The 57,671-nt window shown below is 34.6% G+C and carries 49 protein-coding genes, 2 tRNA genes and 2 pseudogenes; 10 read left to right on the top strand and 43 right to left on the bottom strand.

All coding sequences use genetic code 11. The annotated features are described in order from the left end of the window. Positions 1-698: 698 nt before the first annotated feature. Positions 699-815, top strand: coding sequence for a hypothetical protein (locus tag ERK18_RS09650; protein WP_223897530.1), 117 nt, complete (start codon positions 699-701; stop codon positions 813-815). A 465-nt stretch (positions 816-1,280) separates the two neighbouring features. Here the strand turns inward: ERK18_RS09650 and ERK18_RS08375 are convergent, their stop codons facing one another. The 3 genes from ERK18_RS08375 to ERK18_RS08365 form a co-directional block, all read right to left on the bottom strand. Beyond that, entirely contained in the window at positions 1,281-1,958 is a 678-nt protein-coding gene (locus tag ERK18_RS08375; RefSeq protein WP_187155082.1) for an ABC transporter ATP-binding protein, read from the bottom strand. Next, complete coding sequence (locus ERK18_RS08370) at positions 1,955-3,193, bottom strand: FtsX-like permease family protein (protein ID WP_187155081.1); 1,239 nt, start codon at positions 3,191-3,193, stop codon at positions 1,955-1,957. The genes ERK18_RS08375 and ERK18_RS08370 overlap by 4 nt, the downstream gene beginning before the upstream one ends. Positions 3,194-3,692: 499 nt before the next feature. Then, positions 3,693-3,995, bottom strand: coding sequence for a hypothetical protein (locus ERK18_RS08365; protein ID WP_187155080.1), 303 nt, complete (start codon positions 3,993-3,995; stop codon positions 3,693-3,695). A gap of 465 nt (positions 3,996-4,460) precedes the next feature. Here ERK18_RS08365 and ERK18_RS08360 point away from each other — a divergent pair, with 465 nt between their 5' ends. Continuing rightward, a complete protein-coding gene (locus ERK18_RS08360) occupies positions 4,461-4,673 on the top strand; it encodes a hypothetical protein (RefSeq protein WP_187155079.1) in 213 nt (70 codons plus the stop codon). Positions 4,674-4,834: 161 nt separating this feature from the next. After that, positions 4,835-4,948, top strand: a pseudogene (locus ERK18_RS09645) (IS3 family transposase); the annotation flags it as partial. A 97-nt stretch (positions 4,949-5,045) separates the two neighbouring features. Here the strand turns inward: ERK18_RS09645 and apf are convergent. The 3 genes from apf to pfkB all read right to left on the bottom strand — a co-directional run bounded on the left by apf (position 5,046) and on the right by pfkB (position 9,275). Beyond that, on the bottom strand, positions 5,046-5,735 hold the full coding sequence (apf, locus tag ERK18_RS08350; protein ID WP_187155078.1) for an aggregation-promoting factor: 690 nt from the start codon (positions 5,733-5,735) through the stop codon (positions 5,046-5,048). A 689-nt stretch (positions 5,736-6,424) separates the two neighbouring features. Next, entirely contained in the window at positions 6,425-8,344 is a 1,920-nt protein-coding gene (locus ERK18_RS08345; RefSeq protein WP_187155077.1) for a fructose-specific PTS transporter subunit EIIC, read from the bottom strand. 1 nt (position 8,345) lies between these two features. After that, entirely contained in the window at positions 8,346-9,275 is a 930-nt protein-coding gene (gene pfkB / locus ERK18_RS08340) for a 1-phosphofructokinase (RefSeq protein ID WP_187155076.1), read from the bottom strand. A 122-nt stretch (positions 9,276-9,397) separates the two neighbouring features. Here pfkB and ERK18_RS08335 point away from each other — a divergent pair, with 122 nt between their 5' ends. Beyond that, positions 9,398-10,159, top strand: a complete 762-nt coding sequence (locus tag ERK18_RS08335; RefSeq protein WP_187155075.1) for a MurR/RpiR family transcriptional regulator — start codon at positions 9,398-9,400, stop codon at positions 10,157-10,159. Positions 10,160-10,225: 66 nt separating this feature from the next. Here the strand turns inward: ERK18_RS08335 and ERK18_RS08330 are convergent, their stop codons facing one another. From ERK18_RS08330 to ERK18_RS08320, 3 genes and pseudogenes are all read right to left on the bottom strand, one after another. Then, a complete protein-coding gene (locus tag ERK18_RS08330; RefSeq protein ID WP_187155074.1) occupies positions 10,226-11,221 on the bottom strand; it encodes a tagatose 1,6-diphosphate aldolase in 996 nt (331 codons plus the stop codon). 144 nt (positions 11,222-11,365) lie between these two features. Further along, positions 11,366-14,155, bottom strand: coding sequence for a TIM-barrel domain-containing protein (locus tag ERK18_RS08325; RefSeq protein ID WP_187155073.1), 2,790 nt, complete (start codon positions 14,153-14,155; stop codon positions 11,366-11,368). Between the two features lie 324 nt (positions 14,156-14,479). Further along, a pseudogene (locus ERK18_RS08320) lies at positions 14,480-19,291 on the bottom strand (SLAP domain-containing protein); the annotation flags it as partial. A gap of 268 nt (positions 19,292-19,559) precedes the next feature. On the opposite strand from ERK18_RS08320, the gene ERK18_RS08315 reads away from it, so the two are divergent. Next, positions 19,560-21,578 (top strand): hypothetical protein, encoded by a 2,019-nt coding sequence (locus ERK18_RS08315; RefSeq protein WP_187155071.1) that lies wholly within the window; start codon positions 19,560-19,562, stop codon positions 21,576-21,578. A 58-nt stretch (positions 21,579-21,636) separates the two neighbouring features. On the opposite strand, the gene ERK18_RS08310 is transcribed toward ERK18_RS08315, so the two are convergent. The 20 genes from ERK18_RS08310 to ERK18_RS08215 all read right to left on the bottom strand — a co-directional run bounded on the left by ERK18_RS08310 (position 21,637) and on the right by ERK18_RS08215 (position 41,382). Next, a complete protein-coding gene (locus ERK18_RS08310) occupies positions 21,637-22,038 on the bottom strand; it encodes a PTS sugar transporter subunit IIA (protein WP_187155070.1) in 402 nt (133 codons plus the stop codon). Positions 22,039-22,097: 59 nt separating this feature from the next. Then, positions 22,098-22,916, bottom strand: coding sequence for a PTS system mannose/fructose/sorbose family transporter subunit IID (locus ERK18_RS08305; RefSeq protein ID WP_187155069.1), 819 nt, complete (start codon positions 22,914-22,916; stop codon positions 22,098-22,100). Then, a complete protein-coding gene (locus ERK18_RS08300; protein ID WP_187155068.1) occupies positions 22,903-23,826 on the bottom strand; it encodes a PTS mannose/fructose/sorbose/N-acetylgalactosamine transporter subunit IIC in 924 nt (307 codons plus the stop codon). The genes ERK18_RS08305 and ERK18_RS08300 overlap by 14 nt, the downstream gene beginning before the upstream one ends. A gap of 10 nt (positions 23,827-23,836) precedes the next feature. Beyond that, on the bottom strand, positions 23,837-24,325 hold the full coding sequence (locus ERK18_RS08295; protein ID WP_187155067.1) for a PTS sugar transporter subunit IIB: 489 nt from the start codon (positions 24,323-24,325) through the stop codon (positions 23,837-23,839). 163 nt (positions 24,326-24,488) lie between these two features. Next, a complete protein-coding gene (locus ERK18_RS08290; RefSeq protein ID WP_187155066.1) occupies positions 24,489-25,655 on the bottom strand; it encodes an SIS domain-containing protein in 1,167 nt (388 codons plus the stop codon). A gap of 25 nt (positions 25,656-25,680) precedes the next feature. Then, positions 25,681-26,397 carry a GntR family transcriptional regulator gene (locus ERK18_RS08285; RefSeq protein WP_187155065.1) on the bottom strand — a complete coding sequence of 239 codons (717 nt, stop codon included), beginning with the start codon at positions 26,395-26,397 and terminating at the stop codon, positions 25,681-25,683. A 232-nt stretch (positions 26,398-26,629) separates the two neighbouring features. Then, a complete protein-coding gene (locus ERK18_RS08280; RefSeq protein ID WP_187155064.1) occupies positions 26,630-30,037 on the bottom strand; it encodes a beta-galactosidase in 3,408 nt (1,135 codons plus the stop codon). Positions 30,038-30,134: 97 nt separating this feature from the next. Further along, positions 30,135-30,380, bottom strand: coding sequence for a hypothetical protein (locus tag ERK18_RS08275; protein ID WP_046332906.1), 246 nt, complete (start codon positions 30,378-30,380; stop codon positions 30,135-30,137). A 24-nt stretch (positions 30,381-30,404) separates the two neighbouring features. After that, positions 30,405-31,823 carry a PTS transporter subunit IIC gene (locus ERK18_RS08270; RefSeq protein ID WP_187155063.1) on the bottom strand — a complete coding sequence of 473 codons (1,419 nt, stop codon included), beginning with the start codon at positions 31,821-31,823 and terminating at the stop codon, positions 30,405-30,407. A 20-nt stretch (positions 31,824-31,843) separates the two neighbouring features. Further along, positions 31,844-32,158 carry a PTS sugar transporter subunit IIB gene (locus ERK18_RS08265; protein WP_187155062.1) on the bottom strand — a complete coding sequence of 105 codons (315 nt, stop codon included), beginning with the start codon at positions 32,156-32,158 and terminating at the stop codon, positions 31,844-31,846. 11 nt (positions 32,159-32,169) lie between these two features. After that, on the bottom strand, positions 32,170-32,658 hold the full coding sequence (locus ERK18_RS08260; RefSeq protein ID WP_187155061.1) for a PTS sugar transporter subunit IIA: 489 nt from the start codon (positions 32,656-32,658) through the stop codon (positions 32,170-32,172). Positions 32,659-32,993: 335 nt separating this feature from the next. Continuing rightward, the gene (gene lacB / locus ERK18_RS08255; RefSeq protein WP_187155106.1) at positions 32,994-33,512 is read right to left on the bottom strand and encodes a galactose-6-phosphate isomerase subunit LacB; all 519 of its coding nucleotides are present in this window, start codon (positions 33,510-33,512) and stop codon (positions 32,994-32,996) included. 69 nt (positions 33,513-33,581) lie between these two features. Then, the gene (gene lacA / locus ERK18_RS08250; RefSeq protein WP_187155060.1) at positions 33,582-34,010 is read right to left on the bottom strand and encodes a galactose-6-phosphate isomerase subunit LacA; all 429 of its coding nucleotides are present in this window, start codon (positions 34,008-34,010) and stop codon (positions 33,582-33,584) included. A gap of 22 nt (positions 34,011-34,032) precedes the next feature. Then, complete coding sequence (locus ERK18_RS08245) at positions 34,033-34,788, bottom strand: DeoR/GlpR family DNA-binding transcription regulator (RefSeq protein ID WP_187155059.1); 756 nt, start codon at positions 34,786-34,788, stop codon at positions 34,033-34,035. Positions 34,789-35,084: 296 nt separating this feature from the next. Next, positions 35,085-36,014, bottom strand: a complete 930-nt coding sequence (gene phnD, locus ERK18_RS08240; protein WP_046331650.1) for a phosphate/phosphite/phosphonate ABC transporter substrate-binding protein — start codon at positions 36,012-36,014, stop codon at positions 35,085-35,087. A 438-nt stretch (positions 36,015-36,452) separates the two neighbouring features. After that, complete coding sequence (locus ERK18_RS08235; RefSeq protein ID WP_187155058.1) at positions 36,453-36,941, bottom strand: PTS sugar transporter subunit IIA; 489 nt, start codon at positions 36,939-36,941, stop codon at positions 36,453-36,455. Between the two features lie 12 nt (positions 36,942-36,953). Next, positions 36,954-38,414 carry a glycoside hydrolase family 1 protein gene (locus tag ERK18_RS08230; protein ID WP_187155057.1) on the bottom strand — a complete coding sequence of 487 codons (1,461 nt, stop codon included), beginning with the start codon at positions 38,412-38,414 and terminating at the stop codon, positions 36,954-36,956. A gap of 14 nt (positions 38,415-38,428) precedes the next feature. After that, complete coding sequence (locus ERK18_RS08225; RefSeq protein ID WP_187155056.1) at positions 38,429-39,628, bottom strand: pyridoxal phosphate-dependent aminotransferase; 1,200 nt, start codon at positions 39,626-39,628, stop codon at positions 38,429-38,431. Positions 39,629-39,634: 6 nt separating this feature from the next. Next, positions 39,635-40,996: a PTS transporter subunit EIIC gene (locus ERK18_RS08220; protein WP_261982458.1), complete on the bottom strand. Its 1,362-nt coding sequence runs from the start codon at positions 40,994-40,996 to the stop codon at positions 39,635-39,637. A 14-nt stretch (positions 40,997-41,010) separates the two neighbouring features. Further along, the gene (locus tag ERK18_RS08215) at positions 41,011-41,382 is read right to left on the bottom strand and encodes a Rid family detoxifying hydrolase (RefSeq protein WP_187155055.1); all 372 of its coding nucleotides are present in this window, start codon (positions 41,380-41,382) and stop codon (positions 41,011-41,013) included. Positions 41,383-41,559: 177 nt separating this feature from the next. Between ERK18_RS08215 and ERK18_RS08210 the strand changes: the two genes are divergently transcribed. Continuing rightward, entirely contained in the window at positions 41,560-42,216 is a 657-nt protein-coding gene (locus ERK18_RS08210; RefSeq protein ID WP_187155054.1) for a helix-turn-helix transcriptional regulator, read from the top strand. Between the two features lie 149 nt (positions 42,217-42,365). Here ERK18_RS08210 and ERK18_RS08205 read toward each other — a convergent pair whose 3' ends face one another. Beyond that, positions 42,366-43,772, bottom strand: a complete 1,407-nt coding sequence (locus ERK18_RS08205) for a zinc ribbon domain-containing protein (protein WP_187155053.1) — start codon at positions 43,770-43,772, stop codon at positions 42,366-42,368. A gap of 14 nt (positions 43,773-43,786) precedes the next feature. Next, positions 43,787-44,638: a zinc ribbon domain-containing protein gene (locus ERK18_RS08200; RefSeq protein WP_187155052.1), complete on the bottom strand. Its 852-nt coding sequence runs from the start codon at positions 44,636-44,638 to the stop codon at positions 43,787-43,789. A gap of 309 nt (positions 44,639-44,947) precedes the next feature. Here ERK18_RS08200 and ERK18_RS08195 point away from each other — a divergent pair, with 309 nt between their 5' ends. Continuing rightward, positions 44,948-45,910 (top strand): D-2-hydroxyacid dehydrogenase, encoded by a 963-nt coding sequence (locus ERK18_RS08195; RefSeq protein ID WP_187155051.1) that lies wholly within the window; start codon positions 44,948-44,950, stop codon positions 45,908-45,910. 131 nt (positions 45,911-46,041) lie between these two features. After that, positions 46,042-46,806 (top strand): MerR family transcriptional regulator, encoded by a 765-nt coding sequence (locus tag ERK18_RS08190; protein ID WP_187155050.1) that lies wholly within the window; start codon positions 46,042-46,044, stop codon positions 46,804-46,806. Positions 46,807-46,932: 126 nt separating this feature from the next. On the opposite strand, the gene ERK18_RS08185 is transcribed toward ERK18_RS08190, so the two are convergent. The 6 genes from ERK18_RS08185 to ERK18_RS08160 form a co-directional block, all read right to left on the bottom strand. After that, positions 46,933-47,688: a BspA family leucine-rich repeat surface protein gene (locus ERK18_RS08185; protein WP_046331642.1), complete on the bottom strand. Its 756-nt coding sequence runs from the start codon at positions 47,686-47,688 to the stop codon at positions 46,933-46,935. Positions 47,689-47,806: 118 nt separating this feature from the next. Further along, complete coding sequence (locus ERK18_RS08180) at positions 47,807-48,559, bottom strand: hypothetical protein (RefSeq protein WP_187155049.1); 753 nt, start codon at positions 48,557-48,559, stop codon at positions 47,807-47,809. Positions 48,560-48,597: 38 nt separating this feature from the next. Further along, positions 48,598-49,308, bottom strand: coding sequence for a uracil-DNA glycosylase family protein (locus ERK18_RS08175; protein WP_187155048.1), 711 nt, complete (start codon positions 49,306-49,308; stop codon positions 48,598-48,600). Positions 49,309-49,420: 112 nt separating this feature from the next. Beyond that, positions 49,421-49,654: a hypothetical protein gene (locus tag ERK18_RS09640; protein WP_187155047.1), complete on the bottom strand. Its 234-nt coding sequence runs from the start codon at positions 49,652-49,654 to the stop codon at positions 49,421-49,423. A 219-nt stretch (positions 49,655-49,873) separates the two neighbouring features. Then, a tRNA-Thr gene (locus tag ERK18_RS08165) sits at positions 49,874-49,946 on the bottom strand. Positions 49,947-50,013: 67 nt separating this feature from the next. Then, positions 50,014-50,772 (bottom strand): NADPH-dependent oxidoreductase, encoded by a 759-nt coding sequence (locus tag ERK18_RS08160; RefSeq protein ID WP_187155046.1) that lies wholly within the window; start codon positions 50,770-50,772, stop codon positions 50,014-50,016. Positions 50,773-50,912: 140 nt separating this feature from the next. On the opposite strand from ERK18_RS08160, the gene galE reads away from it, so the two are divergent. Next, positions 50,913-51,905 (top strand): UDP-glucose 4-epimerase GalE, encoded by a 993-nt coding sequence (galE, locus tag ERK18_RS08155; protein WP_187155045.1) that lies wholly within the window; start codon positions 50,913-50,915, stop codon positions 51,903-51,905. A gap of 91 nt (positions 51,906-51,996) precedes the next feature. Here the strand turns inward: galE and ERK18_RS08150 are convergent, their stop codons facing one another. Continuing rightward, entirely contained in the window at positions 51,997-52,572 is a 576-nt protein-coding gene (locus ERK18_RS08150; RefSeq protein ID WP_187155044.1) for a GNAT family N-acetyltransferase, read from the bottom strand. 185 nt (positions 52,573-52,757) lie between these two features. Between ERK18_RS08150 and ERK18_RS08145 the strand changes: the two genes are divergently transcribed. Then, complete coding sequence (locus tag ERK18_RS08145) at positions 52,758-54,128, top strand: amino acid permease (RefSeq protein WP_187155043.1); 1,371 nt, start codon at positions 52,758-52,760, stop codon at positions 54,126-54,128. A 118-nt stretch (positions 54,129-54,246) separates the two neighbouring features. Here the strand turns inward: ERK18_RS08145 and ERK18_RS08140 are convergent, their stop codons facing one another. The 5 genes from ERK18_RS08140 to ERK18_RS08120 all read right to left on the bottom strand — a co-directional run bounded on the left by ERK18_RS08140 (position 54,247) and on the right by ERK18_RS08120 (position 57,639). Next, a complete protein-coding gene (locus ERK18_RS08140) occupies positions 54,247-54,609 on the bottom strand; it encodes a DUF956 family protein (RefSeq protein WP_046331633.1) in 363 nt (120 codons plus the stop codon). Positions 54,610-54,615: 6 nt separating this feature from the next. Then, complete coding sequence (locus ERK18_RS08135; RefSeq protein ID WP_187155042.1) at positions 54,616-55,530, bottom strand: PTS system mannose/fructose/sorbose family transporter subunit IID; 915 nt, start codon at positions 55,528-55,530, stop codon at positions 54,616-54,618. 27 nt (positions 55,531-55,557) lie between these two features. Then, positions 55,558-56,367 (bottom strand): PTS mannose/fructose/sorbose transporter subunit IIC, encoded by an 810-nt coding sequence (locus tag ERK18_RS08130; RefSeq protein ID WP_187155041.1) that lies wholly within the window; start codon positions 56,365-56,367, stop codon positions 55,558-55,560. Positions 56,368-56,384: 17 nt separating this feature from the next. After that, complete coding sequence (locus ERK18_RS08125) at positions 56,385-57,395, bottom strand: mannose/fructose/sorbose PTS transporter subunit IIA (protein WP_187155040.1); 1,011 nt, start codon at positions 57,393-57,395, stop codon at positions 56,385-56,387. A 171-nt stretch (positions 57,396-57,566) separates the two neighbouring features. Next, positions 57,567-57,639 (bottom strand) — tRNA-Asn (locus tag ERK18_RS08120). Between the last annotated feature and the right edge of the window lie 32 nt (positions 57,640-57,671).

Below are 57,671 nucleotides of genomic sequence, written 5' to 3'. Positions count from 1 at the left end.
TTTCCAAAATGATTTTTTAAGATTAAGTTACCTCTCAGAAATATTATATTGCTTTCCTATATGTACAATGTTCTTATTTCCATCTTTAAAGCTTATTTTTGATAATAACAAAGGAAAACGAAAACCAACAGACTTCTGCAAAACTCTAGCTTCACTCAAACTTGCTATGGCAATACTAATAGCTATGTCCCGCGGCTTTACTTCTTTTATGTGATATTGGCTGTGTAAAACCTAATATAAAGATTTGCTTAAGTCAACCTTTTCCAGTCCAAAAAAGCGAAGCAAAGGAAAGTAGTTGCATTCTAATAACACAGGTTCACCATTACCTAAATTTAACCATTCGTTCAATATAAAGAGCCGTCTTTGCTTTTAATCTTGATTTTATTTTGCCTGGTTATTCTACTTTTTCACCTTAATTACTTGTGCACTGGCTTTAAAACTTTCGTTAGCCTCACGACTGTTTGTAAGACTCTTAAAATTTTAAGTGAAGAAAATTACTTTATTAAGCTTTATGATAAAATAACTTGTGTTTCTGACAAAAGTAATGAAATTAAAATTCAAAATCAAAAATTTTCAAGTTTAACAGACAGTACCGCTAGGACTGGCAAAAAATTTCTAATCATCTAAGTAACATCAAAAGTGTTATGAGTAATGATAAACAAAATACATTTCTCTAAACTACTAGTGAACAGCAAAAAATAGAAATTAAACGTTTGAGATATATCGATGACATTCCATTTTGCCTTGAATGGATTTATCTTGGTCCAAAATTTGAAAACATTAAAACGGGAGATCTTAACATGCCATTATACTAAATTTCACAAAACAAATTTCATATTCCTAGTAAGGGTAAGAGAACTTTTAAAATTGCGGTTGCAAACAGAGAAGAATCTTTTTTGCTTAGTGTTGACAAAAAACACCATTAATGCGAATTAAGGATCTAGTCTATAATGATCACAACTTCCTTTACACATAACGCGAGAAATTATTCGCAGTGATAAATTTACATATGCAGTTAATCATTAAGTTTAAAAACTAAAAAAATTAAACACTATTAATACTATAAAATGAATAAGAGAAAGATTTCTTTTAGAAAATCTCTCTCTTATATGAGCTATAAAGCTAAATATACTGCAAATGCTATCAGTATAATTCCTACAAATAATAAACTTAACCTAATTTCCTTAGCAAAGTTCTTCTTTAAACAGAGAATAACTAATATCAGTCCTAGTATAAAAGATAGGCTCATTATTCCAAATCCCATAGTTACGCCACTTTCTTTAATTTACTTTCGTAATTTTCCCATTACTAAGTCTAAATATATTTTCGTGCAGTGCAGCAACTTCTTTATCATGCGTCACTGTCAAAATTGCTTTACCTTCATCTTTTATCTTTTTAAACAGCCTTATGATAGTTTTAGCGTTTTTTTCATCTAGGGACCCAGTAGGTTCATCTGCTAATACAATTTCTGGATCATTAATTAGAGCTCTAACAGCAACAACTCGTTGCTTTTGTCCACCTGATAAGGTATTTGGATCTCTTGGGAGGAGAGAATCTATATCTAAATATTGAGCCAACTTATGCATTCTACTTATAATTTTGGTTTTGTTCTTTGCTTTTGAAGGCAAATAAACCGTAGGCAATAAAATATTCTGTTCTACTGAAAGTCTTTGAATTAAGATTGGTTCTTGTAATACAAATCCAATTTTTGTATTGCGTAAATGTGATAATTTTTTATCGTTGCACAGTGATAAATCTTGCCCTGCAACAATAATTTGACCACTGTATGAATTATCTAGTGAACCAATCAAATTCAAAAAAGTTGTCTTACCTTCACCAGAAGCACCAATTAATGCTGTCATAGAACCTTTTTCTAAAGAAAAATCGATATCTTTTAAAATAAATTTGTTTTTTTCAAAGCCCTTACTTAAATGTTTAACATTTACTACTTTACTCATGAGTCGCTCCCCATCCTTAAGGTTAAAGGTGTTTTATTAAATTTATAAATAATTAACATGGAGGAAAAAGTACCTATAACCAATAATATTAAAAAACTAAGAATTAAGCTGATTGATTCTATTTTAGGAAGAAGAGATGATAAAATTATTTGTGTTTGATCATCAAAGCGATCTGTTGCTAATACATAAGAATTTCTAACCGCGTAGATAGTAACTGGTATGAATGAAAATATTGTAAGCAATAACTGATACAGGAAAGTTATGATATACAAATGATATTTTCTCAACCCAAGTGAAATTCTAATTGCAATTTCTTGTCTTGATTCTGATAAACTTTTCCAAATATTCCATAAGAATAATCCTATGAAAATTATCAACATGACCAATGATAATACTAAGTATAATAAAGCTCTTGAGTTGTAAGTCGAATAGAAAAATTTAATGTTTTCTTTTATTGAATAAAACTTAACATTACCAAGGTTTTCTTTTCTAATAGTTTTAGCTAGTTTTGAAACTTTATTTTTAGAAGTATTGTAGATTAATAAATCTTGATACATTTCAGTTAGTTGATCTACATTAATATGCTTCTTATCTTTATCAGTCAACGGTCTAAATATAGTTTTATTGAGCATATAACTTCCATCCAACATGTAAGCTGATGGTAATCTTGTATTTTCTTTCATGATGCCAATAACTTTATAAGTTTCTTTTTTCCCAACTGGCTGACTTAAATCCTTAAAAGTTGATCCAAGTTTTACTTTCCTTAATCCTGCACCAACTATCACTGGTATTTCTTTTTTATTACCAATATAATCTGATTTTGAAAACAATCTCCCCTTTTTAACTTTAAGAGGATAAAATTTAAAGTAATTACTATTAATTGTATATATTTCTATGTTTCTATATCCATTTGGCATATCAATTTGATCTGACCAACTAGATGAATAATCATAGTTATGATCAATATAATTAAACAATTTCTGTGCTTTTTTATTCGATCGATTAGAATTTTTTTCGTCAAAAATATAATCAATTTGATCACTAGTCGTTTGGTCATTTCCCATAAATACATCTTTTTTAATTAATTGTTTTAAATCGTTCTTGCTTTGTAAGACATGTAAGTTAGAACGGATGAGAGTATAAGAAATAAAACTAAAGGACACCATAGTAACCAACGTTAAGAGGACTAAAACCACACGCTTTAAAAATACATTTTTAATAAATTCACTATACACTATTCTGAACTCCCTTTTATCAATTAAGTTTTAATAAAAGTAATAATCACTAGTATGCTTAATCTAAATGCACTTGTCACAATAAAAATTAAGTAAAGTTTTTCAAAAAGTGAATATATACACATAATTATTATGCAAGTGAAAATTACAGCAACAAAATTAGTAATCATTAATAATGACGGGCTTTGATACTTCATGCGTCGTATTGTTGACCCAACTATAATTCGCACTTGTTTCTCTTTTCTTGTACGTTCATCTAAGTGATACATGAAGAGAAGAGTAACAGTGTTAAGAAATATTGGGATAAATAGGACAAGAATATTGCTATTAAAAATCAGTTGCAAAGTACCAGGAATATCCTTGGGAGCAAGATTATTTAAAATATATAATGCAATTACAATGTTGTTTATTAATTCCGTCAAAAAGCTATAACAAAAATCAGTTGACTTTAAAACATTTTTATTCACTAATAAATCAAAACCTTACTTACAATAATAAATTATTTAAACTTATAATAAAATCTCGTTTTTGGTGCATGCGGATTAAAGCTGTCCCAGCAATGAATCTTAACTTGAATTTTTTCAGATTTTGGGTAGTGTTTACGATATTTACCAAGGTTACCAACGGATGAAGTTTTATTTTTTGTGACGATCCTACCCCCTCTAGTATATTTCGCAAATCCTCTTTTAGTATGATTAGCATAGTGGGGATAGAAGTATACACCACCATGATAATATACATTCAAAGTTTCAGTACTCCATGCACCTCTATGTGCTGTTCCAAATTTAGTTGTACGTGCCATTACAGTAGTGACACAAAATAAACTAAGGAAAATAAAGTAGTACTTCCGATAAAACTAATAATATTCTTACGACTAATTATGTTCATTTTATTTCTCCTACAAGCTTAATAATAACATCTGTTATATATCTATACTATTATATATTTGTGCAAAAGTAAATAAGTTTTTAGTCAGTTTTTAATATATATATATATATATATATATCGAAAGCACATGGATGTTTTGACGAAGTGCGGTGTAATTAAACTATAAAACTAACAAAATTTTCAAAAAACGTGCTAGGCTTTATTAGAAATCTGCTCTATCAGTTAATGCAATAACTAGCTATTGCAGGTATTAAAGTGGTTATATTATTGACTTAACAAATAGGAGATACATTGTTAAAACGAAATTAATTTACACAAACTAAATTAAAAACAAGCATTGGGTTTTATTAATAAGGCCTCTAAATTTAGGAGATATTTTTTGCTAAACTATCTAAGCAAGTTAAAGTTGAAATCTATCACTTTTCATTTTTATCAAATTAATTTTGGTGAATTAAGTCGAAGTTATCCAGTTAGAAGGGCCAATATTGTTTACTTGCTAGCAATGATTGCACCTCATGCCCTGGCTATTTTAGACCAGACTTATATTATAAATGACTTTAAGGAGCAAGCCCTCGGAGAACGAGCAAGTTGACAATACTTAAACACCTAATTTCAAGAGTAGCTCAAAAATCATGTCTTTAGCCAATCAACGGCACGAAAAAGCAATTTTCATAATGAGGGAATAATGAGAAAGTTTCTTCGGCAAACTCAAATGAAATGTTTTACAGTTTTGAAAAGTAGTTTGAAAATTTCAATGAACTTAAAGAAGTAATCAGAGACTACATTGAGTATTACAATCAGAAAAAAAGTAAGATCAAACTAAAAGGACTAACTCCGATTAAATATCGGCAGTTAGTCCTCAATTAACAACTAATAAAGTATCCTAATTTTAGTGTTCACATCAGTTTTTCAACCAGTGTCTGCTTACTTTTTTAAATATTCTGTTTTTAAACTGGCTAACTAATTAGTACCAGCCATTAGCTTGCCAGAATTGTTTAGCTGCTGCCCATGAGCCGTAACGATTAGTAACGTAGTTGTTAGCAACACGTTCTTGGTTAGCAGCTGAATAGTCTCCGTTAAGGTATGCAGCAGAAAGCTGATATTTACCAATATATTGACCATTTTGTGCACTGTATGAGCCACCAGATTCACGACTGGCAATCCACGACTTTGCTCCAGCCTCTGAATCAGATGAAGCAGTTGTGTAATTAATATTTGTAGCTGCAGTATTGTTAGTATAATTCGTAGTTTCTACATTATTAGCATTAGAAACTGTACTGTTTTCTGTTTGACTGCTAGTTGCAAAGTTTTGAGATTCATTTACTGGATGATAGCCTTTATTAACGTATTTAGCCTTAACCCATTGGTTCTTGCCTAAGTCATACCACTTGTGACCCTTTTTATCGTAAGCAGTTTTAATGACTTTCCAAGAAGAATTACTTGGTAAAATTTGCCCAGTAGCTTCAGGATGTTTGTAACTGTTCCACACGCGAATTGAATTGCCATCAACGTAGTTAACTGTTACAACTGCTGCATCATTTTCTACTGTAGCTGCTTGAACGTCATTTGCTTTAACGCTAGTCATAATTGCAACACCTGAAGCAGATAATGCTGCTACTGCTGCTGATTTAACTAAGATAGATTTTACCTTCAAAAAAATTCTCTCCTTAAACAAAAATCTATAATATATTTCTCAAATTGAGTATAGTAAAATATTATTCAATTTGATACTATATATGGTACTACCTCAAAATTGCAGAATCATAACAAGAATATCACTCAACCTTTAAGAATTAATTACCTAAATTGTTAAAAATGTCACAATTGTAATACAAAGTTAACTGCTATTTAATTCAAAAAATGTAATTAGAACAGGGTCACAAAGCTAATTATTGGTTTTAAGAACATTTGTTTGTAAACCACTCTTTAAAGAAAAAGAAATCACTTTTGCAACATAAATGAAAAACATTAGCTAGCTTTGCATATTTATGCTATAAAAGTGATATAGTTAATTTAAAATTTGGTAGAAAGGAAATTACAGAATGAGTAAGTTCGAAGTCACACTGGACAAAAAAGATTTGCAAATGCTTGAAGATTGCCATTCAAAAAATCCTTCAATTATGAAGGCATTAAATGAAGCAAAAAAGGTTGAAGACTAATTGTTTAAACCAGGAAGCATTAATATGCTTTCTTTTTTTGTATTTTTATAATCAATTGTCTTCAAATAAATATAAAGCCTATCGATTATAAAATTATTCAAAATTGAAAAACACAGCAAAATAAGTCCCGTAAGTTAGACAACTTGCGGGACTCACTTTATTTAGTTTAATATTTACTAGTCTATTAATTATTTTCAAACAAATTTTGAATTTCTGCAGGTGTATTGGCTGCTTTTAATTTAGCAATAAAATCTGCGTGAGTCAAAAGTTTGGCAGTATTTGATAGATACTGCAAATGAGCATTACTATCAACTTGTGGTATCAAAAAGGAAATAACTGTATCAATCTTTTTACAATCTAATGATTGCCAATCAATCGGCTGTTTGAGCTTCAAAACTATCATTGAAGACTTCGCAATTGCTGCTGACTGGGCATGGGGAATTGCAAAACCATCTGTCATACCCGTAGAGCCCTCTTTTTCACGCTTAACATAACTATTGTAAACAGCTTCACTGTCGTTAGCCAAGTTGTTTTTGACGGCAAAGTCTGCTAAATATTTAAGTGCTTCATCGCGACTAGCAACATCAACGCCAACTTTAATATTTTGTAAATCAAGAATATCACTTGGAGCAAAAGTTTCTACTTTAGTTTCTGCTTGTTCATGAGATGTGTTGTCTACACTAGGTGCAATTGTAGAGTCAGTTGCAGTTGCTAAAGCATCTTTTTTTGCAAATCTACCAGCAATTAGAGCTAGTAATGCCCCCGAAATAACCGATCCAATTAGAATCCACAATACCCATAAGAATGGTTTATTAACTAATGGTAAAACAATAAAGCCACCGTGAGGAGCAGGTACGCTAATTTTCGTTATGTAAGTTAAAACTGACGCAACTGCAGAACCAACCATAAATGCCGGAATATTCCATAACGGATGTTTAGCAGCAAATGGAATCGCGCCTTCAGTAATATGAGTAGATCCCAGTAAAAAATTGACATAGCCAGCAGCTCTTTCACTCTTTGAATATGCTTTGCGATTCATTAAGACCGCAAAGCCCGTAGCTAGAGGTGGGGCAATACAAGCAGCAGAAACACCAGCCATAAAGTAGTAGTTTCCTTGTGCCAGCAATACTGTACCTGTAACATAAGCTGCCTTGTTAATCGGACCACCAAAGTCCGCTGCACACATTATGCCAACTATTATTCCTAACAATGCAGGATTAGTATTTTCAAAACCTCTAAGCCAGGACATTAAACCAACGTTCAGTGCTTTAATTGGAGTATTTAATAGGTACATAATTGATCCTGTGATTAAAACCCCGAGAACAGGCAAAAGAAAGATTGATTTCAAGCCTCTAAATTTATCATCTGGCAGTGGTTGAAACAGCTTCTGTAAGCCTAAAACAACGATCGCAGCTAAATAGCCACCAACGATAGCTCCCAAAAAGCCACCGCCACCGTTGAAGGTGATAAAACCGGCAGCCAAGCCGACTACAAAACCCGTCCGTTGCGCCAAAGCTTCAGCAATATAAGCTCCTAAGACTGGAGCCATCAAGTTCATAGTAGTACTGCCAACAGTATTTAGCATCGCAGCAAATTGGTTGTATTCACTGCTTTTAGGATTAGCAGAATCAATTCCCCAGAAAAACGAGATGGCCATTAAAACTCCACCAGCAACGACAAATGGCAACATATGAGAGACGCCATTCATCAAAGAGGTATAAATTTTATTTCCTAGCTTTTGCTTTCCTACACTCTCATGAGTGGAATCTTTAGCTGCCTGGCCATCTTTATAAATTGGTGCCGCCAAAACTTTTTTAATTAAAGCATCTGGCTCTTTAACACCTCTTGCTACCGGAACTACCACTAGACGTTTGCCTGCAAACCGATCCAGGCCAACATCAATATCGGAAGCAACAATTACGGCTTGCGCATCCTCAATTTCTGCACTTGTTAAATTATTTTCAATACCTGTTTGACCATGTGTTTCAATTTTAATGGTATAACCAAGCTTTTCTGCAGCTTTTTCTAATGCCTCTTCGGCCATAAATGTATGGGCAACACCAGTTGCACAACCAGTTGCACCAACTAAATCATATTTAGCCACTTTAATTCATCCTTTCCGTTACTGAAATTTGTGGTAACAAATTATTTAAAGAAAAATCTGTTAGTCCAGTGCGACTAGCTGTATCGCTTCCTGCAGCTACAGCTACTTTGAGAGCCTCACTAATAGGTTTTTTCTTTTCCAAAAAGGCAATGAAGGTACCAAGCATTGTATCCCCTGCACAAGCTGAATTAACCACTTGTATTTTAGGTGCATTGGCAAACAGGATATGCCGTTCATTAATAAAAGCTGCTCCATTAGCACCTAAAGAAACCAACACATTTTGGCAACCCAGTTTAACTAGCTTTTGAGCAAAAGCGACTGTTTTCTCGTCTGTCATTTCACCCTCATAATTAAAAAAAGCTGCCAGTTCTGCGTCATTGGGTTTAAGTAAAAACGGCCGATATTTTAAAGTATCAATTACTTCCATATAACTGCTGTCAACTACAAATTTAGCCCCTTGCTTTTGAACTAGCTGAGCCAGTTGTACTAAAAAGTCCGGTTTGATGCCCCGAGAGAAACTGCCGGAAACAACTACCATATCATCCTTAGTTAGTGTATTTTTTAGATAATCCAAAAAGAGGTTTTGTTTTTCCAAGCTGACTACTGGTCCTGGGTTAACTTGTTTGTATTCTGTTTTTTCATCCAAAACATCGGTAAATACGTTAACTCTGGTAGGATCTTTTACCTTCAAAAAATTGGTTTGAATCCCCATTTCTTTAAGACCAGAAATGACATAATCTAATGTAAAGCCGCCACCAATACCAGTAGCTACACTATCAATGCCTAATTTCTTTAAAATGAACGAAACATTGACTCCTTTACCATTAGGTTGCAATTCAAATTTTTCAGTTCTATTAACTACCTTTGGTTCCAGCTTTTGGGTAACAATTACCAAATCAATCGCTGGGTTCAACGTTATTGTGTAAATCAAAGATTTCTCCCCTTTTTTTGCCTTTTGCATTATTATTATAGAAGTTAAAAAGTGTAACGTTTTTCCAAATTGATAGCGTTTACTATAATTATTGGGAAACTATTTACAAAAGGAGCGTATATATGCCAAATAAAGAACTTTCCTCAGCAGAATTACATCTCTGGAATATCGTAGAAAATAATCCCCAAAAGATTGCTAATATGTCGATAGTAAAACTAAGTCAATTTGCAAATGTCTCAACTGCAACAATTGTGCGCACCATGCAAAAAATGGGTTACAGTGGTTACACCTCTTACCGCGAATCTTTGAAACTAAAAAACAATTCAAATTCTACTTTTAGTGTGCTAAATGATGCTGACGATAAAATCAAATGCGTGATTACTAAAAACGAAATTGAAATGAATAACACTTTGCATAATTTGAACTACAGTACGATTGAGGACAGTATTTCGCTCACTAAGCAAGCTAAAATCGTTTTTATCTTTGCTCGCGGCCTATCTGAATCAATTGCTCACGAAATGATGGTTAAATTGCAATTAACTGGAAAATATTGCGAATTTCATTCAGACCCAAATATTATTAAGACGATCGCCTGTAAAATCAAGAAAGATTCATTAGCAATTTTTATCACTTTGAACGGTGAAACTGAGGAATTGGTCACTGCAGCTAAAGCTCTTAATAAAAATGAAGTTCCTATCTTGACCTTCACTACTAATTCATCTGGTAGTATTTTGCCCTTTTCCACTTTATCCTTTATCGGTTACAAATCTAAAACTAATTATTTTCCCGAGTACGAGGTCAGATCACGCTTGCCATTACAAATAATGACCCGTATTTTTAGTGATGCTTATTCAGTTAGAACTGATTTTTACAAGAGCAAATAAAAAGCTTTCTATACTAATTAAAGTATAGAAAGCTTTTTTAACTTCTAATTATCAAAGCTGGTAAAATTAGTCAGCAACTTCTAACTTATCACGCCAAGACTTGGCACCTTTAAGTGCCTCATTTAAGTTTTCAATATTTTCTCTGCCGTGAGTTGATAGCCACTTTCTACCGGCTATTTCACTTTCAGCAGCAAATGGCTTGATAGCTGGTTTCCAAGTAGCACGGCCACAAAGAACGCCGTTGAAGTCAGCACCGGCTTCTTCAGCCATTTTAATTTCAGCAATAAATTCTTCACTGGTTACACCAGCAGATAAGAAAATATAAGGCAGATCAGTTATCTCTGACTGCTTTTTAAGCAGATCCTTAGCTTCTTCTTGAGTGTAAACAACGTTGTTGTCTCCATTAAAGCCTTCAACAAACTTGATATTAAATGGAATTTCCACTTTAAGTACAGTTACATCATATTCAGGCTTTGAAAATTCTTTCATTGTCTTCAAGACCTTATCAGCTTTAACTTTCGCAAATTCTTCGCTCTTAGCATCAGCAATATTGGCATCATAAGTCAGAACTTCCAAAAAGAATGGTAATTCGTTCGCTTTTGCTTCTGCACCAACTCTCTCAACGAAAGCTTGTTTTTTATCATTAATTTCTTGACCTTCGTCAGGATCATAGTAAACCAAAAACTTAATGGCATCTCCGCCTTCATTTTTAATTCTTAATCCAGACTGATTAGCAATTAAGTCAGGCATTCTGCCAGGTTCGGTGGTATCATAGCCGGTTTTTTCATAAGAAAGTAATAATCCACAATTTTTGTCTCTAACTTTAGTTGCCGGCAAACCATATTCCGGGTCAGTCAAAATTGATGAAGCGTAAGGAGTTAACTCACTGGAAACTGCTTTTTTAAAATCAACAATAGTTGTTTCATCAGCAGGTTTATTAGCAGCCTCTGCTAACATCTTTTTCAAAGAGCCACGTTGATCGATTGCCAAAGCACTGATTATACCATCAGTTGTTGACAAGTTTGCCATATGTTTGGCAACTGCTGCAGAAATTGTTTTCATTATATATCTCCTTTAACATTTTCTTTAATCGCACAACTATTATTATATACTGATAAAGTTGCCTTTTAAAGAAAAACAAGAGTTTTAGTAAACTTTTTCACAACTATCATTACATCGGAAAAACTTTACCATTCTTATTTAAGGCTATTTTTGCTCTTTTTTGTCCGCTTTCTTAGTTTGGCAGCTAATTCTTGCTCCCCAAGAAGATACCTTTAAGTTCTTAATCGCTCTGACTTTAAAAGTATGAGCTGTTTCAGACCTTAGGTTGCTGAGGGTAAAGCTTGCCTTTTTAATATTGGTATATAAGAGATTGTCAATTTTAAGTTGATAACTATCGCAATCAGCTACAGGTTGCCATGATACCGTGATGGAATCTGCAGTAGTTTTTTCATCATCTTGTACCAAATTAGTCGGACTTGTCAAAGAATCATCTTCTGCTGGCAAACTGTTAACCAGTTTTGCACTTATAGCGATACCACCGATTTTAATAGCTATTTCGTTTTGACTAGTATTGGTCTGACCTATTTTTATTCTCAAAAATGTCTGCTTTAAATTGGTGCTAAATTCTTTTAAGTATGGGTTAACCAAGTAATTTTGATCAAAGAAATAGCAATTTTCTTGGCTGCGAAATTCAGCTATACTATTTACTTCATTCAAACTAATTTCTTGATTGCCAACCATAGTTTTGACAGCCTTTGGTGCTTTTTTGGTTCTGATATCAATTTCCGTTGTTTTTTCCGGATCAAAACTAGTATATGTACCTTTAGTTTTAGCAATTTGAATAGTCAGATCAGAACCCAACAAATGACTGCTAATTGTGGTTTGAGCATAATCGCCCTGCTGGTACTTAGCTGAAAAGCCATCATCCTCATAAGCTGTAAAGCAGCTGTTCCCATTGGTATAAACTACAAATTGCCGCTGCTTTTTCAGATCAAGGTATTCCTTAGGTGTGTTAGTTGCTGGTGCTACAGGAACGATTGCTCCTGCTTTAACAAATACAGGCAATTTCCATAATGGTGCATCAAAGTTATTAATTACTTGACCGCCACGATATTCTTGACCAGTAAAGTAGTCAATCCAGATTTGCTTTTCATCAGGCAAATAAATTTCGTTTCTGATATCATTCCCCGCTTCATCACTGGCAGTATCTTGATAAATCGGAGCAACTAAGAAATTTTCTCCCCATAAATATTGGTATCTGACCAAATTAGTATAAAATTCAGGCACATCAGGATATTCCAAGAACATTGCTCGCACCATGGGTTTACTAGTAAAAGTAGCTTGCGCTGCAATGCTATAAATATACGGCATCATCATTGATTTCTGCTTGAGGTAAGCGCGGTTAAGTTTATTTGTAATACCGCCAAATACAAATGGGTTTTTAGGATTCTTACCCCAGCCATCCATATTTAATTGAATTGGGGTGAAAGCTTTCCACTGATAATCTCTGGTATTAATAATAGGCTGTTGACCTCCAAAAATGCCGTCCATGTCTGACGCAACATTAGGTTGTCCTGAGAGCCCTTCGCCAATATAAGTTGGTATTTGGAAGCGAATATATTCCCATTCACCACCTACTTCATCCCCAGTCCAAACTGTACTGGTATTTTGAGTTCCTGCCCAGCCATCAACAGTAATAATAAATGGTCGCAATTGGTCACCTTTGATTTTGGCAATCATCTTGGCAGTACTTTGAGTGGCATTTAAGCCGAACGAATAACCATGGCCAACCCAGGCCTCATCAGTTTTAAGTGCAGTCACTCCGGCAACCAGTTCTTTTTCAAAATCACGGTCATCGGGTTTAGGATTGGCAGGATCTACAGGTGCAAGATTTTGCTGGGTCCAAAGTCCTACTTGCACACCTTTACTATTAGCATATTTAACAAACTCAGCTAAATTCTTGAGGTTACCTGCTAATGAATCAGTTTGACCATATCCAGCTCCATAACCATCATTAGGCAAGAACCAGCCTATAGGCATATCATTTTGCAGATATTGTTCGAGCATGGCACGGGCACTAAACTGATATGAAACCCCGCCATGTTCACCATTAAGCGTTTCCCTGATTGACTTTGGTTTTAATTCTGCCGGTAAATCTTTGGGCTGATATTCACGATAATACTTGCCATCAGGATATTTGATAGCTCCCTTTTCATCAGGTTTTACCTTAACCCAATAGTCACGGTTATATGCATTTAGATGAGCTTCATAAAAGCCGAAAACTGGTATCAGGGCAGGCCTACCAGTTAGCTTATGATATGCATTAATTAATTCATATGCTGAGTCGGCAAAGAAATAAATGGCATCAAAACGATTTTCTTCATGAACAGTCGTAATCTCGTCGTTCGAATTGCTATTAAAGTCATAATGTCCGGGCTTAAAAGTATTGCGAATTACACCGTAACCGGCAGTTGACCAGTAAAAAGGATTAGGTGAAGCTACACCTTGATCAACCCAGTTATTGGTATTTACAATTTCGATTTTTTCTCCTGCTAGTGTGAAACGGCCGTTTTGGGTACCTCCACCAAAGTAATTACTATTATGATCAATTAAAGTTTGAAGAGTTGCCGAATTTGTCAGTTCAATCGGCCGTGCCTCTTTTAATACTACCTTACCGTTTTTAGTAACACTCATTGTAGCGTCATTTTTAACTAAATTGATTTCAACTGCACCTGTATCAATTTGCCAGCCGTTTGTGGTTACATGGAGATTGGTACAATTCATTCCTTTGGCGCTATATATATCTGTCAAGAAAATTTGAGCATGCAATCCTTCTTCTGATTGTTCCGGCTCCTGAAATTTCTGGCTTGGATCAATATATAACCTGAATGTTTTTGCATCTAGTATATATAGGTGTCCAATCAGTCCATGTGTATAGTGAATCTCAAAATAACCAGATTGTCTGGTTACTTCAGTGATGTTTTGCAATTTCAAATTTTCGGATTCTACATTTTTTTGTATATTACTTTCTTTATTAATTTTTCTCTCCTCCTTCATATTAGAAGAAAATTAATCTTTCTTAAAATATTTGATAAATTTGATTATATGCTAAATCTAAGAAAGTATAAATAGCTTTATGATAAGTTTTTGTCATAACATTGTTTTTTCCTACTAGTTAGAAAAATAAAACCCCATAATTAGTAATTCTAATTATGGGGAAAATTTTAGTCGCTTAGTAACTAAATAATTAAAAACTTGATAGATTTAATCTAGTTTTTATTTTTATATCGAGTAAAAATTAACTTTCTTTACATATTTGTTTTTACCTATTGTATAGTACTTCTTAAACCCTATCTTTATTGCACTACCATATGTTTCTACTTTCTTACCCTTTTTCAAAACTTTACGTCCTACTCTCTTTCCCTTCCTATTGTATATGTATGAATTATGACGAAGTTTGCGATCCAATCCATCAATATTGCCAGCTGCTATAAAGCGACTATTTCCTAAATCATAGTATTCTTTATTATTAATCACTTTTTTACCAAGGACCATTACCTTAGAGCCAGCTTTTAGAACACTATCATCTTTTCTTTGACTGTTTTCATCATAAATATATGCATTATGCATCAAGACTTTACTTGTCTTAAATTTATTATTGTCTGTGTTTTCTTTATCCTTGTCCTTATTTGGTTCTGTCTGATCCGATGTATTTGCTGTTGGAGAAGTGATATTGCTATTTGTGATATTACCTGTATTGCCAGAGTTACCTGTATTGCCAGAATTGCCTGTATCATTATGCTGATTCTCAGCTTTTTCTTTAACTTTAATGCTAATTGTTTCAGTATCTTCCGGCTCATATTCCAAAGACCCCTTGTTCACCAGCATTTGATCTTTAAGACCAAAAGTAATAGTTTTCCCATTCAATGGCTTTAACGCAGTAAACTTAATTGTTGCAACAGTTCCATAACCATTAAGCAGCGGTGCTTCTCCTCTATTACCATAAATTACAAATACATCCGTGCTATTATCTGAATGAGTCTTATTCTTAGAGAAACTTGTCATACTTCCTGTTAAGCTTCCATTTTGAATGCCTTCAAATTTTAATTCCTGCGAACTATATGGCAGTCTAGCAGACAGAGTATTGACATTTTTTAAATTACTTGCACTAATAGTTACAGTGACTGTATCACCTTCATTATAGCTGTTTTTATCTGTAGAAATAGTTAGCTTACCTGAAGGGGTAACTTTGGCACTTTCATCAATATTTGCTGGTGGATTTCCTAATTGAGTCAAAACATAATTGATATCAAACGCATCAATCATTCCGTTTTGATTAAGATCACCATTTTCAACATAGCCATCAAAATCATTATCTTTACCACGCGTCTCTCCCGCATAATTGGACAAGGAAGTTACATCATTATCATCTATTACGCCATCATTATTAATATCTCCAGGAAGTACAGCTTTAGTACCATCTTTTTTGTAAAGCAAAAATTCTTGACCAGAGACAAATTTATTATATGTGCTGTTTTGTGGGATTATAAATTTTACCCAATAAGCCTTTGTACCAGGTGCAAATTTTATTTCCTTTTTATCTTTATCATAAGACCAGTTTGAACCACTTCCTGCTTCTTTCCAATGAATGCCATCAACGCTAGTTTGAATATTCATGGCCTTTATCATGCCGTTTTTACCACCATCATCTCTTGGTACATAAACAAAACGGTCAAGATCAGTAATTCCATCCAAATGAGTTGTAATAGTCATTGGTGTAGCATCTTGTTCCGGACCCGATGTAAACCAATTGGTATGTGCTTGACTAGTTAGATCACCGTCAAATAAATTTTCACCAGGTGTACCAGATTGCCAGATATTAGTACCTTTAATATTTGACTCTGTATTGACATAAGTAACTTTCACAGCATTTTTAAGTTCATCTTCATTTGACTTAAATGTTTGAATATCACTCCAAGGAGAAACAGCTGTTTCAGTTACAGTCTGTACTTGGAATGTATGCTGTGAATTTGGCTTTAGGTCAGTTAATATAAATTCTGGTTTCTTAATGTTGGTATACAAAACATTATCAACTTTTAAGTTATAACTTTGACTTCCGTCAACTGGAGTCCATGATATAGCAATAGTATTTTTTGTAGTCTTATCAGAATCTTGTTTAATATCCGAAGGGACTTTTACTTCCGAGCTTTCATCAGGAATTTTATTTACAGGATTTGCATCTTCACTGATACCGTCAAGTGACACTACAATTCCATTTTGAGTAACATCAGTTTTATCAAGTTTAATACGTAAAAAGCTTTGTTTAAGACCTTCACCCATATCTTTCAAATATGAATTTGTTAAATAAGAATTATCTAGGAAATAAACATTAGTAGATTTCTGATAATCCTCTAGGTCACTTGCTTGCCTTAGTTTGACATCCTTTGAACCTATCTTAACAGTAATAGTAGTAGGGTTAGACTTAGTTCTGATATCAAATTCTGTAGTCTTATTAGGATTCATACCTTGATAAGTACCCTTTGTAGGATCGACTGTAATTGTCAGCTTAGAGCCATCTAGCGCAGAATGAATCTGAGTTCGTGTGTATTTTTCATTTTTGTATTGTGCAGAAATTCCGTCATCATCATAAACAGTAAAATTACTATTTCCAGAAGGATAAATTTCAAATTCACGTCTATTCTCTTTCAGATTTAGATAATCTTTTGGCGTATTCGTTGCTGGTGCAACTGGAATAATAGCTCCTGCCTTAACAAAAACAGGCAATTTCCAAATTGGAGCAGCAAAATCATTAAGAACTTGACCACCTTGATATTCTTTCCCAGTATAATAGTCAATCCATATTTGGTTTTTATCAGGTAAATATATTCCATTACGAACATCATTTCCTTTTTCATCACTTGCCGTGTTTTGATAAATCGGCGCAACCAGGAAATTATCACCCCAAAGATATTGATATTTTACCAAATTAGTGTAGGCCTCAGGATAATCTGGGTAATCAAGAAACATTGCTCTAACCATTGGCTTGCCAGCAAAAGTTGAATCTGCAGCTATACTATAAATATATGGCATTAACATTGATTTTTGTTTCAAGTAAGCTCTATTAATATTAGTAGTATTTTCATCAAATGCAAATGGATTTTTAGGATTATAACCCCAGCCATCCATATTTAATTGAATCGGAGTAAATGCTTTCCATTCATATTCCCTAGCGTTAACAATTGGATTTTCACCACCAAAAATGCCATCCATATCTGATGCAGAGTTAGGTTGACCTGAAAGTCCTGATCCAATATACGTAGGTATTTGGAAACGAATATATTCCCATTCTCCTCCTGTTTCATCACCTGTCCAAACAGCTGCCGTATTTTGCGTACCAGCCCAACCGTCCACAGTAATAATAAATGGTCGTAAAAGATCACCCTTAATCTTGTTAATCATGCTTGCAGCAGTTTGAGTTGCATTAAGGCCAAAGGAATAACCATAACCTACCCAAGCCACATCAGTTTTTAATGCAGTAACACCATTTTGAATTTCTTTTTCAAAGTCGCGGTCACTAGGCTTAGGATTTGCAGGATCAACAGGTGATAGATTTTGCTGAGTCCACAAACCTACTTGCAGCCCTTTCGAATTAGCATAATCAATAAATTCTGCTAAATTTGCTAGATTGCCCTCTAACGAGTCAGTTTGACCATAACCTGCGCCATAGCCGTCATTAGGTAAGAACCAACCAATGGGCATATCATGAGATAAATATTGATCAATCATTGCCCGTGCACTGAATTGATAACTAGTTCCTCCATTTTCACCATTTAAAGTTTCGCGAATTGCTTTATCCTTCAAATCAGCCGGAAGATCAGCAGGCTGATATTCCTTATAGTATTTTCCATCTGGATATTTTATGGCACCAGAAGTTCCTTCGGGAACTTCAACCCAGTAATCACGGTTATATGCGTTTAAGTGCGCTTCGTAGAAACCATAGATTGGTGTCAAAGCAGGTAATCCAGTTAGCTCTTGGTAATCATGAATCAGGTCGTAAGAGGAGTCATCAAAGAAATAAATTGCATCAAATCTATTTTCATTATGAGTTGTTGCTATATTTCCATCTGACATGCTATCAAAGTCATAACTACCTGGTGCAAAAGTATTACGCACGACACCATATCCCTTAGATGACCAGTAAAATGGATTAGGAGACGCTACACCTTGATCAACCCAGTTATTGGTATTTACAATTTGAATTTTGTCACCGGTCAGATTGAACCTACCATTTTGAGTTCCTCCACCAAAATAATTACTACCTTTATCGTCTTTTAGTGTTTGTGTACTTGAATCATCAGTAATAGAAATTGGCTTATCCTCTTGTAAAATCACCCTATTTCCTTTACTTACGCTCATAGTTCCCGCTGTCTTATCAAAGTTAATATCAATTGTACCAGTTGACAACTTCCAACCATTTTCAGTTTCCTCATATTTTGTAGCTTCTAATCCACCCGTTCCATAAGCATCTTCTTGTAGCATTTTTGCATTTAAATCTTTTTGAGATTGTTCAGGATCGCCATATTCTTTCTTGGGATCTATATAATAACGAAACATCTTTGGACTTAATACATATAGTCGGGCTACTTGTCCATTAGTATAAGTAACTTCAAAATATTTATCTTTCTTTTCAATGCTAGCAATCGCATTTTGACTAGTTTCATCAGTACTTACTTTACTTTGTGTCTGTTCAGTTTGTTTGTTAGTATTATTATTTTGAGAATTTTCTATTGTTTCATTGTTAGTTTCATTGCTTTGATCGTTTTCTATTGTTTCATTATTGTTAGCAATGATCTTTTTAGTTACTTTTTTAGTTTTTATAACGGAAACTGACTTTCTATTTTTTCTAGTCTTTTTTAAAATCCTCTTATTCTTCTTTACATGCTTTTTATTTTTTGTAGACTGGTGAGTAACCACCTTGGCACTAACAACTTGAGAAGGACAATACATAATCCCAATAGAAATCGATGTTAGTGCTATTGAAGCAACACCCACTCCAATTCGCTTAAAAGAATTATGTCTGTCCTCATTTCTTATTTTTGCTGTATTATTAAAATTATTTTGTTTCGACATTATTTTTCCCCTTTTGTTAATTATTATTTATTATCTAGAAAGCGTTTTATAAATATATTATATTATCTTTAGTTCTATAAATAAACGGTTATTTTAAATATCTTGTCCACCCATGTTTTGATCTTATATATATTATTTGTTATTTTTTAATAAATATTTACAATTTAAACTATTGAAGTATAGTTTTCTTATCTGAATTTTAAAGGAAATTTATTTATCTCTATGATAAAATTAGTTTTAGTAATTAGTTTTATATAGGAACACGAATATGTCATTTATTTATACGTTAAGGTACATGCTGGATCCAAAAGCAAACACTCCAGCAAAAAACGAAAAATTAATTAAATTTGTTAAAGAGAGTAAAATTGACGATGTTGCTTTTTTTATAAATGGTGAAGAACTAAACCATAGCCACTTAACTAAAGCTGAGACTCAAGTATGGTTAGATGCCATAAAACCTTTACAAAAAGAACTTTCTAAAATTGGTGTAACAACTAGTTTAAACCCCTGGACAACCATTATGCATTCAGATCGAGGCTACCAAGTTAATCCTGAAATTGGCTTTAATACTTTCGTTGATATTAATGGCAATAAAGCCAAAGATATGGCTTGTCCAGCTGATCCAACATGGCGTAAATATTTAGCAAATACCTACGCACAATATGCCAGCATCCATCCCCGCAGGTTATGGCTGGAAGATGATTTTCGCCATTACAACCATTCACCCCTTAAATTAATGTGCTTTTGTGATTATCACATGAAACTATATAACGAAAAATTAGGCAAAAAGGAAACGCGTGCAGAATTTGTTAAAAAGATGTTGCAGCCTGGTAAACCAACTAAAGAAAGACAGGTTTACCTTGACCAGGCTCGTCAAGAGATGATTGAAACCGAGCATATAATTGAACAGGCTGTTCACAAGGTTAGTCCTGAGACAGATCTGGCACAAATGACTTCCTATCCTGATTGGCATGCTCTTGAAGGTCGCGATTGGGATAATTTATTTAAGGCACAGGCTGGAGAAGGTCATCCCAAGGTGGCTCGGCCTCATTTACCTGCTTATAATGAAGTTGCACCATTACAATACGGTAGATATTTCGAAGAATATACTCGCATTACCGCTGCGTTTTTAGGTGAAAATGCAGAACTGTACCCTGAATTGGAAAGCTATATGTATTCTCCATTAGTTAAGTCAAATGCGTTTACCGCATTTCAGATTATTACTTCCGCCCTAATTGGAAGCCAGGGAATTTTACTTAATTTATTTGATATGATGGGCAACGGTATCAATGATAGTTGGCACTATGCAGGAATGCTCGCTCAAATTAAACCGTTTGTTAACCAACTATTAGCAAATCGCTTGCCGATAGACCACTTAAGAGGAATAAAAGTTTTGGTTGATCAAGACTCTAGTTACTATTTGCAAACTAAAACTGGCAAAAATATTGAGGAGCTTTTACCTCACGAAAAGAATTGGACCAGTCTTTTGGGAGCTTTTGGTTTTGCTACAACAATTTTGCCTATCAGTAAAAAAACTTTACTGAAAAATGAAGTAGTTGCTATTTCTGGTCAGCTTTTACGTAATTTGTCAAATTCACAAATTAATGAATTAGTTAAAAACAATTTTGTGTTGCTTGATGGTGAATGCATCCAAGTTTTACTAGACAGAAATTTAGCCAATTTACTGCATATTAAAAAAGCAGAGTGGCATCCATTTCGTTCAAACTATCAAGTTTTTGAACAGGCAGATGGACAGATTGTTGACGGAGTTGAAAGTCCGCGAATTACAATGTTGCAGCAAACAGGAAACTATTTAAAAATTGAATATCAACCGCAAAGTTTTGTAAAAGTGTGGTCTTTTGCTTATAATGCAATTGATGAAAAATTAGGTAACGTCATGGCCGTTATTGACCAGCATATCGTTATCCTCCCAATGGATCAAGATCCACGCTATGGCTGGGAATCTCAATTTACTACATACAAACAGGGTCTGTTGCAACAAATACTTGATAGTGTTACGCCAGTAGACTATTTATTGGGAATGCCAAATGTTAAGCTGTTTATTGAAAATGATGGTCAAAAAGCTTGGTTAGCCAACTTTACTTTAGATGGCTATCAACAAATAAAATGGCACTTATCTGCACCACTAACAAGTAATGAAGCTACAATTATTAGGAAAGTCAATAACTCTGTCAGGAAAACAAAAGTCCACATTAATGTTGAAAATGGTATTGCTATTATTAATGAAACTCTAGCACCATTAGAGACAATCCAAATACTGTTTTAAATTTAATATAAAAAAAAGCGCCTAGTTTTAAAACTAGGCGCTATTTTTGTTAATAGGTTTACTTTTTCATATTAGCCAACATTTCAGTAACATCGACAATTCCAGCTTTACCAGCAGTTACAAAATCAGTTTCCGCACCACTCATTTGACTATTGAGCCATTCGATTACCAGTGGTAAATTCATTCCCGAGATTAAACGAATCTTTTGACCACCCATAATCATGCGACTAACTACATTAGCTGGGGTTCCACCCATTAAATCAGCAAAAACCGTAATATCTTCGATATTCATTCCTGAAATTTTTTCTTCAAGCTTCGACTTAAAATCATCTGGGCCTTCAGATGGGAGCAAACACACTGTATGCACATGTTCTTGCTTGCCCATAATCAATTCGGCACTATCTTTTACGCCCTCTGCCATTTTCCCATGACTAATTAAAATTAATTCTTTTTCTGCCATTCTCTATCTTTCTATTTAATACTCAATATTATTTAGCTTAAAGCTACTACCAAATTTAATTATATCTTAGCAATAACTCCAAGGCCACCTAAAACAATACAAAGTATTAAAACAATAAAGATTGCTTTTGTTGAAGTCATACCTTTCTTACCAAGAAGCCAGTAAACAAAGCCTACGACAGCTGCTGGTAACAACTTAGGAAGAATCATGTCCAAATTATTTTGAACATTCATAGTAACTTTGCCGATTTGTGGTGCCCAAGAGAACTTGATATTAACCATAGTGGCAACAAGTGCACCAACCATAAATACACCCAAAACTGTAGCGGAATCAGTTAAAGCGTTTAAACGATCTCTCATGTCAGTAACAAGAGAAACACCTTTATCATAGGCAAAGTGTAGTTGCTTCCAACGGAAGACACAAATCAAAAGGCAGGCAATTACCCAAATAAATACACCAACTGGGTTTCCTTGAGTAGCCATGGAAGCAGCCAACGCACCGAAAATAGTTGGAATTAAAGAGGCAAAGATTGAGTCACCGATTGCGGCGAAAGAACCCATCAGACCAACTTTAATACCCGTAACAGTATCTTTCCCTTCGATACCTTCATTTTCCTCAACAGCAAGATCTAGACCAGTAATAATAGTGTTAAAGAAATTAGAAGTGTTGAAGAACTGCATATGAGTCTTCATCATTTCCTTTAATTCGGGGGTGTCATCACCATAAATTTTTCTCAATTGCGGCAAAATAGTATACAAGTAACCACTATTCTGCATTCTTTCGTAGTTCCAACCTAACTGGTAGCCAAACAAAGATCTGCGGTTAATTTGATTAAAGTCTTGATCAGTTAATTTATATTTTGGTTTAGAGTTCGTCATCAGTAATCTCTCCTTCATCATTATCAGAGCTTGAACTTGTATCATTACTTTGACTTTCAGTACTCTGTACTTGAGCAGTACCTTTATTTATAGGAATATTCTTGTAATGTAAGATTGCAAGAGCTAATCCTAACATTGCAATAGCAAGCATTGGCAAGCCATTGAAAATAGTGGTGAAACCTTTGTTAACAGCCGACAGGCCTGTACCCAAAGCTTGCATTCCACTAAACAGAACTGAGAACAAAGTCGTAATTGTAAAGCCAAGGATCAAATATGCTGCATGTCTCTTAACTGGTAAGTACCGAAGCAAAACAGCAAAACCAACAGCTGGTAATGTAGCACCAGCAACAGTTAAACCATTACCCAGCCACAACAAGTCTCCATTTAAGGCATTTGCAATTTGTTGTACCAATCCTTGTCCAAAGGCTAATGCAATAAAGACAGGAACTGCACGTGAAAGTGACCATGGAATTGCACCATATAAAACATTTCTTTCAACTGCCTTATAGTTAATCTTATCTTGATCAATCAAGTGATCAATTCTGTGTGAAAAGTAAGTGTTTGCAAATCTTGCCAAAACGTCCAATTCAATCATAATAGCAGCAACTGGAACAGCAATTGAAGAAATAGCTGTTTGAGGACTCATACCTTTAATACTAGTTGAAAATGCTGTTGCCAAAACTGTACCGGTAGTAGCGTCAATTCTTGAAGCACCACCAAAAGTACCGATACCTAAAACTGTCAACTGCATTGACGCGCCGATAAACAAACCGGTAGGCAGATCTCCCATGATCAGACCGGCGATCAATCCAGCACCAACTGGTGTGTTTAATGATGAATAAATTTGCAATTCATCTAAAATTTCTAATCCTGCATACAAAGTAAGCAGTAATATTTGCCACCAAGCCATTTTTCTCCTCCTACTTCATCTTTTCATTAATTAATTTCATCAAATCCCGTGACTCAACACTAGGATTTAATTGGGCAATTAAGTTAACGCCTTTGCCAGAAATCTCTCTAAAAACATCGGCTTCATGCTCATTGATATTAACTTGCTTAGTCAATTCAGTAGTGTCATCTTGTTTGGACATATTACCAACATTAATTGTATCAAGCCTAATACCCATGTTAAGCACGTCAAGAAACTTATCGGGCTTTTTTGCTACCAGAAACAGTCTTTGCTTACCGTAACGGTTTTTCTTTAAATGATCTGCAGCAACTTCTGTTGGTAAAACGCTCAATCTGGTAGACATTGGGGTAGCCATTCTAAGACCACTCTTTTGAATATCATCTTTAGCTGCTTTTTCGTCCAGAACAATAATCCGTTCTACTTGCAACTGGGGTGTCCATAAATTAGCCACTTGCCCATGAACCAAGCGTTCATCAACTCTTGCTCCCACAATATTCATGTTTTATTCCTCCTTATCTTTCAAGGAAATCTAAATATTACATAAAACGCTTTCACACTTTATGATAAGGTACCAACCAATTTTTGTCAACCTGTATTTTTATATTTAAAACGGTTATTATTAAAAACATATTTTTACCTTTAGTACCCATAACAAAAGCACATTAATTGAATTCGTGAATTGTAACACCCTTAACTACACGATTAACTGTACCAGTTGGTGATGGTGTATCAGGCTTATTATTAACCTTAATAGAAGTTAACAAAGCTATTGTCTGACCAAACATGACATCAGGTAAAGTTAAGTAGGCATCGGGCAATAATTTTTTCTCAGCAAACATGAAAGATTTTCCTGAGAAATCCTGACCCTCCTTTTCCTGACCGACAGCCATCACCAGCGGTACGATTTGATCATCTTTAATTTCATTCAAAATATCTAAATCGTATTGTCTGGTATAAGTATCATTAGAAACAAAATCAAAAACAATTGTCTTTTTATCTAAGAATGACTTAGGACCGTGGCGTAATCCCATTGATGTATCAAATAAAGCCGCTACTTCTCCTGCAGTTAATTCCAAAATCTTAAGCCGTGTTTCTTCAGCCAAACCACCTAAGCTACCACTACCTATATAAGTAATGCGATTAAAGTCAATGTCAACTAAAGATTGAATTTTATCCTCTCTGTCAATGACGCTTTTACCCATTTGGGCAATTTGACTAACAATATGTTCTTTATTTTCATCAGTCAAAGTATCAAACACAAGTAGTGCCATTAAACTCATGCAAGAAAATGAACCAGTCATAGCAAAGCCCTGATCTAAAGACTTTTCTGGCATCAATAAAACAAGGCCAGTAGGATCACCTTCTAGATCCTGCGCCAAGTGTCCTTCTGGAGCACAAGTAATTGCTATTTGATATAAATTCGTGACTAATTTTTTAGCTAATTCAACAGTAGCTACAGATTCAGGTGAATTGCCACTACGTGCAAATGAAACCAGAATTGTCGGAGTATCTTTTGCTAGATAATCTTCAGGAGTAGAGACAATTTTTGTGGTATCAATTGCCTCAAAATCGTATTTTTTTCTATCGCCATTTTTTTGTAAATATGGCATGATAGTATTTCCGACATATGCACTAGTGCCAGCACCGGTAAAAATTACTCTGACTTTACCCCATTTTTGATTTATTTGGTTCAAAAAATCAGTGATTTTAGTTTTGTTATTCTGATAAATGGACCAGGTTTGTTGCCATAATTCAGGTTGCTGCTCAATTTCACGAGTAGTAATTTTTGCACCCAATTTTTCTAATTCTGCATCTGTTTTTGAAAACATTTATTTTTACCTTCCTTTATATTATCTAAAATAATTCATTATATTGACGTGAACGATAAACAAACTTATCGCCTCTAGCTAAAGAAATCGTAAACTCAATTGGTACATTTTTATCATTAATAGTCTTCCGAAAAATCTTTAAACTTGGTGAGCCGACCTTCTCCGCCAGATTTCTGCTTTCTTCTTGATTAAGACAAACAGCTTCAACATCCTCAAACGCCATTACACTAATTTGGTCATATTTTTCTTTCATGACATCATAAAGTGGCTTAGCATTTAAATCGTTTAAACTAAGTTCGGAAAATAATTTCTCCGGTAAATACGAGGTGCTAAAAATGCGCGGCTCATTGTCAGCAAGACGCAAACGAATAAGCTTATATGCTTTTTCATTTGAAGTTAGATTTAATTGTGCTGCAATATTATTATTTGGAATTATCAGTTCTAAACTTTGATTTTTGGTTGACGCTTTTTGTCCTGCTCGCTTTAATTCTTCTGAGAAAGAATACATCCCACCAATATTAGGTTGATTAAGAAAAGTACTTGAAACAAAAGTACCTTTACCATGAAGGCGATATATTAATCCCCTTTCTTCAAGATCTTGCAACGCCAATCTAATAGTATTACGACTAACACCATATTTAACTAGTAATTGCCTCTCACTTGGTAATTTAGCATTTGGCTTCATATCTTTTATTTGTTTTTCCAAGTCTAAAATAACTTGCCGATAAAGTGGTTTTCCCATTAATTCCCCCTCCTTATTAAACTGGTTGATACCACTTAAAGTTTATCAAAGAAAGCGTTTCATTGCAATTTGATTTTTTAGAAAATTCAACATAATTTTTTTGATTAAAATTGAATTTATATACACTAGTCAACAATATTAGCAATTAATGGAACATAAAAAGCATTGGAAAATATTCCAATGCTTTTTTCTTATTCAAAGGCTACTCCTTAAGAATCATTATTTAATGAACTTATTTCCTTTTGACAAAATTGCTCATCTTAATATACTTGTTAATTCCAATAATATAATATTTTTTATTTCTTATCTGACGAGGAGAGCCAAAAGTCAAAATTTTACGGTTCTTTTTTAAAACTTTTTTATTTCTTCGTTTACCCTGCTCATTATAAATATACGCATTATGAATAAGAACTTTTTTACTACCATCAATATTACCCGCGGCAATATACTTATTGTTATTTATAACATAAAATTTCCTACCTTTAATGGAAATTTTCCCATAAGTCAAAATTACTTTGCCAGAGCGAATCATCTTTACCTTGGTTTTTTTACCATTTTCATCATACACATATGCATTATGCATAACTTTCTTTTTTACTCCATGCTTCTTATTTTCTACCACAGTTTCGTCAGTTGCAGACTGATTAATGTTATCCTTACTGTCACTCGTTGGTAAACTAATAATATTTTCGTTACTTGTTTTATGATCAGAATTTTCGTAATGCTTGAAAAGCTCTTGATATGTAGGTGACTTTTCAACATTTACAGTATGTGGTGTATTATAAGCTCCCTTTGCCTCGAGACTTACTTTACCTAATTTTGCACTTTGAGCATCAAGACTCCAAACTGCAATTGAAATTTCATTATGTCCTTGTTCATTTAATAAACCTGAAGGCAAATAAAATTCTTGTTGTGGTCCAGCATTATTAATATATTGGCCGTACAACCAACCATTAATATATATATATGCTCGATATTTTGCCCCGTTAGGGCCAAAAGTATCATCACTTATTTTTAAAGAAATAGGTACGTCATAATTTTGGGGAATATTTAGATCAAAATCTGTATTATACCAAGCAACTCCAGGCGACGATACCTGATCAGGTAAAGTTATTTTCTTCCAAGATGAAGAATCAAACCCGGGTAAATACCAGCCATGACGTTCACCATAAAGTCCGCCAAGGTTGTAAGATCCTCTAACTGTATCAGTTATATCTTCTCCATTTATATTGCCTTGAAGTTTCCATGTAACGTCAGCTCCATTTTCCCTTTCTCTTTCTACGCTGGCGTCTATAAGGCCTCTAGCAGTTTTTTGAGTATCCTTATTATTGCCGTCTTCATCGTGACCCATATTTGCAACTAAAACAGAAATTATATTGTCTTTGCCCTTTTCAAGCCATGAAGAGTCAATCGTAAAATCTTTTTGCTTACTTTCGTCTTTTTCCATTTCACAGCTACCCATAAAATGACCATTAAGCCAAACTGAGTATGCACCATAATTGCCCGTAATTGCATTTAATTTAATAGTTTTTTCTTTGCCATCTGAATTAAAGTGACCCCGATACCAGACATTACCATGGTGAAAGCCATAATCATCTGCAAATAAAACATGTTTACCTGTAAAATTAGTTATACTATTAGAACTGTCTTTGTTGGCAGTCTGCCAATTTGAGTCGTCAAATTTAGGATCAGCTTCGAAAGTCGCATCATGATATCGCCAATTATTCAGTTCTGGTAAAACAACTTTATCTTGATCGATTCCAGGAATGGATCCAACTTCCCATTCAAAACTACTTTTCGTATTAAGTGGTTGGCCATTCCAAGTTATTTCATTGATATCTTTAGGACAAAAAACTTTCATTTCAACCGCTTTTGAACTATCACCACTCAAATTCAGCGTTTTATTTTCCGATTTGGCAGTTCTAACTAAATAAGGTCCATCAATTAAAACAGTTCCTTGATCAGTTTTTTTCTCCCATAAGTTATTCATTTGATCATAAGATCCCATGATCAAACGTAATGATTTTTCATTGCTGGTTATTTGAACATTTGCGAGACCATCAAATTGATTAGATAAACTTAAAGTTTTATTATTATCATCCCATTTTACATCTACTTTTCCTGTCTTAACTTTCACATCTGGCTCTGAATCATATTTAAGTACTGTTTTATTTTGATCACCATTGCCACTATATACTACAGCCACATCATCACTACCATTAGAAAAGTTAGTAAAAATTTCATTAGTAGAATATACTAAATGCTGTTTACCAAAGTTATAATTGGCAATTATAACTTTAGAATTTTTTCCATTTATTCTTATTGGCTCTGTAGTATCAATTTCTCCTGTTTTTATTGGCAAATTATAAGTATCATCATTGTTAGAATTGGTTTTATTATGCCGGACAAAATAAAATTTTGTTTTTGTATCTGGATTTTCTCTTTGGATCAAATAAAATGTATTGTCTGAAGATGTATTTTCAGAAACCAGATCAGTTTTTGCAATTGGTTTAACACTTTGTAGCATTAATCCAATCTTCTTTTGTTGAGCTGTTTTATCATCTAACTGCCGATATTCATTAATTGCCGCGCCATAATCATATGAAGTATAACCGCCAGGGAAAGGCAAGTAGCCCCAAGATGTCCCCCCATAAGTCATATAGGAACTTATTATGGTACCACCTTCACCTATAATATGCTTATTAATAATATTTTCTGCAGCCGTGCCACGTTGTTCACGCCAATAACTGTAACCCTTTCCTGCCCAGGGATCAAACCAGCCATTTCCTAATTCAGCTAAAAAGATTGGTGATTTAATTCCCCAGCCTTTAGTATGTGGATCCTCAAAGGTATTTGGTAGTGCTCCAACATTACCTAAACCCGGATACCGATCAAAAGCATACATATCTGGTGCTCCTTTACCACTAGCCCATGTACCCTGCGGTCCACTTTTGTCATTATGAAATGTTGGAACGGTTATGCCATCTTTTTTGACTTTATTTTTCAAGTCTTCCATGTATTGTGAATCACGTTTCCAACCAGTATATTCATTTTCAATTTGATACAATATAACATTGCCACCATTAGTAATTTGATGTTTAGCAATAATGGGATCTATATGATCTAGCCATTCATTATAGCTTTGGGTATAGTCAGCATCTGAAGATCTGGCTCTTCCTTTTTGTGTTAGCAGCCACCCGGGAAAGCCTCCTGCGTCTGTTTCAGCATTAATATAAGGTCCTGGACGAGCTATAACATATAGTCCAACATCTTGTGCCATTTTTAATAGCTTATCAACATTTCGAATTCCGGAAAAATCATATACACCCTGTTTTGGTGAATGAAAACCCCAATTAAAGTAAATTGTTACTGCATTGAACCCTTCTGATTTCATTTTTTCCAGGACATCAAGCCATAGAGATTGACTTGGCAAACGCCAATATTCAAATTCTCCTGAGTATATTGGAGTCCTTACTCCATTAATCATCAGTGAATACTTATCAAAAGTAACATTTGCCTTTTGACCCATTTCGGGCAAATCGTTTTCTGCAGCCAAAATAGTATTCTTTGTTGAAACACTCACTAGAAACAGTGTCACTGAAGCTGCTATAAGATTAATAAGCTTTTTTGCCTTTTTCATTTCTTAACTCCTGAATTCATTAAAAAACATAATATTTGCAATCTTAAGAAATAATAATGCCGTTAGGACAAAATTTCCTAATGGCATTTAAAGTTATCTATTTACTTAGCTTATTGCCTTTCCAATCATAGTATTTTTGACTAAGGCGATTTTTAGGATTATCAAAAACAACAATACGATATAAGGCATAGATTGTACCAACCATGGCAATTAGACTTGTTATCCAATTCTTAAATAAAATCTGTAGCAAGTTAACCACAATTACAACAACTGCCCAAAAAAGGATACGATTCCTTCTAGCCTTTTCTTTATCTGATACTTTTGTTTTCTTCAATTTGATCACCCTTAAGCCAATACATTCCAATGATTATTTAGCCTTTTTTGCTGCAGCATATTCTGCATTTCTCTTCTTCATTTGTTTTGCATACCAGATGAATAAAAGAAGGTAAACTGCCAAAGCGATTAAGGCATAAACAATAAACATTCCTTGTTGTTTCCAAGCATTTCCAACTAAGTAAGCCAAGAATTTTTCAACTGGACCTTCCATAGTAGTGTCTGAAACCAGGGTATGTGCAGGAATAGCAGCACCTACAGAGTGGGCCATGTTGGTAACAAAAGGACCAACCATAGTACCAGCCCAAAGGAAGATAGGTAATTCAATTGTCCCAATGATAATCATCCGAATAATTTTACCACGAGTAACAACTAGCAAAGCTGGAGTAACACCCATAGCGATGATTCCGCCTAAGGGCATTAACCTGTTACCAGGCAAAACCATTGCTTCAAGCATCATAATTGGAGCCAATACATTAGCAGCTGCCCAAATTTCGGAACGACCAGCTAAGAATGGCCAGTCAAGTCCAATATTAAAGGTACGGCCAGAAAATTTCTTAGTCGCAAAATCAGCAATACCTTGAGACAAAGGCTCAACGGACGCAATGAACCACGAACCAATTACAGAGAATAATTCAATACATGAACCACCAATAAATGATAGCGTGAACATATCTTTCCACCCCTGCTCAGTTGCAAAGTTATTACCTGCTAGCAAGGAAACGAACACACCAAGGTAAACACCAATAGCAAATCTACTGCCCCAGAAACCGATTTTTTCGTTCAATTTAGTAGAGTCAAAGTCAAATTTGTCTAGCCAAGGCAGACATTTGTCAAAGAACTTGTTAAACACCATGATGATTGGATTCATCATATAGTTCATATGAGTAGTAGTCATTGGGTTACCTTCAGGGGCATCTAACAAATCATTAAATGTAGGCTTCATTAAGTCAGAGTTAATGATTTTCATAGTACCAATGAAAAGTACCAATAAGGTTGACAGCCAAAGAGGAGCACCAACATAAACACAGAATAAGCCATCAAATGCCAGATGCCAAACATCAAAGATATCTACGTCAAGAGTGTTTGTCTTGTTTAATATCAACAGAACAACATTCAAAATAATTAAAACTAACAGATAAAACAAGGTATATGGTGAACCCCAAGTTATAGTAGCAAGTGGTGCCCAACCCATATCTTGCATATCCATGTGAATGCCAGTGTGCTTAACGAATTGCAACATTGGTTTTTGAAATGCTGTAGTCAACATATTCATAACATTACCTATCGCTGTGATAGCAATAGCTAATTTCAAGCCACCTTCTAAGGCCTTAGTAAACTTGACACGAAAGAGTACTGCAATTAATGTTAAAACAATTAACATTATTGCGGCAGCACCCATATCAATTAAAGGTTTAAAAAGTGAGTTAGCGAAACTAATTATCCCATTCATTTTTATTTCCTCTTGAAATCTTATTCAGCACTAATTTCTTTAACAACTTTTTCTACATTGTCATAAACTGGTTTAGCCATAGCTGGTATACGATACAAAATTGCTCCTGCATCAATTAACGGAATTTTTGGTTTAAAGGAAAGATCAGTTTTGGCAATTGTTAAATAGCCATCATAATGTGATAAAAGATCTTCATTGACATCTTTAATCATATAGGCATCAACTTTAACGTTATAACCACGCTTTCTCATTTCTTCTTCAACTGCATCCTTAATTTGGTGGGATGAGTTTACCCCAGCACCACATGCAGCTATAAATTTTACTTCTCTGCTCATAAAAAGCCCTCCTACTGTTGACTAAAATTCTTACTTAAGAACTGATAAATTTTATCAGTTTTGGTAAGATTGAATAATGTTTGTAACTTTGAAACTGGTGTGAGTCTAAGAAAGTCCATAATTTGTGCTAAAATGTTTGCTTGTCCTTCTGGATTATTATTCAAGATCATAAACAGAAATTTTACTGGCAAACTCTGATCAGGTACAATCATATTTTTAAAGGGTACTGGTGCTTTTAAAGCAACAGGTACTATCAAACATGTATTAACAAACTCACCTTCAGTATGCGGTACAGCAATATTTGGCAATTCCTTTGCAATTGGCGAAGTATCTATGCCAGTCGGATATTGTTGTTCACGCTGGCTAATTCCATTGAAAAAGCCGTCTTTGACCAAATTAAGAGCAAGTAATTTATCTGAAACTTCTTTAAAAATTGTGGTTGGATCCGACGCATCACTTACAAATACTGCATTCGCAGAGAACAAGTTATTTTCTTTCACAAATTAGGCCTCCTTAACAATAGACAAGTTTTTCGCTTTTGTTTGAATATGTTAGTTTTTGTTCACTTGTCTATTGCTATTATATTTAATGGTAAAGAAAAATGCAAACGCTTTTTTAAAAAATATGATAAAAAACAAACAGATTATCTATTTTTAACCAGTTTAAATGGACTATTTGACTTCAGGTAGTTATTCGAGCGATGTTTTGTTATAATCATCAATTTATTTCTCATAATTTTTTCTCTTATTTTCAAGCAAGAAAAAGCCATGACCTTCAAATCATGGCTTTATGTGCGATTAAATTATAATTCTATATCTTTATACTATTTACCATATTAGTCGTGGTATATGCCTTCAGCCCACTTCTTATTTTCTTCATCAAAGAAGTGTACGTTATCCTTTTGGTCTGGATTTGGTTTGGCAATACCATCAATTTTGGCAATTAAATTTTGTCTTTCGGGAGTAGACTCATATTTGGCATTTAAGAATGAGTCGACAATGTCAAAAATAAAGTCTCGTCCTAAAACTATACCACCAAAGCCTAAAACATTGGCATTCAATTCCCGTCGAGCATATTCAGCTTGAGCAACATCACCAACCATAGCTGCACGAACTCCCTCGTTTTTATCTGCAGCAGTTGAGATACCGATACCAGTACCACAAAGGACAATACCTAAATCGGCACGACCATCAGCAACGTCTTCAGCAACACGTTTACCGTAAATTGGATAGTGGGTTCTGGTATTATCATGAGTACCTTCATCAATGACCTGATATCCCTCTTCTTTTAAATGATCAGAAATAGCCATTTTGACAGAAGTAACAATATGATCATTTCCTAAAGCAATGACCATATGCTTATCATTTTTAGGATCAACAAACTCGGGCTGTGGTCTATCATTATCTAGCATCAGTAAGCCTCCTTAAATCATTTTTTCAAGCATATTCAAACGCACTTGATGGCGGCCACCAGCATATTCAGTATCCAAATAATGTTGCACGATTGAATAAGCCAGTTTTTCACCCACAATACCACTACCTAAAGCAATAGCTTTTGCACCATTGTGCATAGCAGTCATATGTGCAGTTCTTTCTTCATTAACATTTGCGGTAACCATACCTTTAACCTTATTTGACGCCATGGCAGATCCTACACCGTATTCGTCGAACATAATAGCTTTTTTAATGCCATTGTCTAATACTTCATGAGTTACCTTTAAACTAGATTCCACAAAATCCTCAGCGGGTTCCGGAGTAACATCCAAAACATCATATTGATGTGCCTTCAGGTAATCTTTTACTTTTTCTTTTAAGGTAAAACCTGCCTTGTCACTACCAATGACAACCTTCATAGCCAAATCTCCTCTCAAAAAACTACTTATAAATAGTCGTAAATTGACTGTAATGCTTTTCCAACTCAGGCTCAATTTCCCGATTAGTAATTAAACCATCCACATTGCGCAAATCATAAAATTGGTGAAAATCACTATGATCCAATTTAGTATAATCAGCAGCCACAAATTTTATTTGTGAATGATCTAATCCAATACCTTCGGTTTGACCCTCCTCTAAGTTAGCAGTTGTCAAGGAAGTATCTTTAATGCCATTAACACCAACAAAACCCACAGAAAATGACATAGTTTTCAGTTCATTATTGGCCAAAGCACCTACAAAAGCACCACTAATTCTTCGGTATGAGCCACCAACCATAATTAAATCGTAATCATTCATATTATTTTTGGCAGCTTCAAATACAGGCAATGAATTAGTAACAATCCTAAGATGCTTAACTTTTAAATTAGCAACCAACAGTTCTAAAGTTGTTCCAGGACCAACGTAAATTGAATCATTTTCATGAATCAAATTACAAGCCCTTTTTGCTACTTCATATTTTTCTTTACTATGAATTTCACGTTTTTGCTGATAACTTTTTTCAGTCCTGATTTGATCAGACAATAACTGTGCACCACCGTGAATACGCAAAATTTTATTTGCTTTATGCAGTTCATTAAGATCTCGTCTAATTGTCATGTCAGACACTTTTAAAGCCTGTGCCAATTCATCAACTGTGACAAATTTCTGGGTTTTTACTACTTGTAAAATAGTTTTCAGTCTTTCACTTTTTAACATTAGTACCCTACTTCTTAAACTAGATTAAGCAACTAACTTAGTTCATTTTAATTATAGCTGTTCCTTTTTGTTTGTCAATGTTTGAAACTGTTCGATAACTTGATATAAACTTAAAAAGTTGCTTTTTAATTAAAATCATTAAAACAATCTTTTTCTATTTGCTAAAGCAATAATTGCAAATTATTATAAAAACTTATTCTTAACCATATTAATTCAATATTTTAAGTACAAAAAATGCATCTTTTCCTGTTCAAACAACAAAAGATGCACTTTATAGTAATTATTTATAAGCTTAATTACTTTTTAATTGACTCAGCAATTTTTTCATACTTACGAACAGTGTCATAGTCACTATCTTTAGCTTTGACATATCCTTCATGTGAATAAACGCGTTCGATTACTTTTCTACCTTCTTTAGATTTACCAATAGCAATAAATGCATTAGCTAACTTTTCCCGGAAGGATTTTGACAAACTCGGAATGACAGAAATAGTATCATTAGGAATTTCTGTTGTGTAATAAATTGGCACTACTTGCGATTTAATCTTAGGGTTGTCCTTAATAACATTATTACGGGCATCCTCAAAAACAAAAGCTGCATCAGTATCTTTATTTAAAACATTCAGAACTGCCTGATCATGTCCAGTTGTAGTAACCAGCTTGCAGCTACGAGGAACATCCAGTCCCTTTTGCTTTAATTCGGCAACTGGGAAAATATAACCAGAAGTTGAAGTTGGGCTTTGAATTGAAATTTTCTTACCTTTAAGATCCCTCCAGCTCTTGATACCAGAGTCTTTTCTAACTAGAATTTCGGAATGGAAAGTATGAACTAACTTTTTAGTCCAGTTACCATCTGGTCTAGTTAAACCAAAACGCTCTGACTGTAATAAAACATCAGCTGCATGCTGTTTATGCGCCTGCACATAGTCATCACCTGGTAAAAAACCGACATCTATTTTTTTGGATTTCATTGCTTCTACCAGTGCATTACCACTTGTTGAAACTGAAACGTGAACTGGAATTCCCAGACGCTTTGATAGCATTTTTTCTAATGGTTTGGCCTTAGTCTCCAGAGTATTAGCAGAAACGCTCGGTACGAACTGCACGTTGAGAGACTTTGGTGTACCGCTATCAGCTTGTTTTTTAGCTGAGTTAGAGCACCCAGCAAGTAAAGCAGTGCCCAAAACTGCAATAGCACCAACTAAAAACTTCTTAAATTTTGGCATGATTTCCTCCTGATCTGGAAATATAGCAATCAAAAAAGACTTAGCATTTCACGTTGCGTGATATGCTAAGTCCATTAATGATCATATTAAAAAACAGCAACAACAGATTGTTCAGATAAGAAAGCCGCACTTCCCCCATAGCAAATTGCTCAAAATTTTGAGTTAACACATGCATATGGAGTAATCTACCTCTCTTTCTTAGTCTAAGAAAATAATAGCACAATATTGAGAGTAATTACAGTAGTTTTATTCTCAAAATATGTTATTTTATTCATTTAAAATAAGAAAGCGCTTTCCAAATAAATTAAAAGATGTCTGTATCAATCATAAGAGTTCACCTCTCTTATACTCATAAAATCTACTTCCATAAGTTTCTTTTTATTTGCTGTAAAATGCTAAATGCAATAATAATTTTTAAATGATCACGAACAGTTTTATTTACCTCTTAATCTTGATTTCACCTACTTCATCTCCATGTTTTATTTTTCTATTAATTATTTTGGGAAACTCAGTACCCTTATTTAAATTAGTAAAAACAACTATTACAATATCATCTTTTTGTTCTTCTTCTATCATAGAGCAATTCATTGTACCAATATAATCATTTGAAAATATCTTTTCACTTTCTTTTACTTTAATACTAAACGGCTTCCCTTCCAACTCAACAGTATCAATTCCAAAATGAAGTAATATTTCCAAACCATTTTCTGTCTTTATTCCAAGAGCATGCTTTGTTGAAAAAATTGAAGAAATCATACCTTTAACTGGAGAATACAAATCATCTGAATTCGGTTTAATCGCAAAGCCATCGCCTAACATCCTTTTGGAAAAAATATCATCTTTTACTTCGGTTATCGGTACTAATTCTCCGTCTACTGGTGCTGTTATTTTAAGGCTTTCCTCTTTCTTTTTGAAAAAACTTATCATATCTTTTCCTTCTCACTCTAATTCATTTAAATTCTCACCATTTGATTGTATTACCTTTTTATACCAATAATAACTGTCTTTTTTATAACGTTTAAATGTTCCCTTACCATAGTCATCAGCGTCAACGTAGATAAAGCCATAGCGCTTAGACATTTCACCAGTAGAACAACTCACAAGATCAATAATACCCCAGCTAGTATATCCAATTAAATCTACACCATCTGTAATAGCTTCTTGCATCTGTTGAAGATGCCTTTTAGTATAATCTATTCTGTAATCATCATGTATATGACAATCAGGGGTTAACTTGTCTAATGCACCTAAACCATTTTCTGAAATAATGATTGGAACACGATAGCGATCATATACATGGTTTAAAGTATATCGCAGGCCCTTAGGATCTATTTGCCAATCCCATTCATTAACTTTTAAATAAGGATTTTTTGCACCACCCATAATATTTCCAGAAGTACTTTTGGCTTTTTTTTGAGTATTAGTTTTACATATAGTCATATAATAACTAAAAGTATAAAAATCACATATTCCATCTTTCAATAAAGTTTTATCTTCTTGCTCAACATTAATTTGAATATTATTTTCTTTAAAATATTCAAGAGCATAATAAGGGTATTCTCCGTAATGAAGAACATCACCACAAAAACAATTGCGAATTTGATCTTCATGTTGAGCTAATAATATATCATCCGGATTACATGTCAGTGGATATACAGTAATGTGGCATATCATTGAACCAAATCTAAAATCAGGATTTATTTTTTTCCCCAAAATTACAGTTTTTGCATTAGCTATAAATTGGTTATGTAAGGCTTGAAATCTATGATTTGGATTATCAACTTGATGCTGAAAATCTTTTGTCCCCTCATTAATTATTCCACCGTGATTCCAGTTGCCAAGTGGCACAGTAAGATCATTAATTTCATTAAACGGTATCCAATATTTTACATAGTTTTTGTATCGTTTCATTACCAATTCGGCAAATTTTATATAATCATCTATTGTTTTGCGTGAAGACCAGTCTTGACCAATTTGAGTTAAATGTAATGGAAAATCATTATGATAGATTGTAACAAGTGGTTCGATATTATATTTTTTTAATTCAGCAAAAATATTATCATAAAACTTTAGACCTGCTTGATTAGGCTCGACATCATTACCATTAGGAAAAATTCTAGTCCATGCAATCGATAACCTAAGCATTTTAATTCCTTCATCGGCCAATAGTTTAATATCTTCTTTGTAATGATGATAAAAATCAGCAGCTTTATGTGAAGGATAACACACATTAGGATCTATTTTCTTAGTTATTTTTCGAGCTTTAGTATGTGAGCCTAAAGCCATAACATCTGTTATACTAGGTCCCTTACCATCCTTATTCCAAGCTCCCTCACTCTGATTTGCAGCTATTGCTCCTCCCCAGAAAAAATTGGAAGGAAATTTATTCAACTTACGCATAGTTTCTCCTATTTTTAAATTTTTGAATAATTCAGCAAAGATTTTTTAATTCGCTTAAGTACCCCAATTAAACGTTCATCACTTTTATAAGTTCCTAAAACTATTCTGAGATAGCCCTCTCCGTTAGAACCATAATTTGTACCAGAATTTAAAAAGACTTTTGCATCTTTTATAAGATAGTTTTGGATATCTTGAGACTTACCCAGTTTAGAAATGTTAATCCAGCCCAAAAAACCTGATTCTGGTTTAAGCATTGAAACTCCAGGGATTGAATTAAAAATTTCATAAGCTTTATTCCTACGATAATTGTATGATTCCTCAAATTTTTTCATAAATTTGGGATGTTTAAAAGCTTCAATCAAAGCAATTTGAGAAACTGTATTTGTTGCTCCAATAACACTAACTGCTGCGCCATAGTATTTATCCATAAAATAGTCATTTGTCATAATATAAGCTACACGGAAGCCGCTGAGCCCCATCCCCTTTGATACTGAGCAAACAGTAACTGTCCTATCAAACATCCCTTCTAATGATGCAGGAGTTATGAATTTATTTTCAAATGTAAAATCCTCAAATGCTTGATCACATATCAAAACTAGATTATATTTTATAACTATTTGCCTTATCGCTTCTAAAGATTCCCTGTTAAACACTGTCGTTGTGGGATTATTCGGATGTGTAAGTACAATCATTTTAGTATTTGGAGTAACTAATTTTTCTAAAGTTTTGGCTGTAATCTGATAATCATTTTCTTCTTTTAATTTCAAATAAACAGGTTTGGCTCCTAACAAGTTTGTATTCTGAATATTATTTGGATAACAAGGAATAGGTAAAATTACCTCGTCTCCTTTTTCCAAAAATGGCATCATTGCAAAGAAAAGACCGGAATCGGAACCTGGAGTTATCAAAATATTTCTATTGGGATCAAGTTTAAGGTGATTAAATTTTTCTGCTTTTTTAGCAATTTCAATCTTCAACTCTTCATTCCCAACAGGTGGTGTATAATGCGTTGGCAGTTCTCCTTTAAGAGCTCTAATGCTTTCATTTAACACTTCTGAGGGTACACATCGATCAGGGTAAAATGGGTCTGCCCATCCTAAAAGATCAACCCCCTTTTTTCCCAGATCTTGATAATTATTGCCTACATCAGCTTTTTCAATTTCCGAAAATAAACCACCACTAATGTTCTCAAAACTTGAATTAAATTGATACATGAGATGCTAACCCTCCTTAAGTGGTGTTTCTTCAAAACCAAATATGACAGTAATAATAGCAGCAACAACAAATGCAACTATAAAAGCTAAAACAACAAACCAAACATTATTAGGATCACCAATAAACATTGGTAATGTTAAAAATGAAGGACCGCCTAATGCGTAGCACTTAGCTTTTAAAATACCTGCAACTAGACCACCGGCTGCTCCTCCAATACCAGCATACAAGAATGGTTTCTTTAAGCGAAGATTAACGCCATAAATTGCTGGTTCTGTTACTCCACTTAAAGCTGAAATACACGCAGATGCTGCTACGGCCTTAGTGTCCCTATCTTTTGAACGAAGCCAAACACCAAAGGCTGCCCCAGCTTGACCCATGTTTGAACTTCCCGATGCAGGACTAATATGATTAAAACCATAACGAGAAATACTATCAACTAAAATTGGAACCATACCATGCTGTAAACCCGTAACAACTATAAGTGAGTAAAATGCACCATAAAGAAGACTGGCTATAATTCCCCACCGGTCAAACATTACGTTTACTCCTGATGCTAATCCAGTACCAATCCATTGAGCTAATGGTCCAATAATTAACAAAGCTATTGGAGTAGCAAGCAATAAGGTAAAAGCTGGTACTACAATTATTTTTATTGCTTTTGGAATTACTCTATTTAGAAACTTTTCAATATATGAAGCAAACCATATAACTAATATGATTGGTAATACACTGGTTTGATAATCAACTAAATGCATAGTAATTCCAAAAAATTGCAAGGTAGTTTTACCCGCAGTTATGTATTGAATAAATGTTGGATGCAACATTGCACCAGCTATTCCCAGTGCTACCGCAGTATTCATTTTAAAAATTTTAGATGATGAATATGCCAGTAAGAATGGCAAAAAATTAAACACACCATCACTAATCACATTCAATACAATATAAGTTTGAGATTTATCGGTTAACCAGTGACAAGCTAGGCAAAGAGCTAGAATTGCTTTTATTAATCCTGAACCAGCAAGAGCAGGCACAATAGGATTAAAAATTCCAGCTATCGTATTTAAGATATTTGCTCCCCAAGTACCTTTAGAATGTTTTTCCTTAACCGTCCCTTTTTCTGTAGAATTGTTTAAATAATCTACAAAAGAGTTATATACTTCTTCAACATTAGGTCCTATTACTATTTGCCATTGATCACCTTTTTTTACGATTCCCATAATTCCTTTAAGATTTTTTATCTTGTCAGTAAGTACACGAGAATCATCATGGGTTGTTATGCGTAATCTTGTCATACAATGTGTATGTGATGCGATGTTGGCTTTGCCTCCCATATCTTCCACTATTTTTGAAACTAATTCGGTATACAATGTTGTCTCCCCCTTTATGCTTCAATTATTAATTCAATTTCGACTTTACTATTTAAAGGTAAATTATTGACTTCAACACACGAACGAGCAGGAAGTGATTTAAAAGCCCTTTCATAGATTCGGTTAAAAATAGCGAAACCGGACATATCTGTTAAAAAGCATGTTGTTTTAACAACATCAGCAAAGGATTTGTTTAGCTCCGCTAAAATTATGTTTATGTTTTTTATAACTTGTTCTGTTTGCCCAGACAAAGTTCCAGAATCAATTTTTCCAGAATTAGAATTAATAGGGATTTGACCCGATATAAAAATATATTTATCAGTGATGATCGCTTGAGAATATGGACCTTTTCCACTCGATAAACCAGTAGCATTAAATTGTTTCATTTTTCATCCTCTCTTTCTTAACTCAATCTCATATTAATACTAAAATATTTTTTAGTCAATGAATTATTTTACATTATTGTTTGATTTTAATTTTTTATAGGAATAAACTGTAATTAAAATTTACTTTGTTTATTTGGGAGTCAAACGCAATTTAAAATATTATCTTTTGGAGGAAAAATGAAACTTTCAAAAAATGATCTTAAAATTCTAGATTCATATAAAATCCTAGTTTCTTCACTGAGTACTTATTTAGGTGAAGGGTACGAAATTGTTTTACATAGTCTAGAGAATTACGAAAATTCAATAATTTATATTTGTAACGGTCAGCTTAGCGGTCGTAAAATTGGTGATCCGATTACTGACTTGGCTTTACACATTTTGGAAAAGATAGAATCAGGAGAGCAAACTAATGATTATTTAACCTACTTTAATCGCAATGCTAAGGGAGAGCCAATTAAAGCAATGACCTCTGTTATTAGGGGAAATAATCATCGAATTATAGGCTTGTTATGTATCAATTTTTATTTAAATACCCCATTCATTAGAATTATGGGCAACTTTATTCCACAACATAATTCTTTGCAACAAGCAAAAGTTATTGAAAATTTTGAAAACTCAACGGATGAATTGATTTTAGCTGCTGTAAATAAAGCTAAAGCTGATGTTGATGCTGATGCTACTATTAATTCTAAAGATCATAACAAACAAATTATTTTAAAACTAAAAGAAAACGGCATTTTTAGCATGAAGAAGGCTATCCCAACTGTTGCCAAGCAACTTAAAATTTCAAAAAACACAATATATTTGCATTTACGCAATAGTGAAAAAAACTAATTGTTTTAAGTAATAATTCTAAAAATCAAAGAATTCAGAGAAAAAAGCTATTTTTTTGACCAAATTAAAAGGACTGACTCCCGACTGAAAATCGGAAGTTAGTCCTTAGTTAAATTATTCTAATTTTAGAATTAGCACTTCAAACAATATTAATTATCGTATTTTTTATCACTAATTATTTTACCATTGCCAATTGACTTAATCTTTTGACTGCTGTCATCGCTGTCGCCAGTTTGTTTGAAAAGACCGCCAGTGTATAACATCACTTGCTTATGTTCAAAATCATCATGTTCGAAAGTGTAAGTAATCTTGTAAGTTACGCTGCTACAATTATTTGGCGCTGGAGTAATCGAAACTACAGAGCATTCCATATTATAATCATTAATATCGTCATCATTATCAAAACCAGAATCTTGAGAATGCAGTTCCTGATAACCTTTATTTTCAGCTCCACCAACAAAGTCATCTTCGTCTGGAGATGTAAAGTCATTTTCTAAAAGTTTTTCAGCATCATCTTTACTAATTAAGCCGGGCCATTCGGGTTTAATGACATTACTGCTGCTATCATCGTCATCTTCAAAGCCCATATCGTCATAATCAACCGACTCTGATTTGATAGATTTACCATCAACTTTAGTAACCACATAGATCTTCATATCATCAGTTACAGGGTAATCTTTAAACACTTTCGTGCCCCTTTTATCAAGATTGCCTACTTTTTTATCATTAATGTAAATCGTAGCAGAAGGAATACTTTTAATCATGAAATTAACAGTTTTAATGTTCATGTTAATTTCTTTATTAGAAAAAATAGTGGTACTTTTATCGGCAGATAACTGGTGACCAGAGGCAACTGATTTTACTTCAATGTGGTATTTACCCGGAAATAAAGGAGCAATTTTTTTATAATAGTCCTCACCGCTGCCGTCAACGCCACCAAATTTTTTATTGTTGACATAAATAGTAGAATTGGCGTGATTAGTTCTAATCTGCGGTGTATAAGTCTTTAATTGCAAACAATATTTGGGGAATAAAAGTAAATAACGACCACTTTGGACCAAGCTGACGTTTTCATATTCATTACCGTATTTAAAAGCATCAGCCATTTTATCTGCTTCAACGTAGTGTTCCGCATAATATTCCTGAGTTGGCTTTAGAGCTGCCGTTGTTACACGAGCATTAGGATTTTCAGAAACTACGAATTGGGCTAAATCAGAATGAGGATTTTTCAAACTGGCTGCAATTTGATTAATCTGATTATTTCTTTGATAGTGATTAGAACCCCAAGCATAGAATGCCACAAATGCAACAATCAAAACTCCCAAGCAGGTCAGCAAGACCTTGTTTCTTTTTTTCATAGGCTGATGCTGATGGACTGAGCTCGCCGTAGCTTGTGGCTGATTGACAACTGGCTGCGCTGCAGTATTTCTCTGCTGACTGCGATATTCTTTTCTACTATGCAGGGTCTGAGGTAATTTTTGACCACAGTTAGGGCAAAATTCCGCATTCGGCTTTATCTCTTTACCACAATTAGGACAAAATTTTTTATCATTCATTTCCTTCACTCTATCTACATTGAACCATTTTGCATTGACATAATTTGATTGATGATTGAATGGACCATGGAACTATAAATAATTGAATCTAAAATCATCAGACACACAAAGATAATGGCAAAAGCAATTAAGAAGCCCAAAATTTTATCATGCACTGCTCCCTGATCGCCAAATAATATAATATGCTGGCTAGCAAAGAATAAAGCTAGCATTATGATAAATACGGCAATCACGAATTTAATACTATTTAGTCCTAAAAGCATTAGTAAAAAGAATGCGGCAGAAATAAGCAGATTGAAGTTGAACGCATGGGCACCACGATTAATAAACTCAAAAAAGCCCAGCTGTCTGTCATAGACATACCGATAACCAGCATAAAAGCCGCCAATGACTATTGCTTCAAATATCACCAGCACCACAAATATTTCCAGCATAATGTTAAAGGGAACATGAAAATTCTCCCAGCCATTAATGTTGGCTCCCATGCGGTTGGCCCAGTTAATCAAAGTACTAACAATAGTATTGGCACAATAATATAGACCCAACACCACAAAGGCATCTTCAATCAAAATGGTCAACCAACCATACCAACTTGCCACATTAGGACTACAAGTACCTGGATTACGCCAGGAATCAACACACCATTGCCAGTAATTTTGAAATTGATCTCCGTAATTAACTGGCTCACTGGCAGCTGGAGGCTGAGGTTCGGTCTGTTTTGGCTCTACTTGAGCAGTGTTTTCAGCTGAATTAGTAGGCGCCTCTTCTACTTTTTGTACACCAACATTGCGCAAATCATAACCGCAAGACGTACAAAAATTGACGTCTTTTCCCATTATGGCGCCACATTGTGGACATTTTTTCATTGATAACTCCTTCTTAATTCCACTATTTTAGATATTTATTTACTACTTTAATTTTATACCACTATTTATGGATTATTGCATAGCATAAAATCTATGAAGAAATAACATACTACCACTATTTAATTTGCTCATTTCTAGTAATTGTAAGATATTACTAAAATGCATAATATAGAGTAATTTTAAAATTATTTATGAACACTGTCAAATGCTCTTTTAATCACCATCTTACTGCAATCTTATAATATATAGTTACGCCGGCAATATGTAGTAAACTATAAGGTATAGATATATTATATGTGAGGTTGAATTATGAAAATCGTTAATTTGGATAGTTATGCCTTAAATCCAGGAGACCTAGATTGGTCACCTCTTAAAAAACTAGGTGAATGCAAATTTTATGATCGTACCCCAGTGGACGACGATGAGGAAATTTTAAGGCGGATTGGGGATGCTGAAATTGTTTTGACTAACAAAACGCCACTTGACCAACATGTGCTTGAGACCGCTCCCAACGTTAAATACATTGGCGTGACTGCTACCGGTTACAATATTGTCGATACGACTGCAGCTCGTGAAGCTGGCATACCTGTTACTAACATCCCTACTTATGGTACTGATGCCGTTGCGCAATTTACTTTTGCATTGCTACTTGAAATTACCAGTCAAGTCGGTTTACATAATAAATTAGTCCATGAAGGTCGCTGGAGCAGCAACCCTGATTTTACTTTTTGGGCAAAACCGTTAATGGAATTGAAAGGTAAAACGTTAGGACTCATTGGCTTCGGTCACATAGCAAAAAAAGTGGCAGAAATCGGCCATACTTTTTCTATGAATGTGATTTTTTGGAACCATCGTCCTAAACTGGGCTTACCTGATTACGTTAAGCAGGTTGAACTTGATCAACTTTATCAAAAAGCAGATATCGTCAGTTTACACGTGCCGCAAACACCGGCAACCACTGAAATGATAAACCAAAAAGCAATTAGTCAAATGAAAGATGGCGTCATTTTAATTAATACTGCTCGCGGCGGTTTAATTAATGAAAAAGATGTCGCCGTTGCTTTAAATGAAGGAAAGATTGCTGCAGCTGGAATTGATGTTGCACAAAAAGAGCCAATTCCTGCTGACAGTCCACTTCTTTCTGCTAAGAACTGCTACATTACCCCTCATATTGCCTGGGCACCACGCGAAACCCGCAATCGCTTACTGGGCATTGTCGTTGAAAATCTGCAGGCATTTCTAAATGGTGAAAAATTAAACGTCGTAAATTAAATATCATAATCAAAAACCAGTAATCTTGATTGAGTTACTGGCTTTTTTATTCTCAAAAATCATTTTCCGTGCTTGACCTTGACGCTACGTCAACCAATATACTAAATTTTGCAAGTGAGGAGATTTTAAACATGTCGTATTCTATCAATGAACTAGCAAAACTAGCTGGCATTTCAACACGAACTTTACGCTATTACGATAAACAGGGACTTTTAAAAGCGCGCAGGAATCCCGAAAATAATTATCGCTATTATGAGGAAAGCGAAGTTGATCAATTGCAGAAAATTCTATTTTTAAAGCTATTTGACTTGCCACTGGAACAAATAAAACAGGTAATGCAGACTTCAACGGAAACTCAATATCAAGTTTTACGAAGTCAGCGAAGCAAACTAGTTGCGCAAGAGCAATATCTAGATGATTTGATTAGGAATTTAGACAAGACACTTGCAACAATGAAGGGAGAAGCACAAATGACTGACACGGAAAAATTTGCCACATTAAAAAAAGAAATGATTAACAAAAACGAAAGACAATATGGCGCTGAAATTAGGGAGAAATATGGTGATCCTCAAATAGATCTTAGCAATCAAAAATTTAGCTCTTTATCTGCAGATGAATTATCACATTTCAAAAAACTGAATGCTGAAATTTTAACTGAATTAAAAGACTTTGATAATACTGCTGGTGTCAAACAAGCTGCTGCCAAGCACATTTTCGAATTACATAAAGAATATTTACTGATAATTTGGCCTAAAAGCCAATATTCGGCAGAGGCGCACAAGAATCTCGCCCAAATGTATGTCTGTGACGGACGTTTTAGCAAATATTATGAAGAAGCCACGGGCAACCCTGACGCTGCGAAAATATTGAAAGCAATCATTGACTACTATGCGTAAGACTCTTTAATCTATATAAAGTTAGTTGCAAAATAAAACCTTTCAAATACAAATTCATTAAGAATTGTTTTGAAAGGTTTTTTGTTTAAAGTGATTTTATATTATTATATCAACTTTATCTGAGGCCTAGTCGTCATCTTCATCATCTTCATCAAAACCAATAATTTTGACTTTGGTAGTATCAAGGCCATCAAATGTATGATCTGTCAGCTTTACTCCCCAGCCAGTCAGATTGATTTCAATTAAAGATGTATCACCTGAAAACATACCTAACCTGTCAGCATAATAATCAAAAGAACTTTCATCCCAACTACTTAGGTCAAGCCGAGTCAGTTTTCTGTCGTTAAAAAACATATAGCTAACATCTTCAGCTTTACCAGTATCTACCTTATCAAGACCAGCAATGTCCTGTAACTTATATAATCTGGCAAATAAATATTCGGAATTGCTTGATAAAGCAATATTGCTATCAATACTTATATGTTCAATATCAGAAGGCTTAAACATATTTTTCTTAGAAACATGTTTCTTAGCATTATAAACGGCATCATAAATCGGAGTACTACCTAATTTATTACTATTTACACCTTCTTTAATATGCAAGGTTTTAGTACTAGGATCGAACTTCAAAATACAATCATTACCATATGAATAATTACTAATATCAACCTTTTTATTAACATTGGCAGTTTTATGGCTAGTTACCGCCTTCTTGACCTTTTTCTTTGCTTTTGCGTGTTTTTTCTTTTTGGCTTGAACATTTTGAACAAGATCTGCTTTCTCAGGAATCACATTAATAGCAACTCCGCCCAAAATGCCTGCAATTGCAGAACTAACTAGCAACTTACTGGTGAATTTTTTGATATTATGATTAACTTTCATTTTTTCTTTCCTTCATAAAAAAACTATTTCTTTAACCATAACTAATTTTAGATCTTTTATACATTTATTTTCAATAAGAAAAGACATAAAGACAATTATTTCGTACCTAGTTTTACTCTCAACTGCAAGAATCCAAATCTTTAAAATCATTCCGGCTCCATAACCATAATGGATTTTGCAAGTCGGTTGGCACAAATTCTGTTCCCTGCAGTTCTTTTGCCCAAGTACTAATCACAAAGGTCTGCACTTTAGAACTTTCCATTTGTTCTTTAGTAATTAAGCCTAATTTGTAACTTGCTCTGATTACATGCCTGTCTGCAGCAATATAAATATTATTAGTATTTTTTAAAGGAATAGCAGTGTATTTACTGAGAACATACAACCAATAGTTACAAAGCTTATTACCAGACAAATATGGAAACTTTTTCTTGGCATCTTTTTGCATAAAATGCCTAATCTTATTCACATCATTATCCAAGCTGTTAGCGAATTTAATAACACTACCATCAGAAAGCTCTGTAAATGTCTGACATAATTTAAGCCAAATGTCTGTCTGCTTGTTCTTTTGCAAAGCAAGCCGATACTTAGTCAAACCTTTTTGCACTGCTTCATACTCAGCATTAATCACTTTTGCCGGTATAAAAACAAAATTAGTTTCTGGATCTTCATATGTCTTCAAGGCACTTTCCCACAAAGTATAGGAATTTCTCTGATAGTTTAAGGCCATTGGCAGCGTGAAATAAAGCGCATTTTCATTGGAACTTGGATCTAAGTTGGGGTTGCTATCTTCAGGTAAAGCAGTATCACCTAAATCGCCATTTTGGTACATTTGATAAATTTTTCTTGCTTTTTTAAGAATTACATCAGACATAAATTGCTGACCTCACTTATTTTTCAAACTAACGCTTATTATTTATACATCAAAGCATCCAAGTATTTATGCAAATATTTCTCTTTTTCTTCAGGATGATATTGTGTAATAAAACGCGGATGCTCAAGTGGAACTATTTTTTGAAAAAAGCGCCACTTTTTATTAATTTTGCTCAGTTCTTGATAATTTTGACTACTGCCTATGCAGTAACAAATAGAAGTATCAATTCCAAAGTTAATTTGCGCTTTAAGCGCAGAAATTATAAAAGAAGTTAGTATTCCTTCAACTCGCTTGTTTTCATAATAATTGCAATTTATCTGGTTACCTTTGGAATTGGTCTTGCAAATACCCAAGGGACAAACAAAATTGAGATAAAAATCATGATAAAACTTGAGCTTTCCACCGTATTTATCTATGACTTCATTTAAAAAATTAGAAGCTGCATTATTAACATGAAAATTTGCTATTGAAATTCCTGTTTCTTTTTGGAGATTTAAAGCATCTTCAAAGGGAATTCCAGTTATTGCCGATCTTTTTCTCGCTGGACAACTGCCCAATATTAAGCGTCGCCTGTTAGTGTCATTGAAATATTTGTGATAGAAAATTTGGATCATTTGTAAAATTTGTTTTTTATTTCTGCCACTATAAGGATTAATTAATTTATAAGGAGCCGGTAAATCAATTTTTACATTACCTAATTCCTGATCAAATTGAAAAACTTTATCTGAAAAAGTTTGTTTTTGCTTCATAAATGCCAGCTACCTATCAAGTTTCAAAAAAATCTATAAGCAAATTATAGTACATACGTTAGTAGCAATGCTAATTTTTTTTAAGATTTTGAATTAAAATAAAGGATTAGTCCTACGCTTTTGGACTAAGTTCTAAACCTGTAACCAACATTGGGATGTAATGAACTCTTGCCAATGGTTTTTGTTTTTTATCAAAAGTTAAAAGTATGTTAGAGTCAGTGAAAATTAATGCAGCTCTATTGGTTACGTTCGCTATTAACAAAGTTTGGTAAGATACTAAAGTTGCTATATTAGCAGCAGTTGAGACAATTCCAGAAATAATTCTCATAAAAATCAAAAAAGTCAAAGCTAATAACTACGACTTCCTTTTTTACTCAATTAATTTTTTAAAGTAAGTGATCTCTAAACATTCTTTTGGCATAACACGGAAATACTTTGCAATTTCACTTCAAAACGTGTTCCGTATCGTGTGCATAATTATCTTTAATAAACAAAAAATAACCTTAATTTACCAACAGAAAACACTGATATATCAAGGTTGTTTTACCAATTTTATTCTTCTGAATGCTGATTGCCAGAATCGAACTGGCGACCTTTTCTTTACGAGGGAAACGCTCTACCAACTGAGCTAAATCAGCAACTTTCACAACGTTTAAATTATACCAAAACAAAAAAAGTCATGCAATCGAATGCGCGACTTTTATTTTATTTCCAATCTAGGCAAAGCTCTTGCTTGTGCAACAATTCTGGCAACTCGTCACGATCAATTCTCTTATCGTTTAACTTGTCACCAGTTATTTGCTTGGTAAAAGAATCAATACGTCTATTAGCATCCCGCAAGTCATAGTAAGTGGTAACGACTTGGTCATAGTCTTTCAAGTCTGCCACTTTAAAATCACGCGGATACTCATTTTCAAAAGTTGTAAATGCTAGTGGCAAGCGCGGTTTCAATTGCGGCTCTTGGTCAGGAACACCCACTTGCATCCCTAACGCTGGAAACGTCAGTTTAGGCAAATCAAGCACTTCCAACATTTTTAACGGGTGATCATTAATGGTACCTAGAGGCACATAACCAAGATCCATACTTTCAACAGCATTAGCCACATTTTGCCAAGCAAGTAATGTGTCATCCATCCCCTGAAAGAAAATGTCAGTGGTATGAACACGTCCGTCATCTTTACCTAACTGGCGGCGAATTTGTTGGTTTCGGTATAAATCCACTACAAAGATAAACAAATCTCCTTCAGCACCAACATATTTTTGTCCGCACAATTCCCTGATTTTTGCCTTTTTAATTTCATCAGTAATATGAAGCATTGTCGCATTTTGCATAAACATGCTCGTCGCGGTGTGTTGAAAAACGGTGTATAAAGTATTTAATTGTTCTGCACTTAGTGTTTGATCTTTAAATTTTCTGATAGAGCGATGATTAATTTGCTGGTTAATTGTGGAATTATGAATCATTTTGATACTTCTTTCTAACTATCTTACTAAAAGTAACTGTATTGCAAAATGATTTTACTGTCAATAATTGTCTTTTAAATTAACAGACTGTGCTAAAATTTAGACAGAAGATCATTACCATATATTAATTGGAGGAATTTATGCGCGTTTTAGTTATCGGCGGTGCTGGGTATATTGGCTCGGTAGCTGTTAAAAAATTAATTGAACAAAATAATGATGTTGTTGTCCTTGACGCTTTGTACACTGGGCACAGAAAAGCTGTCAACTCTAAAGCCAAGTTTTACCAAGGAGATATTGAGAACAAGTTTTTAGTTAGCCAAATATTGCGTCAAGAAAAAATTGAGGCAGTTATGCACTTTGCTGCATATTCTTTAGTGCCTGAATCTGTGGAAAAACCACTGAAATACTATGATAATAACGTTTCAGGTATGATTGCGCTCCTAGAAGCAATGAAAGATGCCGATGTAAAATACCTTGTCTTTTCTTCAAGTGCGGCAACTTACGGCATCCCTAAGAAATTGCCAATTACTGAAGATTCACCGCTTAATCCGATTAGCCCTTATGGCGAAACCAAAGTAATGATGGAAAAAATCATGCATTGGGCAGATAAAGCTGATGGTATCAAATCAATTGCACTGCGCTATTTCAACGTTGCTGGTGCTGCAAGTGATGGGTCAATTGGAGAAGATCACTCTCCGGAAACGCATTTAATTCCTAATATTTTAAAAAGTGCTGTCAGTGGCGATGGTAAATTTACTATTTTTGGTAATGACTACGACACTAAAGATGGCACTAATGTCAGAGATTACGTTCAAATCGAAGATCTCATCGACGCGCATGTACTGGCACTAAAATACTTAGTTAAAACTAACAAGTCCGATGTGTTCAACCTTGGAACTGCTCATGGCTACTCCAACTTAGAAATCTTACAAGCGGCTCATAAAGTTACCAATGTTGAAATTCCATATACTATGGGACCACGCCGTGCAGGTGACCCTGACAGTCTAGTTGCAGATTCAACCAAAGCCAGAACTATTTTAGGCTGGCAGCCACAACATGAGAGCGCTGAAGATGTAATGGCAAGTGCATGGAAATGGCACCAAGCTCATCCTCAAGGATACGAAGACAAATAACAAAGTGTGTGGGAAAAAGAATCAAGTTACCCAAGCAAAAGAACGACGAAATCCGTAAGGAAATCATCGTTCTTTTTTCGCGGTCTGAGAACTAGTTTTTTCCCAGACCCTTTTTTGAGTAGTTTTTAGAATTAAATGTGATATATAACTCCATATCACAGAACTTACCGTGATACTTAACTTCATCTTTAAGCCTGGCCACATATTCAAAGTGCAGCCTATCTGCAATGGCTCTACTAGGTTTATTATTATGATCTGCCAGTAATTTAATACTGTGTAATCCAAACTGGTTGAATGATACGTCTACTAACTTTTTAACGGCCTGAGTCATGATTCCGTTACCCTGATATTTTTGCCCCAGCCAATAGCCAATTTCGCCGCTTTCATTTTTTAACTTAATATTGTGCAGGTCAACCATTCCCGCTGGTTTGCCATTGACAAGAACAACTAGTACCAGTTTCTTATAATTAGCGGTGTCAACTCGCATTGCCTTAATAAAATCAACTTCATCTTTTACACTCGCAATCTTACCTGCCCAAGGTAAAAAATGTGCCAGCTGATCACGGTCATGGACAATAATTTCGTATAAGGTTTCCGCATGACTGACTTCCGGTAATACCAAACTAATATCCAAGTTATTTACAGTAAATTGGCCAATGGTAAACATTAAATCTTCCTCCTTAATTTATTTTTAATAAAATATATGATACTACAATTTGTCTTTAAATAAAGCCCTTTTTAACATAACAAAACTTACAATTTGACCAAATTTTATTTTGTTAAAAACATACGCTTTTGTATAATGCTATAATTTAATAATGTAACTAATTTTTAAGTATTTGGAGTGATTTAATGAGCGAAGAAGAAGAAAATAACGGTTCTGGTTACGAACGAACCTTGACAAACGCGCATATTCAATTGATTGCCCTGGGTGGGACAATTGGTACAGGTTTATTTCTAGGTGTAGGTAATAGCATTAGACGAGCCGGTCCTAGCGTCATTTTAATTTATGCCATTGTCGGTATTTTCTTATTTCTACTTATGCGAGCTTTAGGTGAGCTCATAATTTCAGACTTATCTAAGCATACATATATTGACTTTATCGAAAAGTACTTGGGTAAAAATATCGGGTTTATTTCTGGTTATCTCTACTGGATTAGTTGGGTAACCCTGGGTATGGCAGAAATGACAGCCTTGGGAATATATTTTCAATACTGGTTTCCCCATTTGCCTACGTGGGTGCCTGGTTTAGTAACCATAGCTGTTTTGCTATTTATCAATTTGCTTTCTGCCCGTCTTTTTGGCAATCTAGAATTTAGTTTTGCCATAATTAAGATTGTGACGGTTATTGCATTCGTGATTTTAGTAGCCTATTTATTAATAACTGGTGGCAAGACCTCTTTTGGACCCGTTACTCTAGCTAACTTGTCCACAAATGGCGGCTTTTTTGCTAAAGGCGGCACCGGGTTCTTTTCCGGTTTTCAGATGGTTATCTTTAGCTTTGTTGGCGTTGAACTAGTCGGATTAACTGCTGCAGAAGCGCAAAACCCCAAAGTAACGATTAGAAAGGCTATTAATGAGGTTCCAATGCGCATCATTTTATTCTATGTGCTAGCCATTATTGCTATTTTAGTAGTGATTCCCTGGGGTAAGGTGGCTACTAATTCTAGTCCATTTGTACAAACTTTAGCGGCAACCGGTATTCGCAATGCTGGTTCAATCATTAATTTCGTGGTTATTTCAGCAGCCGTTTCTTCAACCAATAGTATTCTTTACAGTGCAGGCCGGTTATTATTTTCTGTTACTTTTAACGGTAAGGGTAAATTTAACCAAACATTTGGACATTTAAGAAGACAATTGCCCCAAAATGCTTTAACTTTATCAGCATGCCTAATGGCCTTAGCACCATTTGTTATCATTGTCATCGGCAATGAGGCATTTAATTTTATTTCTTCAACCTCCACCAGTATGTTCTTAATTATCTGGTGCTTGATGCTTTTAACCCACATTGCTTACCGCAAAAAGACACCTGCACAAGAACTTACCGATTTTAAAATGCCTGGTTTTCCTTTCTGGGACTATATCACCTTGATCTTTTTCATTTTGATGATTATATTACTGCTGATTTTGCCTGAAAACAGGATTTCCATGATTTCAGCACTGTTAATCTTTATAGTTTTGTCAACCCTGTCTAAAATTTGGCACGAAGAAAAGAAGGCATAGCAATTCAAGCTTTATAAAAGAAAGTTGCTGGTGAATTGGGTGTTGTGGAAAAAATAAATATTAAAAGCAAGAATTAAGTAAAAAAATTCCTAGACAATTGATTTTGTCTAGGAACTTTTTATTTATGCATTATTCTTCTTTTGATTTTTTGCCACAATCCAAGTGCCTGCCGCATTCTATTGGCAGGGACATACTTACGAATAGCGCGCAAAGTTTTTTTATTATTACGTGTTGTAAAAATAAATTTTCCGTTTGCACGAGTGCGAATTTCAAAACGAGGTATATAACGTCCATGGAAATAAACATCCGCCACCACATAAGTAACTTCTGGCCACGGAATCTGAACATAATCAGAGATGTTGCGGTCATTATAGAATTCAAATGCCTTATCTCCGACCATTACTTTACCGTATGTAGATAACGAGCGAAACCAAGTCGCATTTGTCGTTAAATCAACTTTGGTGTTACTTGATTCAACCATTTTAGATTAAAGCACATGCAGAACATGCAAAACGACACCAACAATGAAGATGGCAATAATAATTACGATTGGTGAAACTTTCTTCTTTAGCAACCACATACACAGGAAAGTCAAAAGTAGTCCAGCTAAACCAGGGATTAAACTATCCAAGTTGTTTTGCAAAGTAGTAACTTTAAACTTGGTTAAAGACAAGCCATTTGCCTGATCAATTAAAGCTTGTTGAATACCTTTAGCACCGGCTGGAAGTGAGCCCCAATCAATATAGCCACCCTTTTGGACAGGCGTCTTTGAAACAATCGGAGTGAACTTAATGTTAACCCAGCGTTCAATCAGGGAGCCTAAAACAAACATACCCATCATCGAAGCTCCACGGGTTACCTTTTGCAATAGACCACCAGACATATCATTAGTAATCGCAGAACCAGCCTTGTAGCCAAATTCCTGTGTGTACCACATGAAGGCCAATCTAATTACGTTCCAAATAACGAAGAACAAAATTGGTCCTAAAATATTGCCTTGAATAGCCATTGAGGCACCTAGAGCACCAACAATTGGCCGTACAGTGTACCAGAATACAGGATCACCGACACCGGCTAAAGGTCCCATCATTCCAACCTTAACACCTTGAATAGCTTCATCTTCAACTTTAGCTCCGTTAGCCTTATCCTCTTCTAATGCTAAAGTAACACCGAGAATTGGAGATACTAAGTAAGGATGAACGTTAAAAAAGACTAGGTGTCTCTGCAAAGCAGCAGCCATATCATCTTTTTTAGGATAAAGTTTTCTTAAAGCAGGAATAAGTGAATATGCATATCCACCATTCTGCATTCTTTCGTAGTTCCATGAAGCTTGCAAAAATTGTGAGTGCCACATAACTTTGAAGCGGTCGGCTTTAGTTAATTTTATTTTTTTATCAGCCATTGTAAAATCCTCCTCTTAAATATCACTCTAATAGTCATCTATGATATCGCCGAGTGGATCGCCGGTACCTTCATCATCAGAATTTGAACTGCTGTTATTGCCAACTTTTGACTCTAATGCTAAATACATGAGAGCCATTGCCAAACCAATGGCACCCAAAGCAATCAAAGTTAAATCTTTAATAGCTGCTAAAGCAAAACCGATAGCAAAGAACGGCCAAACTTCACGGCTGGCCATCATGTTGATCACCATTGCGTAACCAACGGCAACAACCATGGCACCACCGATTGACATACCATCACTTAGCCATGCTGGCATTAAACCTAGCCAATATTTAACAGTCGATGCTGGAATAGCTAACAGCAATGCAGCTGGAATGGCAATTCTTAATCCTTGCAGACAAACGTCAATCCATTGCCACATATTAATTTTACGCCAATTACCTTTTTTAGCATCTGCGTCCATAATGTGTACAATACCAGTAGAAATCGTCCGCACAATCATAGTCAAAAAGAGTCCAGCAACGGCCAGAGGCATCGCAATACCTGTAGCCATCCCAATACCCTTTGTTCCTTGACCACTTTGAACCAAAATAATAGCCGACGCAACAGAAGCTAAAGCAGCATCAGGCGCAACAGCGGCACCGATATTAGCCCAACCCAAGGCTATCATTTGTAAATAACCACCTAGGATAACACCTAAAACCAGATTTCCGGTTACTAAGCCAATTAATGTACAAGCAACCAATGGTTGATGAAATTCCCATTGGTCTAAGATGCCTTCCATACCTGCAAGAAAGGCAACTATGACAACTAAAATCATTTGAATAGCGTTCATTTTTTACTCCTATTCTCTTACTTGTTTTGCTCGTCAAGCAAACTTTGAGCTTTATTTAAAATAGCTTCCATATTGCCTTCTTTATCAGTTGGAACTTTCCGCACGTCATACTTAACTCCCATTTTTTCAAGTTCGTGGAAAGTATCAACATCTTCTTGATTCATAGACAATACATTGTTAGCATTGACATCTCCAACTTTATAGGACATTGAACCAACATTAACTGTTTTAATGTCTACACCTGCTTTTATAACTTTTAAAACATCTTCTGGATTTTCAAAAAGTAGTAAGGCGTGCGTGTTACCAAAACGGGGATCCTTAGCTATCTCAACTAACTTGTTCAACGGTACAGTGTGCGCTTTAACACCTGCAGGTGCAGCTTCACGAATCATGCTTTTACGCATTTCGTCTTTAGCTACATTGTCTGAAACTACAATAACCCGGTCTGGATGCATAGTTGGTATCCAACCAGTAGCCACTTGGCCGTGTAATAATCGTGAATCGATCCGAGCTAAAACAAATTTAATGTGACCATCACCAACAACAGTGCCTTCCGGGATAGTCTTCTTTTTAGCTGAAGATGCTGCTTGTGCCTGCGGTTTTGTACCTGCAGTTTCCTTTGGCATTAATTCTGCCGGCTTGATTTTAATACCATCTTTTGCTGGCTCAACAACAGCTGTTGCAATTTGATGAGCGGTAATGTCAGGGTTTGTCATCCTCTGAGTTAGAGCTTCAACAACCATTGGTAAATTCATACCAGTGACAACTGCCCAATTAGGATGCTTTTCAAGCAGAGTATTAGCTTGATTAAACGGCGTACCTCCCCACAAATCAACTATTAACAGTACTTCATCCTGATTTTCAAATGAAGCAATTGCTGTTTCCATTTTGCTTCTTATATCATCAGGCCCTTCATCGGGCTTTAAAATGACATGAGCAAAATTGTCTTGTTCGCCAAACAGCATTTGCACAGACTGCGCAATTCCATCGGCAAATCCACCATGGCTGGCTAAAACAATTCCTACCATGAGATTTCCTCCTTTAGATAAAATGTATCCGATAATATTGTACCGTGAAACAGGCTCTGTGTCACATTTTCTAACCATTACCTAACATTTTTCTAATATATAAGGACTAACACTTTATGCTTAATAAATAGATAAAAAAAGAGAACCCGCAGGTCCTCTTCTCTTTGCTCGCTCCGGCTGTCAGACTCGAACTGACGACATCTTGATTAACAGTCAAGCGCTCTACCAACTGAGCTAAGCCGGATTGCTAAAAAGCACGGCAGCGTCCTACCCTCG

This window comes from Lactobacillus kimbladii, assembly GCF_014323605.1.
GTDB lineage: Bacteria > Bacillota > Bacilli > Lactobacillales > Lactobacillaceae > Lactobacillus > Lactobacillus kimbladii_B.
This window is presented reverse-complemented; position numbering and strand designations above follow the sequence as displayed.

Bases quoted from the DNA above. Each gene is read 5' to 3' on its own strand.
- ERK18_RS08310 (WP_187155070.1), bottom strand. From the start codon at position 22,038: ATGGCAGAAAAAGAATTAATTTTAATTAGTCATGGGAAAATGGCAGAG.
- ERK18_RS08335 (WP_187155075.1), top strand. From the start codon at position 9,398: ATGCCAAATAAAGAACTTTCCTCAGCAGAATTACATCTCTGGAATATC.
- galE (WP_187155045.1), top strand. From the start codon at position 50,913: ATGCGCGTTTTAGTTATCGGCGGTGCTGGGTATATTGGCTCGGTAGCT.
- ERK18_RS08135 (WP_187155042.1), bottom strand. From the start codon at position 55,530: ATGGCTGATAAAAAAATAAAATTAACTAAAGCCGACCGCTTCAAAGTT.
- phnD (WP_046331650.1), bottom strand. From the start codon at position 36,014: ATGCCAAAATTTAAGAAGTTTTTAGTTGGTGCTATTGCAGTTTTGGGC.
- ERK18_RS08125 (WP_187155040.1), bottom strand. From the start codon at position 57,395: ATGGTAGGAATTGTTTTAGCCAGCCATGGTGGATTTGCCGATGGAATT.
- ERK18_RS08265 (WP_187155062.1), bottom strand. From the start codon at position 32,158: ATGAGCAGAGAAGTAAAATTTATAGCTGCATGTGGTGCTGGGGTAAAC.
- ERK18_RS08375 (WP_187155082.1), bottom strand. From the start codon at position 1,958: ATGAGTAAAGTAGTAAATGTTAAACATTTAAGTAAGGGCTTTGAAAAA.
- lacA (WP_187155060.1), bottom strand. From the start codon at position 34,010: ATGAAGGTTGTCATTGGTAGTGACAAGGCAGGTTTTACCTTAAAAGAA.
- ERK18_RS08365 (WP_187155080.1), bottom strand. From the start codon at position 3,995: ATGGCACGTACAACTAAATTTGGAACAGCACATAGAGGTGCATGGAGT.
- ERK18_RS08330 (WP_187155074.1), bottom strand. From the start codon at position 11,221: ATGAAAACAATTTCTGCAGCAGTTGCCAAACATATGGCAAACTTGTCA.
- ERK18_RS08215 (WP_187155055.1), bottom strand. From the start codon at position 41,382: ATGAAACAATTTAATGCTACTGGTTTATCGAGTGGAAAAGGTCCATAT.
- ERK18_RS08205 (WP_187155053.1), bottom strand. From the start codon at position 43,772: ATGAATGATAAAAAATTTTGTCCTAATTGTGGTAAAGAGATAAAGCCG.
- ERK18_RS08305 (WP_187155069.1), bottom strand. From the start codon at position 22,916: ATGACGAACTCTAAACCAAAATATAAATTAACTGATCAAGACTTTAAT.
- ERK18_RS08145 (WP_187155043.1), top strand. From the start codon at position 52,758: ATGAGCGAAGAAGAAGAAAATAACGGTTCTGGTTACGAACGAACCTTG.
- ERK18_RS08290 (WP_187155066.1), bottom strand. From the start codon at position 25,655: ATGTTTTCAAAAACAGATGCAGAATTAGAAAAATTGGGTGCAAAAATT.
- ERK18_RS08180 (WP_187155049.1), bottom strand. From the start codon at position 48,559: ATGTCTGATGTAATTCTTAAAAAAGCAAGAAAAATTTATCAAATGTAC.
- ERK18_RS08150 (WP_187155044.1), bottom strand. From the start codon at position 52,572: ATGTTTACCATTGGCCAATTTACTGTAAATAACTTGGATATTAGTTTG.
- ERK18_RS08285 (WP_187155065.1), bottom strand. From the start codon at position 26,397: ATGGGAAAACCACTTTATCGGCAAGTTATTTTAGACTTGGAAAAACAA.
- ERK18_RS08315 (WP_187155071.1), top strand. From the start codon at position 19,560: ATGTCATTTATTTATACGTTAAGGTACATGCTGGATCCAAAAGCAAAC.
- ERK18_RS08245 (WP_187155059.1), bottom strand. From the start codon at position 34,788: ATGTTAAAAAGTGAAAGACTGAAAACTATTTTACAAGTAGTAAAAACC.
- ERK18_RS08225 (WP_187155056.1), bottom strand. From the start codon at position 39,628: ATGTATCAATTTAATTCAAGTTTTGAGAACATTAGTGGTGGTTTATTT.
- ERK18_RS08130 (WP_187155041.1), bottom strand. From the start codon at position 56,367: ATGAACGCTATTCAAATGATTTTAGTTGTCATAGTTGCCTTTCTTGCA.
- ERK18_RS08175 (WP_187155048.1), bottom strand. From the start codon at position 49,308: ATGAAGCAAAAACAAACTTTTTCAGATAAAGTTTTTCAATTTGATCAG.
- ERK18_RS08270 (WP_187155063.1), bottom strand. From the start codon at position 31,823: ATGAATGGGATAATTAGTTTCGCTAACTCACTTTTTAAACCTTTAATT.
- ERK18_RS08210 (WP_187155054.1), top strand. From the start codon at position 41,560: ATGAAACTTTCAAAAAATGATCTTAAAATTCTAGATTCATATAAAATC.
- ERK18_RS08295 (WP_187155067.1), bottom strand. From the start codon at position 24,325: ATGAATATTGTGGGAGCAAGAGTTGATGAACGCTTGGTTCATGGGCAA.
- ERK18_RS08190 (WP_187155050.1), top strand. From the start codon at position 46,042: ATGTCGTATTCTATCAATGAACTAGCAAAACTAGCTGGCATTTCAACA.
- ERK18_RS08195 (WP_187155051.1), top strand. From the start codon at position 44,948: ATGAAAATCGTTAATTTGGATAGTTATGCCTTAAATCCAGGAGACCTA.
- ERK18_RS08160 (WP_187155046.1), bottom strand. From the start codon at position 50,772: ATGATTCATAATTCCACAATTAACCAGCAAATTAATCATCGCTCTATC.
- ERK18_RS08280 (WP_187155064.1), bottom strand. From the start codon at position 30,037: ATGAAAAAGGCAAAAAAGCTTATTAATCTTATAGCAGCTTCAGTGACA.
- ERK18_RS08235 (WP_187155058.1), bottom strand. From the start codon at position 36,941: ATGATAAGTTTTTTCAAAAAGAAAGAGGAAAGCCTTAAAATAACAGCA.
- ERK18_RS08300 (WP_187155068.1), bottom strand. From the start codon at position 23,826: ATGGCTTGGTGGCAAATATTACTGCTTACTTTGTATGCAGGATTAGAA.
- ERK18_RS08140 (WP_046331633.1), bottom strand. From the start codon at position 54,609: ATGGTTGAATCAAGTAACACCAAAGTTGATTTAACGACAAATGCGACT.
- ERK18_RS08230 (WP_187155057.1), bottom strand. From the start codon at position 38,414: ATGCGTAAGTTGAATAAATTTCCTTCCAATTTTTTCTGGGGAGGAGCA.
- lacB (WP_187155106.1), bottom strand. From the start codon at position 33,512: ATGGTCATTGCTTTAGGAAATGATCATATTGTTACTTCTGTCAAAATG.
- ERK18_RS08200 (WP_187155052.1), bottom strand. From the start codon at position 44,638: ATGAAAAAATGTCCACAATGTGGCGCCATAATGGGAAAAGACGTCAAT.
- ERK18_RS08185 (WP_046331642.1), bottom strand. From the start codon at position 47,688: ATGAAAGTTAATCATAATATCAAAAAATTCACCAGTAAGTTGCTAGTT.